Genomic DNA, 43,344 nt, shown 5'->3' with positions numbered 1-43,344 from the left:
CCCAACACCTTGACGGTGCGGACATGGGACTTGATGCTTCCTCGGCCTAGCCGGGTACTCCGTAACCAATCCTGACAGGCAGTTGCCGTGTCATTTTTCGAAAACTGTTTTACGGATACCCAGCAGTCGGGAACGCTCTGTTTTTCTTTACTAGTGGCGTGATGAGCCTGTTCCGCCTGCCATGTAGCAAACTCCCGCTGGCCTTCCTCGCTGTTCCAGCAGGCAAGGATGGCTGGGTAGAATGCCCGTGCCAGACGGTCAATGACTTCATCGGGATAAGGGGAAGTGTTTGTGGACTTTTTCTTTTTGTTCAAACGCACGCTCCTTTGACGATCCGTAGACAGCTTAATGTGATTGTACCTGATGCATTATTCCTTTACGAATCTCGTAAGTTCTATCTGCTACGGCATCATAGTAGGCATTGTGACTGATAACGAGAATTAACTTTTTTTCCTTGAGCTTTAACAAGTGATTGATCAGGCTATGTTCAGTTTTTTCGTCAAGGTTGCTTCCGGGTTCATCCAGCAAGATGCAAGAAGAGTTACCCAAAAGGGTACGTGCTAGATAAATCTTTTGCTTTTCGCCCAAAGAAAGATTCTCAGGCTTGATAGTCACCTGCTTGTCAGCGGGAGGCAGCTGAAGAACAGTTTCAAGTTCTTGATACTGTGTATTGGAAATCTTTCGTCCACAAACAATGTTTTCTCGGACTGTACCTGGAAAAATGAAGTTAGGATAGAAAAGATAACTTGGTTTTGATTGGTCGCAGTTAAATCTTCCGTTTTCGTTGAAACGGAGATGCTTTGCGTCCGGGGCAAACACACCAGAAATTATATTGAACAGAGATGACTTGCCGCAGCCATTCTCTCCATGGATTAGCACCAAACCTTTCCCGTGGACAGTAAAGTCGTTCACATGGAAAAGCGCCTCACTCTCCGATCGCATCAGGTCGATATTATGAACCTCGATTTTTGGAGGGGCTACAGTTTCTGTATTCTTTTGCTGATCTGGCATGGCAAGAAAGTCTGCCACACGATCAAAGGATGGCTTCTGGCTGATAATCTGGGCATGAAGTTGAGAAATTTCTGACAGAGGATTGAACAGGTAGGCAATTATCTGAATAGAGAATAACAACTGACCGATGGTCATGTTTTGCAACACCACTTGGTTTCCTCCAATGATTAAAATAAGCAGAGGTGCCAATGTGGTGACAAAAAGAGGGAATTCTTGCACGATCAGCAGAAGAAAGTGTTGACGATTGCGAGCATCAAGATATGACTTCAGCGCCTCATTATAGCGGTTCTGCATATAATTTTCGACCTTGTTTAGAGTAATGCTAACCTTGCCGTTGAGAATTACATCAAATTCCTGAAACCATAAATCTCCAGCTTCCCTCTCCTTGGCTACCAGTCTTTCCAGTTCGCTTTTGTTAAGAAAACTGGGAACCATGTAGAGCGGAATCAAAATGATTGCCGTCAGTGCAACAGATGGGCTGGCATAGAAAAGCAGAAGTCCAATGATGATCATTACTTTAACTAAGTTTGCAGGTACTGTGACCAAATAGCTACTTACAGTATATATCGCACTGACATCGTTAGCCATATTTTGAATACGGGCTTTGTTCTGGCTTTCATAGGCAGGGATATTGCTACTCAAAATCTTTTGCGCCAGATGTTGGCGGTAATTACCCGCCATGCGATCTGCATTCATCTGAGAATTATAGTTGACGAAATAAAACTGGTAAAAATGAATTAAAAAAACACAAACAATGATTCCCAAAATCCACGAGGTTGGCATATGAGTGCCTGAGGTAATCCAGACATCTGTAAGATACAGAGTTAGGCCAGCAGGCAACAAGGCAAGCAAAAAGCCCACCAAGTCAAAAATGATTCGCATAACCAGCTGAGACCAAGTAATGTAGATTCCACGTTTTTCAAGATATTGTTTCATTTGAAGTCTCCTCTCCCTGACTTTGTAGTTGCTTCCATGTAGAGCTTCTTGATATATTTGTCAAGAAAGTATTTCTCAGGGATGCAAAACTTCTTCTGGTTCAGACGACAATAGGTGTTCGGCTCTACTCAACGGTTTGCTTCTTTTATGTTAAGCCGTGAGTTTTGCGGTGTCTACATCTTATCACAGTAAAAACCGGTTGACCATATCGTCTGGTGTAATAAATAATTTCATAAGACGACAAGTCAACGAGAGAAGTGCTTGCGTGATGACATAAGGCATACTATAATAATATATAATATTGATTCTTTGAGGTACTGAAGAATGCAGAACTATAGGCTTGGTGATTATATCCGCCAGCGACGGCAGGAGTTGAATTTGACGCAGGAGCAAGTCTGTGCAGGCATTTGCGAGCCTGTTACTCTCTCCAGATTTGAAAATGGAAGGCAGACCCCCAGTCGTACAAGAATCAATGCTATTCTACAACGCCTTGGCTTGCCAGATGATCGGTATTATGCACTTGTAACACCAGAGGAGCTGGAAATTGAGGCATTGAAAAAGGAAATCGTGGCATGCAATGCGCTGAAACACGTTAATGAAGGCTTTGATAAAATCAGTCAGCTTGAAAAAATTGTAAAGCCAGATGATCAAATTACACAGCAATTTATTCTCCGATCAAAGGTTCTTCTTGGTGGGCTGGATAAAAGGTATTCAAGTGACGAGCGAATCCAAATGCTTATGCAAGCTATTCAAATGACTATACCAAATTTTCGACTGAGTAAAATTGAAGACTATCTTTACACGTTGGACGAAATGAAGCTAGTCAATCAAATTGGAAATGCTTATTCCTTGGCTGGTGATAATGAAAAAGCAGCCGATATTTTTTATCGGTTGCTTCAGTATATGAGACGCCATCTCCAAGAAATGGTCACATCAAACAGGATGCTTCCTTTGGTTCTCTACAATTTTGCCAGATCTCTGGACTTGTTGGAAAGATATGAAGAAAGCGCAAGAGTTGCAAGAAATGGAAAAGAAGCTTGCATTAAATATGGACATTATCAAGTACTTCACTCTTGCCTGGAAATCGAAGCTGAGTGTGATTTCTTCCTTGGCAAAAAAGAAGAGAGTGCAGAGCGATATCGTGAGGCCTTTTACATTTGCAAAGTTATGAGATACGAGGATGACTTGCAGATTATTCGTAATGAGGCCCAAAAATATCTGGACATTATTTTCTAAATGTTAAGTAATATCGTCCTGTGGTGTAGCGGCATCTGCTGGTGTAGTGGGGTGTTCTGGTTCACTACTAGAACTGCTTTCAGATGAATCGGCCAAATCAGATGAGGAAGGTTCGAGTTCAGTCGGTGAATGAATAGCAATGGGTGTCCCTAGTAAAACTGCTGTACAGAAAACAATGGAGGCCAAAAGCGAGAAGAATTTTTTCATAGTGAAAGACGTCCTTTCTTCTATCATACGACGTGTGATATAAAAAGACCATATCGTCTTGTGCAAGAAAAAATTACATGAAATGACAGGTTCGTCCTTTACCTATAAACGTCTCCAGGGGCAGCACTCCAACGTTGGAACGGTGTTTTTTGCGGTGGGCTTCAGCGTGATGATGGTGCTGGATGTGGCACTGGGGTGACGGTTGGGGGTTCCCGAAAGCGAAATCTCTTTCGGAATCTCCGAAAATGACTAAACTCCTTGACAGAGGAGACGGCAGGGCGTATTATTTTGGCAGAAGGACCGCTGAGAAGCGGCTTTTTATAAGACTGAAAGTTAGCTTTACCTAACTCAAAACTCTGCCCTATACGAAGAAATATATCTCTTCTATTTACAGGTGGACAATAAATAGAGAAGGAACGTATCACGATGAAAATCTACACATTTGGTGCAGAGGATGCCCCGGTGCTGTTGCTGCTGCCGGGCACCTGTTGCCATTGGAAAAGCAATTTCGGTGCGGTGATCCCGCTTCTGGCTGACAGCTTCCGGGTGCTGTGCGTCAGCTACGATGGTTTTGATGAGACTGAACAGACTGAATTTCCCACCATGCTGGAGGAGACCGAAAAAATCGAGGCCTACCTCAAGACCCACTGCGGCGGTCACATCCGGGCGGCCTACGGCTGCTCTCTGGGCGGTTCCTTCGTGGGGCTGCTGGCGGCGCGGCAGAACATCCACATGGACTACGGCATTCTGGGCAGCTCCGATCTGGATCAGGCATCGCCGCTGACGGCAAGCTTGCAGACGGATTTTCTGCTGCCATTGATCTACCCTGTGGTGCGGGACGGAAAGTTTAAGGCAAAATTTCTCCAAAAGCGTCTGGATAAGCGTGCCAGAGAGTCGAGGGATTATGTCAGAGCCTTTCTGAAAATGTTCGGTGAGGCCCGCCCTTATGTGACCATGCAGAGCTGTAAAAATCAGTTCTATTCCGATCTTATCACTCCGCTGCCGGATAAGATCCATGTACCCGGTACCGAGATCCATATTTTTTACGCCCTGAAAATGGGCGCAAAATATCGTGCCCGGTATCAGCAGCATTTTGCACATCCTGTTCTCCATGAGCAGAACTTGCAGCACGAGGAACTGCTGGCCTGTCACCCGGAGCAGTGGGCGCATCTGGTAAAAAGCATTGCATTGTGAACGGTAAAACGTATCTGGAGCAAGCAGGATTTTGTAAGATCCAGAACCACAAAAATAAAAAGGGCTGGCTGTGCGTCACAGCACAGAAATGAGGTGTGATCATGTCGAAAAAAGCAACGGAATTTCAGAGAAAAGCAATGAGCCGGATGTACCGGGGCAAGGAAATCTTCAAGCCTTTGAACACCGGCTGGATCGATGAAAATGTCGCCTGTGTGCGGGAGTGGGTGGCAAATATCTTCTTCTACCGCAAGGGCGATACCACCATTATGATCGATGCCGGATACAACTATGACCGGCTGGCAGAGAAGATGAACTGGCTGGGAATCGACCCGCATTCCATCCGGCACATCCTCATCACCCATCAGGACACCGACCATGTAGGTGCGGTGGAAGCAGACAGTCCGGGGCTGTTCCAGAATGCGAAGCTGTACATTGGCGAGATCGAGAACCGATATTTGACCGGAGAAGCACGCCGCAAGGTCATTTATCATCTCTATAAGCTGCCGCAGGTGACGATCAACAATGAAAAAGTGCTGCTGCACGATGGTGAGGTCTTTGATATTGACGGCATCAGGATCGAGTGTTTTCTCGTTCCCGGTCATACATGGGGGCACATGGTATACCTTGTGGACGGGAAATATCTCTTTACCGGCGATACCCTCTGGTTCGGTGCGGACGGCGGATACAGTTTTATTTCTTCGCTGGCAGAGGATAACAAGCTGGCGGTGAAGTCTTTGACTTTGCTGGAGAAAAAGCTGAGAAAACGTGGGCTGCATCCGCTGTTCATTACCGGTCACACAGGTTGGACGGACAACATGGAGTTTGCCTTTGCGCACAAAAATGAGCTGTGCTCGCCTTTCAAGAAAAGAGCCCACGACCCCAATGCGCTTTACGATGCCTATGATGAATCCGATGATACTGAGGAAAACTCAAAAAGCGGGTACTTGAAGGGCGTGGGAAGATAAGGAAGTGCAGGCGGCGCACCGGCATTCTTTGGCGCGATGACGGAGCGTAATCCGAAAAAATAATGCTGCAAAAACCAAGGGGCGGATGGTATGAGAACTTTGGAATATGGAAAAGAACATGAAAAGACGCTGCTGTTTCTGCCGTGCACGGCGGAGCCGGAGTGGGCGTTCGCCGACTCGGTTGGCCTGCTTTCGCAGGATTACCATGTGATTCAGATCGTCTATGACGGTCACGGCGAAACGGGAGAAGACTTTATCTCTGTGGAGACGACAGTAGACGAGGTAACAGATTGGCTGCAAGCGCGCGGCATTACCCACTTGAACGCGGCATATGGCTGTTCTCTGGGCGGTGCGTGTCTGACACGCTTTCTCGCCTTGGGAAAAATCCCGGTCGAGCGCGCCGTTATTGATGCAGGCATTACGCCGTATCGGATGCCGCTGATTTTGCGCCGTCTCGCCTGCCTGCGTGACAATCTTGGTTTCAGGCTCATAGCGAAGAGCCGCAAGGTCCTTGAGACGGTCTATCCGCCAGAGCGCTGGACGATGCCGGGGCGCGATCCAGTGAAGGAGTATGATGCGCTGGCGGCGTATCTGAAAACCTATTCAAACCGCACCGTCCGCAACATTTTCTGGTCGGCGAACAATTATACTCTGCCGACGAAGCCGGCTGAAATGGGCTGCCAAATCACATATTGGTACGGCGAAGAGGAAAAGCAGGCGCGACACAGCAATATCTGCTTTATAAAGCAATATTTTCCACGGGCGCAACTGCATGAAATTCCGAAGATGGATCACGCGGAGCTTGTGATGATGTATCCGCAGGATTTTTATCGGAGAATCATGGAGTTCCTGACACACACATCGGCAGCTCAAAACAAAAGAAGCTGAAAGAAAGGAAAAATCAGAATGCTCTATCCGCAGCTTTTTGGATTCAACGGAGATATAGGCTGATGAAAATCATCGTTGCAATTGCTTTTTATTTTCTGTATTGGGGCGTATGTTTTCTTGGAACAGGCACGGACAAGAAAAATCTCATGGGGCTGCGTTCTTATCCCGAAGAAGTTCAAAACCGTGTGCGAAGCGACCATCAGCTTGGAAAGGCTGTTCCGAAGAGGAAATCCACCGCTGCCGTTTGGCTCAGCAATCTTTTGCTTTTCACAGTCGTGTTTTCCGCTTTAGGACTTGCGCTGAGAGGCGTGCTGAACTTGGACGGTTATCTGTCGGCATTTTGGTACTTTCTTGCGTTCAGCGAGGGGCTTGGGTTGTTCGATCTTTTGGTGATCGATCTTCTCTGGTGGCGCAACACAAAACGTACCCGCTTTTCTTTCCTGCCGGAGAAGAAATACTATCAAAATCCGAAAAAGCATATCGAATCGTTTTGGCGCGGTATCCCGTTGTTTGCCGCAGTCGCTGCACTGTCAGCCTTGATCGTCACGGCGTTTTGAACCATACATCGTAGAGGGATGGCTGTAAGTGTGATTACACCATCTGCGGCGATCAGGATCTATACTTAAAGGAACATCCCGAATACCGGGACGAAAACGGATACAGGAGGAACAAGTAATGCTTTTACAGGTGATTTTGGAAGGTCTTGGGTTGGGGGCTTTGCTATTTCTTGTCTGTGCCGTGGGCATCCGCAAAGGGGCTGTTGGGATGGTGCATCTTTACAGCCCGGCGGTGCAGCGGCGGTGCGTGAAGCTGGGACTTACAACACGCGAAAAAATAAAGCAAAATGCTTTGATTTTCAAAGCGGTATGCGTTCCCGGCTACATCGCCTATGTGCTGGTCTGTGTCTATGGGATAAACGGTGCACGCAGCTTTGCGGCGGGCTTCTGGCAGCTGCTGGTCATCTTGTCCGTTATGAATCTTATGGACCGCTTTTTGATCGATGGCTACTGGGTGGGGCACACGAACGCATGGACGATTCCCGGAACAGAGGACTTAAAGCCTTATATTACCGCCAAGGATAAGGCGAAAAAGTGGCTGTTCGGCACGGTGGGCATGGCAGTCATAGCGATGGTGCTGGCGGCAATGATGACAGTACAGTGATCGGAAAGACCCTTCTGTCAGCAGCTTTTTCCGCTTCTTCGCAAGGGTCGGGGACAACGGGATGAAAATGCAGATCGTGAAAATCGAATTCGGAGGCAAGCAATGAAAATGAGCAAAGAAAAACGAGCACTCATCGCAGGTATGATTGGGTGCCTTTTATATGTGATCGGTGACTTTTTGTTTGCGGCGACCGGGAAAAGCCAAAGCACAGAATCCATTGGGCTGATGGTCAAGGTCGCCTATCTTGATATGGCAACATGGCGCATGGTGGTCAGCATCATTTGCGGTGTTCTCGGAACGGCACTCTATTACATCGGTTTTCACCAGATGTGGAAGCTTTTGAAGCAACGCCTCACCCAACCGAAGCAGCAGAAATGGGTCAAGCTGTTTCAAATCGCCTATCTCACCGGCACGGTCTGCTGGGGCTATGTTCATGCTATGTTCATGAATGTGGCGCTGATCTTCAAGTTTACCTTTGAGAAATACGGCGATATGCAGGCGGCAGCTGAAATTGCCAACAAGGTGTTTTACTGCAACGCCGCGCCGCTGCTGGCAGCATATATCCTGTGTGATGTACTTCTTTCCGTCGTGATGCTCGTTATGATCTGGAAAAGGATGCTCCCGCTGAAAAACACAGCACAGCGGATATTGGCATCCTTCTGCAACCCCATCGTTTTTACGGGGATTGTGGGAAATCTCTTCACGCTTCTGCCGTGGCCGCTGGATCAGATCGATCACGGCACGGAATCCGCCGGACACCTGCTGGTTTTGGTATTGGGGCTGGTTTTGCTTCGGGAGAAGACAAAATGCGGAGAATGTAAGGAGACTGTGCAATGAAATACATGGGTATGCCCTTTGGGATGTGGATGCTGTTTGCCGGTTCCTTTCAAAAGCAGCTGACTTCTGTGCTGGGCTATGATGCAGCCACCGCAAGAGCCATCACGAAAAAGGCAAAGCCGCAATACCGGCAGATCGTTCGCGGGCTGCCGGAGTTTGAAAAAGCGGACCGCTTCAAGATGAACATCGTCAACTGCGCAATGCTCGGCGCGTTCATCCTCTCCATGCCGCAACGTCCGGAGGTGGACAGGATGACGGATTACTATGCAAGATCCATGATGACAAAGCCCATGCAGTGGTTCTGCCGCAAAAGCGGAAAAAGCAAGTTCACCGCAAAGGATATTGCCGCTATGAAAGCCACTGCCGCCCTGAAAGCCGCCGACCGCAACCCCTATTCGTGGAACATGGAGTTTTACGAATACCCTGACGGCAGCGGCTACGAGGGACGCTTCACCAAATGCGGCATCTGTGTGCTGATGAAAAAGCTGGGGCTATATGACCTCACTCCCGCGCTGTGCCGTCTGGACTACACCATGAGCGAGTCGGGCGGCGCGACTGATTTTGTGCGGCAGTACACTCTCGCCTCCGGCGGCCCATACTGCGACTGCGGGTATAAAAAGAAGGGCTTCGTGAAAGCTGGAACGGAGGCAGGACGATGAAGGAAACCTATCTTTCCCGTGATTTCCGGGAGACTGTGGCACTGCGCTTTCCCGCGCAGGCAAAGGAACTGAACACCGCTTTCGATATGCGCCTGAGTGCGCTGCTGGCTGAAAATGCAGATGCAAGCAAGGAAAAGCAATACCACCTCAAGCGGCAGATCTTGCCGGGCATTTCGGCCTACGAGACCTTGCAGCGGGTCATGCCGAAAGGAGAAGCACTGCAAACCGTTCACGGCTATGTGGAGCGCTTGGCGAGAACGAGCCACAAACAGCTTGCCACCCTGCTACACATACCGGGGCTTTACCGCCTTGTTACCGGCATTTTTGTCAAATCCACCCGGAGCATTTTCGGCCCGGCGGCGGGCTTTGCCCCAAAAGAACTGCAGACCGGTAACGGCGTCTGGCGTGTGGATATGATGAAGTGTCCCTATCACGACACCTGCACAGAATACGGCTGCCCGGAGCTGTGCCGCTGCTTTTGCGACAGTGATGACATCAGCTATACCGGGCTGCATCCGAAGCTGATCTGGGAGAGAAGCATGACGCTTGGACGCGGCAATGACCGCTGCGATTTTTGCATGAAGGTCAGATAATAGCGGGGAGGCAGATTGGTATGGAAATCAAACGATTCGGCAATATAGAGGGAAAGACCATGATGCTGCTGCACGGAAATCTTATGTGCTGGCAGCAGTTTGAGGATTTGATCCCGCTGCTGGAAAGGAAATTCTGCGTGTATGCCGTCAGCTTCGATGGCTTTGACGGAACAGGCAAAACAACCTACACGACCGCCCAGAATCAGGCGGACAAGTTGGCCGGTTATATTGAGAAAGAGCTTGACGGACGGCTGGATCTGCTTTTTGCAGAGTCGCTGGGCTGCGGACCGGCTGTTTTTCTGAAGGCTTCCCCAACCGTTCAGATCGATCGGATGATCCTCAGCGGGCCGGAGTATCTGGATTTCGGAGTGCTGAATCGACTGATTTTGAAGGTCATGCCGCAAAAGCAATATCGAACGGCACACGAAAAGTATATGCCTGCATGGGCACTGCGCTTTATGGGGCAGACGGAGCAGGGAATGCAGACTATGCTCCGCCGTATCCCGGATCATATCAGTTTGGAATCCGTCCGGGCCACTTGGGAGGCAGGACTTTATCTCTATCGAACGGACTTTTTGGTACAGCCCGATGCAAAGGTCGCCTGTTGGTATGGAGAAAAAGAAGGGCACATGAAAAAGGCCATCCAGCGGCTGCGGACAGCATATCCGAGCCTGATCGTCCGCTGCTTCCCCGGTTTCGGCCATGGCGAGATCATCAATCATCCGGCACTGCTTGTGTCGGAGATGGAACGCTTTTGGCTATTATGATTACGAACAGGAAGCGAAGAAAATGAAGAAAGAAGAATCAAAGCAGTTCATCCGCTGGTGCATCGCGGCTGCGGTGTATGAGAAAAAGCACTCTGCGTACCTCGCAGGCTGACAGCGATTGAAGATCAGAAACGGTTCGCAGATCTGTTCCGGAAACTGGATGCGGAGATCCGCACGGTTCCGGGCGGTCATGTGGGCTTCATCGTTCAGGCGGAACGGTATCTTGATTTGATGGAAACATTTTTGCAGAGAAATGGAATTTGACAGTTCACGTCTGCGAATCAGTAAGAAAAAGCGAATCTTCAGGAAAAGAGAATGGCTATGCATAAATCACTTTTTGATCTTTCCCCGGAGCAATCTGCTTCCACGGCGATGCCCCGCACCGTCGTGTTCTCCAACGGAACGGGGAGCGGGAGTATGACCATCTGTCCACTGTTTTTGGGTGCAGAGCTGTATTATAACGATATGCACCTTGCATTCTTTGAGGAAGCCACGGCACCAATGCGGAATGTCATTGAGATCAACCACTGCCGCGTGGGGCGTTACGAGTGCAGTTTTGGGGCAAATAGCTGCTGCTATCTGGCAGCAGGGGATTTTGCGGTGTGTGCAGCAGCGCGCAAGAAATCCTCCTCCTGCTTCCCATTGCGGCACTATCACGGCATTACCATTCTGCTGGATCTGGATGCGATCTCGCCGGAAATGCGGAAACAAATGGAATGGTACGGCGTAGACCTTGATGTCATACGGCGGTACATCTGCACGGAAAACCGCTGCTGTATCCTGCGGTCAGAACCGACCATTGCCCATATTTTTTCAGAGCTTTACACAGCGCATTCTGTGCCGGACACCGGCTATCTTCGGCTGAAAGTGCTGGAGTTGCTGCATATTCTGACCCGGCTGAAAAACAGGGAAGATGTGCAGCAGACAGAGTATTTCAATCAGCATCAGGTGGAGTGTGTGAAGCAGGCTGCGGCTCTTCTCACGCAGGAGCTGACAGTTCGCCGTACAATCGAACAGCTTGCACAGGAGGTCGGCCTTTCGCCTACGGCATTAAAAAGCTGTTTCAAAGGCATTTACGGAAGCTCGGTCTATGCGTATCAGAAAGAGTACCGGCTGCAGCTGGCACAGAAGCTACTACTCGAAACCGATTGCACGGTTGCTGAAATCGCCCATCGGGTCGGGTACGAAAATCCGAATAAGTTTTCTTCTGCATTTCGGGAAGCAGCCGGCATGACGCCTACGGAGTATCGGAAGATGCGTCCGATTGGATAGATTCTGTCGATTTGGTTCTTGCGCAGAAAGTCCGGTTCCAGTAAAATCAGTATCGCGATTAGTTGAAACTAACGCCGATATTCTGATTTTGTGGAGGAAATTGATAATGCGTTTGATGAAAAGAATTCTGAGTGCAGCTGCTGTGCTAGCTCTGTCTGCTTCTCTTCTGGTTGGCTGCAGCAGCGGCACGGCGAGCTCTGTTCCCGTTTCTGCAAGTTCTGCCGCAGAAAGCACTGTTTCTTCCGTAGAAGAGACCGCCTCTTCTGCTGTGGATGAAAACGAAGCTGCCGCTGCACAGTTGCTGAACGACCTAACGGGCAGCTATCAGGAACTGTGGCCGGTGATTCTGGCGGACGAATATAAGCAGACATGGCTGGATGATTGTACCGCCCTTGTGGGAGAGGAAAATGCGGAAGCTGCCTTTGAAAAGCTCTCTTCAATGGTTACGAGCGATGTCTACGGCGAGGATGCCGTCGAGGCCTATGCCAACGGTGGCGGAGCCTATTTCTGCGGCTTTACCAATAGCCTTGCGACCTTGAACTTCGATGGTGAAACTTCTACCATTTCCGGCACAGATAAGGACGGCAATGTGCTGTTCTCCCATACCTATCACTACATTGGCATGGAGCCTGTGCATGGACTGTATGAGTTTGAAAGTGATGATGCCGATTCCGGCGAGTTCACCTACTTTTTCCTCGCGCCAGACACCAGTGCGGAAACCTACCACATTGAGTTTCGCTATGGTTCGGATGCAGAAGCTCTGAGCCAGTACGATGCAGGCGAATATGCTTACTGGGTGGCATCTGGCATTTCTACGGATTGCGACCAGACTATAATCGACAACTGCATTGAGCTGTTCTGTACTGAAAATCTAGCAGGTTAATACGCAGAATGTGCTGTGGAGCAAAAACGCCACGGCACATTTTTGCATAAAAATTATTTGAAGGAGGTCTTTCCGTGAAAAAACAGTCCGATCTTTCCCGGCTGATGGGCTACGCCGGGAACTACCGATATTTCACCTACGCTTCGTGGGTGCTGTCTGCGGTCAGTGCGCTGGTGGCGCTGGTGCCTTTTGTGTACATCTGGAAAATCCTGCGGGATGTGCTGAACGCCGCGCCAAACTATGCGCAGGCGGTGAACATCCCCCATTACGGCTGGATGGCAGTGTTGTTTGCGGTGCTGTCCTACCTCATTTACATTGCAGCGCTGATGTGCTCCCACCTGTCGGCGTTTCGGGTGGCGACCAATCTGCGGCTGGCGGTGTCGGAGCATCTGGCGGTGCTGCCGCTGGGCTTTGCCGAGACTTTCGGCAGCGGCAAGCTGCGCAAGATCATCCACGAGAGCACCGGAGCCGCCGAGACCTATCTGGCCCACCAGTTGCCAGACCAGTACAACGCCATCGCCACCCCGGTGGGGCTGCTGGTTTTGCTGCTGGCGTTCGACTGGCGGCTGGGGCTGCTGAGCCTTGCGCCGGTGGTGCTGGCTTTCCTCATCATGGCGACCATGACCGGCAAGCGGATGGCTGAAAAAATGCGGCAGTACGGCAACGCCTTGGAGGCGATGTCCAATGAGGCCGTGGAGTATGTCCGGGGTATCCCGGTGGTCAAGACCTTCGGGCGGTCGGTGTTTTCCTTCAAAAAGTTCAAGGCCACCATTGATGAGTACGAAAAGTGGGTCGTTTCCTACACCAAGGACCTGCGCCTGCCCATGATGTTCTACACCGCCGCCGTCAACGGGGTGTTCGCCTTTTTGATCGCGGGCGGGCTGCTGTTCACGACCCACGGCGTCACCCCGGAGTTTCTGCTGAACCTGCTGTTCTATATCATCATCACGCCGGTGATCTCCCTGACCCTGACCCGTATAATGTACATGAGTGAGAACAAGATGGTGGTGGCGGATGCGCTGGCACGCATCGACTCGGTGCTGGAGACGGAGCCCATGCAGGTGCAGGCTGTTCCGCAGTACCCGAAGGATTCCTCTGTCACGTTGCGGGATGTGCATTTCAGCTACGACGGAAAAACGGATGTTATCAAGGGCGTTTCGCTGAAAATTCAGCCGGGTCAGACGGTGGCTTTCGTTGGCCCCTCCGGCGGCGGCAAATCCACACTGGCAAACCTGATTTGCCGGTTCTTTGATGTGCAAAGTGGCAGCGTCCGGGTGGGCAGAGCGGATGTGCGAGACATCCCCAAGGAAGAGTTGATGGACACCATTTCCTTTGTGTTCCAGAACAGCCGTCTGCTCAAGGGCAGCATTCTGGATAACGTCCGTCTGGGCAGACCGCAGGCCACCGAGGCTGAGGTACTGGCAGCGTTGAAGGCGGCGCAGTGCATGGATATTGTGGAGAAATTTCCGGCGGGCATCCATACGGTCATCGGCACCAAGGGCGTGTATCTTTCCGGCGGCGAGCAGCAGCGCGTTGCCATTGCCCGTGCCATGCTGAAAAATGCGCCCATCCTGATCCTGGACGAGGCCACCGCCTTTGCCGACCCGGACAATGAAGCAAAAGTACAGGCGGCTTTTGCCCAGCTTGCCAAGGGCAAAACGGTGCTGATGATCGCACACCGCCTGTCCACCGTCGCCAACGCCGACTGCATCTATGTGGTGCAGGATGGGCAGATTGTGGAATCCGGCACAAAGGACGAACTGTGTGCGCAGAACGGCCTGTTTGCCCGGATGTGGCAGGAGTATCAGGCGTCGGTGCAGTGGAAGGTCGCAAAGGAGGGGTAAGGAATGATCGAAAAAATTCAACACGCCACAGCCAGCTCCCCGGAGGGCGCAAAGGGGCTTGTAAAGGGCGTTCTGGCCTGTGCGTTCCAGAACATGGCGTTCATGCTGCCCACCGGGCTGTTGTATCTTTTGGTAAAAGACCTGCTGGCAGGCTCCAAGAGCGGGAGAAGCACCTTTTATCTGCTGGGATGCGTTGCCTGCTTTGTGCTGATTTTGCTGACCACATGGTTCCAGTACAACGGCACCTATTTTACCACTTATAAAGAGAGCGGCACCCGCCGCCTGACCCTTGCGGAGCGGCTGCGGAAGCTGCCTCTGTCCTTTTTCGGCAAGCGAGACCTTGCCGACCTGACCAGCACCATCATGGCAGACTGCGAGGTACTGGAAAAGGACTGCTCCCACTTCATCCCAGGTCTGTTCGGCTCCCTCATCTCCACGGTACTCATTGCCCTGAGCCTATTTGCCTTTGAGTGGCGGATGGCACTGGCGGCTCTGTGGGTCATTCCAGTATCGGTTGCCATCGTGGTGGGCAGCTACCGGGTGCAGGACAAGGTGCAGGCCAGGACCATGGCTGCGAAAATGGCCTGTGCGGACGGCATTCAGGAGTACATCGAGACCCTCCGGGACCTGAAAGCCAGCAATGCGGAGCAGCGGTATCTGTCCGGCCTTTCCGACAAAATTCGGGCAGTGGAAAAGCAGTCTATTGTGGCAGAGCTGGAAACAGCGCTGTTTGTGTCCTCCGCCGGCATGGTGCTCAAGCTGGGCATTGCGTCGGTGGCGCTCACCGGTTCGGTGCTGCTGGTGCAGGGCAGCATCAATGTACTGACCCTGTTTCTTTTCCTGATGGCAGCTTCCCGGATGTACGATCCTATGCAGGGCGCTTTGCAGAATCTGGCAGCCGTCATTGCCATGCGCACCAACGTGGGCCGGATGAATGAGATTCTGGACGCTCCCCTGCAGACCGGCAGCGAGCAGCTGACCAATCAGGGCTGCGATATCGTGTTCGACCATGTGGGCTTTGCCTATAACTCTGGCGAGACGGTTCTGCGGGATGTTTCCTTTACCGCAAAGCAGGGCGAGGTCACGGCACTGGTGGGCCCCTCCGGCGGCGGCAAGACCACTGTTTCCCGGCTGGCGGCACGGTTCTGGGATTACCAGAAGGGCAGCATCACCGTGGGCGGCATGGAGGTTTCCCAAATCGACCCGGAAAAGCTCATGAGCCTTTATTCCATCGTCTTTCAGGATGTGACCCTGTTTGACAACACGATCCTGGAAAACATTCGTCTGGGGCGCAAAGGTGCCACCGACGAGGAAGTCCTTGCGGCGGCAAAGCTGGCAAACTGTGAGGAATTTGCCGAGAAGCTGCCGGATAAGTGGAACACCAACATCGGCGAGAATGGCTGCGCTCTTTCCGGCGGTGAGCGTCAGCGCATTTCCATCGCCCGCGCCTTCCTGAAGGATGCGCCCATCATCCTGCTGGACGAGGCCACCGCCAGTCTGGATGTGGAAAACGAAACTGCCATTCAGGAGGCTCTATCCCGGCTTATTAAAAACAAAACCGTCCTCATCATCGCCCACCGGATGCGTACCGTGGCAGGTGCAGACAAGGTTGTTGTGCTGAAGGATGGCATCGTGGCCGAGCAGGGCAGCCCGGCAGAGCTGTACGCCCGGAAGGGACTGTACACCCACATGGTGGATCTGCAGTCGGCAAGCCAGAACTGGACGATCTGAGAATGATGGCGGCTTTTATTTGGGAAAAAGTCTTGCATTCAGTTAAAAACTGTGGTATATACATTATACGAAACACTGCTTTGAAAGAACGCTCCACCGTTCAATGATGTATAAATGGGAGGTGCCTGCCATGACCGCCGTGATCTACGCCCGTTATTCCACTGACAGCCAGCGAGAAGAATCCATTGAAGGCCAGATTCGTGAATGCACGGCCTATGCGGAAAAGACTGGCATCACCATCGTCAAGCACTACATTGACCGTGCCATCTCTGCTAAGACAGACAACCGCCCGGAGTTTCAGCAGATGATAAAAGACAGCGACAAGAAGCTGTTTGACATTGTGCTGGTCTGGAAGCTGGACCGCTTTGCCCGAAACCGCTACGACAGTGCCCGGTACAAGACCCAGTTGAAGAAGAACGGTGTCAAGCTCATGTCGGCTACCGAGGTCATCTCGGATGGCCCGGAAGGCATCATTCTGGAATCGGTGCTTGAAGGCTATGCGGAATATTATTCCGCTGACCTGTCCGAAAAGGTCATTCGCGGCATGACGGAAAACGCTCTCAAGGGTATTTATAATGGCGGCACGATTCTGTTCGGATACATGATCGATGAGACCCGGCATTACCAGCCAGACCCGCTGCTGGCTCCGTATGTGGAGCAGACGTTCCAGAAGTATGTGGACGGTGCGACCATGACTGACCTGCGGGATTGGTTGAAGGCGCACAACATCAAAAATTCGATGGGCGGGGAGATGTCCTATAACACCATTCAGCGGATGCTGAGTAATCGACGGTACATCGACGAATTGCGTTTGCGGGATGTGGTACAGCCCAATGCGATTCCGGCATTGGTATCAGGTGAACTTGTCGGGGCAAGGCCCCTCCATCTTGCTACGCAAGACCGTTCTGTCGCTTAAAAGCCCCACTGGGGCTTTCATTGCTCCGCTTCGCTGCGCAAACGCGAACCTGTTCAACAAGGTGCAGGAAAAGCTGGTGAAAAATAAAAAGGCCCCTGCCCGTCATAAGGCAGAAGATACCTATCTGCTGACCACCAAGCTGTACTGCGGCAAGTGCGGAGCGCTGATGTTCGGGGAAAGCGGTGTCAGCCACACCGGGAAAATGTATACCTATTACAAGTGTGCCGCCGCCAAGAAGAAAAAGACCTGCGATAAAAAGGCCGTGCGGAAACAGTGGCTGGAAGATCTGGTGGTCAACGAGACCATGAAGCTGGTGGAAGATGACGCTTCCATGAATGCCATCATTGCCAAAGTCATGGAATTGCAAAATCAGGAAAGCACAGACCTGCCCATCTACGAAAAGCAGTTGAAGGAAACGGAAGTCGGCATCACCAATATGCTGAACGCTATCCAGATGGGCATTCTGACTAGCTCAACCAAGGAGCGGCTGGAAGCTCTGGAAGAGCAGAGGAAGGAACTGCAAGCCCGCATTGCAGAGGAACGGCTGGCCAAGCCGAAGATGAAAGAAGAGTTCGTCCGGTTTTGGCTGCTTCGCTTCCGCAAGCTGGATATGACCCAGCCGGAGCAGCGGCAGGCACTGGTGGATACCTTCATCAATGCCATCTATCTCTACGATGATAAGGTTCTCATTACCTTTAATTATAAGGAAGGTACGGAAACGATCACTTTCGGGGAAGCCGTGAAAGCGGAGAAAAGTTCGGATATGAGTGCGCGAGGTGCACCTAATTTTAAACGTCAAATCGTAAGATTTGGCGTTCTTTCTTTATGTAGGAAAGCGGCTGCACACTTTCTGCACACCGTTTGCACATTTGCCCGAATCAGGGGCTTTTCTGCGCATGGTTTGCACAGCCTGCTTTCCTTTGCATAAAAATGGAACTTGTCGGGGCGAGGCCCCTCCATCTTGCTGCGCAAGACCGTTCTGTCGCTTAAAAGCCCCACTGGGGCTTTCATTGCTGCGCTACGCTTCGCAAACGCGAACTTTTGAGAACACGCTACTTTCGGCAGTGTGCAAGAAAAAACAATGAAAACTTTGGCAAAAAGAGAGAGGGCCGGACGGTGCCAGCTCTCTTGACAAGGAAAAACACAAGGCTCTTTATTATAATAAAGCTATAAGAACATAATAAAGGCAATTATTTGAAATTTTTGAAAAAACAGAAATCATTTTGATGATATGGGACGTTTTAATAGACAGGAAGGGGGGTGAACCGTATCCAGACAGAATTATTGCTGCGGAAAGTGCAGAGCGGAGATACGGGTGCGCTGGACACTCTGATTACAGCGTACTATCCACAAATTCTGAACTATTGCCGTTGGCATACAGCGGACGAGCAGCAGGCGCAGGATGCAGCACAGGAAACCTTTTTGAAAGCGGTGCGCTGGCTGGATTCCTGTGGTGGATTTCAGGGGGCTTTCCGTCCCTTTCTGTACAAAATCGCAAAAAACATTTGCATCGATCTGAACCGTACGATGGAGCGGTCGGAGATATCGCTGGAAAGCTTGCCGGGCGAACCCGCCTATCAGGAAAGCGGCTTTGCTGCGGCAGAGGAGAAAGCAAACCTGCGAGCGCTGACGGTCCAGCTGGAACCGGAACAGCGGGAACTGGTATTGCTGCGGTTCGCACAACAGCTTAAATTGCGGGAGATCGCGCAGATCACAGGTCTGCCCCTGCGCACAGTGCAGTCCCGCCTGCGTGCTGCATTGAAAACCTTGAAAATGCAATTGGAAAAGGAGGACTGGAGATGAATCGAGCCTTTGAAAAAGAACTGTCCAGAGCACTGGCGACAGAGCTTGACACAGCCGCACCGAAAACGCTACTGCGCCGCTGCCGGGCGGAACATGTCGTAAAACAACGGAGTGATTGGCGTGATTTGCTGCACTGCCAGTTCAAATTGCTGGGCTGGAAGGTCTGGGCGCTGGAAGTAATGGCGGCACTGGCGTTGTACAGTGTGGGGCGGGAACTTGCCCTGTGGGAGAAGGCATGGACATTACGCAATGCACTGTTTGGTCTGAGCACACTTGCCATGCTGACAGCCCTGCTCGGTCTGCCGTTTTTATACCGGGCAAGTCAATATAAGATGCTTGAACTGGAACATGCCACATATGCAGGAGTCGGTCGTCCGCTGGTGATGCGGTTTTTGCTGCTGCTGGCGGGGGAAACAATCCTGCTGGGAGTGCTGGTATTCAATGTGCGGGCAGCCGTGCCATGGAGCATCGGGCAACTGCTGGCGGTGTTGACCGTGCCATTCCTGACCGCAAACAATGAGCTGCTTCTGCTGCTGCGCTGGGTGCGCCCGGAATGGATGATGACCGGGGCTGTACCGCTGTTTGCAGGGCAGCTGTGTTTGCTGCGGTTCGTGCAATTATCGGAACTGCCGAAAGGTCTGCCACTGGCGGCGGGCGTGCTGGTGCTCTGTATGGTGTTGCAGTGCATCCGGCTTGCCGCCCGGTCAGAATATATTGCAGAAGGCTGAAAGGAGCAAGTCATGGAACTGAAAATTCAGAATATTACAAAGCGATACCGGGATAAAACGGCGGTGGATGATGTGTCCATCACTCTCACGCCGGGTGTGTGGGGACTGCTGGGGGCGAATGGCGCAGGCAAAACAACCTTAATGCGGATGCTGGCGGGCATTCTGCGGCCTAGCAGTGGCCGGATTTTGTGCGATGGGGTGGAGATTGGGACGCTTGGTGCGGCCTACCGGGAAAAGCTGGGATATCTGCCGCAGGAATTCGGGTTTTACCCGGAATTCACGGTGCAGGACTATCTGGAATATATGGCGGCACTCAAGGGTCTGCCGCGCACAGAGGCTGCCCGGCAGATCGACGCACTGCTGGAGCGGGTAAGCCTCACTGAGGTGCGCCGCAAAAAGATCATAAAGCTTTCCGGCGGTATGAAGCGCCGGGTTGGTATCGCACAGGCACTGCTCAACGACCCGGAAATTTTAATTCTAGATGAGCCCACGGCAGGGCTGGACCCCGGAGAACGGGTGCGCTTCCGCAATCTGCTGTCGGAGTTTGCGCAGGAACGGATCGTTCTTATTTCAACGCATATCGTTTCGGATGTGGAATACATTGCAGCTGAAAATGCCGTGATGAAAGCTGGCAAAATCATTGCACAGGACACCACCGAAGGGCTGGTAAAGAAGATCGAAGCCAAAGTCTGGCAGGGAAATATCCCGATGGAACAGCTTGCCCGGTGGGAACACCGGCTGCGGGTGGTGAACCTGCGCAACGAGCCGGACGGAACGGTAACATTGCGGTATCTGGCGGATGCACCGCAGCTGCTGGACAGCGTCCCGGCACAGCCCCGGCTGGAAGATCTGTATCTGTGGCTGTTCCCGGAGGAAATGGAGGAAGCAAAATGAACCTGTATCGTTTGGAATTGAAACGTGTGTGCAAAACTCGTATGACAGCTATTCTGCTGGCCATTGCACTGGTGCTGGCCGTGGTCATGGCATATCTGCCGGTGACCTTTATCGGCTGGACGGAACTGGATGCCAGCGGAAACGAAGTGCGTTACACGGGTCTGAAAGCAATCCGGAAACGGCAGGAGCAGCAGGTATCCGGTACCATCACGCCGGATGTCATGCAGGAAGCACTGGAAGCCTATCAGCGGGTGTACCGGCAGTATGATGCAAGCTCCATCAACGATATCCCGGTCGAGGTATTTTATAAAGAACTTGCCCGGTATCAGCCTCTTGTGAACAACGCAAAGGAAGCCTTTGCCGACCCGAAAACCGGCATGGCACCGGGCGTGATGGGGCTGACCGCAGAGGATATGCAGAACTTTTACAGCCAGCTCCCCAAACGGCTGGAATCAGTGATCTGGCTGGAACAAAGCGGAAAGCCCGGCTATGAGCAGGCGCAGGCCATTGCACAGAAAAAGTTCGATGCTGTACAAAAAACGTTCACCTATTCATTTGGGGTCAGTTCAGACGCAATGGATTACCAGACCCTGTTGAGTTTGCTGCTCACCCTGCTGTGCGCGGTGATTGCGGCCCCGGTGTTTGCATCGGATGCACAGACCGGGGCGCAGGACATCCAACTGTGCACAAAAAACGGCGGTCTGCGGCTAGCAGCGGCAAAGCTAGCGGCGGCGTTTAGTATCACAGGGGCGGCGTATCTGCTCTGCGGCGTGGTGTGGATCCTGGTCACGAATGCTCTATTTGGCTGGGAAAGTACCCAAACTTCCGTGCAATGGCTGTTTTCTGTGACCAGCCTGCTGCCGTATACCGTTGGCCAGATGGAGTGGGTCATGCTGGTGGCAAACTTCCTGATCTTCTTTGCGGAGGTGGCCTTTGTGCTGATGGCATCCGTATGGGCCAAGAACAACCTGACCGCTTTGTCTGTGGCGCTGATCAGTGTGGTGGCACCGCTGATTGTTTATATGGTCGTGCCGGGCTCCTTTGGAGAATGGCTGTCCACCCTGATTCCGGCAGGGGGCATTGGGCTTTCCAATGCATTGCTGTATAAAATGATCGGCTTTGATTTTCTCTATGCAGGCGGGCATGCTTTCTTTCAGGCAGATGTACTGCTGGCATCGGCACCGATCAAGATCGTTCTGCTCGTTGGATTGGCAGCATGGGGGTATCTGCGAAAGACCAAGGTGGCTTAAAATGAATGCTGGACATTACCGCTTTTTTGAGCTGGTGATGTCCAGCATTTGTTATTTGGTGTTGATCGATCAATTTTAATGGAATCTTTATACTTCTACAATTTTCTTTACGGCTCCTTTATCTGTTCCATGCTAATCTTTATGCACACGGACAGGTAAAGGAGCTTTTATGATTCAATATCCTCGTTACAGGCAGCACCGTTTTTCTTCTTTTCAGGTCATTATTGCAGGTTTTGCGGCAGTTGATCTGGTGGGCGCGTTGCTTCTGATGCTTCCGATTGCTGCACAGCAACGGTGCGTCACACCGTTCCATGAGGCGCTGTTTACTTCCACCTCCGCCCTTTGTGTGACCGGGCTTGTGGTTCAGGATACCGGCAGCTACTGGTCGACATTCGGGCAGAGTGTGATCCTTCTTCTGATCCAGATCGGAGGATTGGGTGTCATTACAGTGGGTGCTGCCTTTGCGCTGCTTTCCGGGCGAAAGATCTCCCTCAAGCAGCGCAGCACGATGCAGGAAGCCACGGCTGCCCCGCAGATGGGCGGCATCGTGCGGCTGACAGGCTTTATTCTGCGGATCACCGCCCTGTTTGAATTGGGCGGTGCTGCACTGCTGCTGCCGACGTTCTGCGCCGATTATGGTTTGCGCGGGATCTGGTACGCGCTGTTTCATTCCATTTCGGCATTCTGTAATGCCGGCTTTGACCTGCTGGGAACAGAGGAAGCAAAATTTGTTTCGCTGACACAGTATGCAGGAAACCCATTGCTTACCACAGTGATCGCTGCACTGATCGTCTTTGGCGGCCTTGGTTTTCTGACATGGGAGGACATTTGTACATACCGCCTTGATCTTCACCGTTACCGGATGCAGAGCAAGGTGATCCTTGTCACAACGGCATTTCTTCTGGTACTGCCGACGCTGTACTTTTATTGCTTCGAGTTCACGGCAGGCTCTGCCCGGCAGCGTATTTTATTGTCGATGTTCCAATCCGTCACACCCCGTACTGCTGGTTTTAACACCGCTGATCTTGCTGCGATGGGCAGCACTTCACAGGCATTGATGGTGGTTCTGATGCTGTTGGGCGGTTCGCCCGGCTCTACGGCAGGCGGCATGAAAACCACAACATTTGCTGTTCTGCTGGCCAATATGTGGGCGACCTTCCGCCGCAGAGAAGATGCCGAATTTTTCGGTCGGCGCATAGATGGTTCCGCGGTCAAGAATGCTGCCACGATCGCAGGGATGTATTTGACGCTGTTCTTTCTCGGAGCCTTTGTCATTGCTGCGGCAGAGCAGCTGCCGATGTCGGTCTGTCTGTATGAGACCGCATCGGCTGTGGCAACGGTGGGTCTGACATTGGGCATCACGCCGCAGTTGGGCATCCTTTCGCAGGGGGTGCTGATCGCACTGATGTTTTTGGGACGTGTTGGCGGATTGACGTTGATCTATGCGGCATTTGGCAGCAGCCCTGCCCACTCTCGTCTGCCACAGGAGAAGATTGCAATCGGATAAAGGAGACAGGTATGAAATCGATTCTTTTGATTGGGCTTGGCCGTTTTGGCCGCCATATTGCGCAGGAACTGAATGAGCTGGGTCATCAGGTCATGGCAATCGACAGCAATGAAGACCGTGTGAATGCCGTGCTTTCCTATGTGACGAATGCACAGATCGGTGACAGCACCAGCGAATACTTTCTGCGCTCCCTTGGTGTCGGCAATTTTGATGTGTGTATCGTAACCATCGGCGGCAATTTTCAAAGCTCACTGGAAACAACATCGCTGCTCAAGGAGTTGGGCGCAAAGCTAGTAGTCTCGCGTGCAGAGCGGGATGTACAAGCCAAGTTCCTGCTGCGCAACGGTGCGGATGAAGTGGTCTATCCGGAAAAGCAGCTGGCAAAGTGGGCAGCGATCCGATACAGCTCCGAACACATTCTCGATTATATCGAACTGCAGGACGACCACGCCATCATGGAAGTGACCATTCCGCCGGAATGGATGGATCGTACAATCGGTGAAATCAATATCCGAAAAAAGTATAACATCAATATTCTTGCGCTGAAAAAAGACGGAAAGCTCGATATGAACATCACGCCGGATACGCAGCTGTGTCGGGATGAAAGTATGCTGGTTTTGGGAAAATACGCATCGATCCAGAAGTGTTTCCGGCTCTAAAAAGATAGGACGGATCGTATGGATGTCGCTTTGTTATTGATGGTTCTTGGAGTCATGTTGAGTGGTTTTTGGGCAGCAGATGCGCTGGATCACATGCGGAAGGAGATCATTCGACAAGAAGGAAAAAGACGTGGCTGGTGGTCGTGACCATCAAATTGTGCTATACTGTGGGCAAGGCAGGTGATCTTTATGAATCAGAACGACCCACCCACTGAACATATTCTGGCGTGTCTGTCGTCCTCTCCCTCCAATGCAAAGATCGTGCGGACGGCAGCAACGATGGCAAAGGCGTTCGGCGGGACCTTTACAGCTCTGTATGTCCGGACTCCGGATTCGGATCAGATGGGAAAAGAAGATCGTCGGCGCTTGCAGCAGCATATTCGTATGGCAGAGCAGGCAGGTGCCGACATTTCTACGATCTACGGGGATGACATTCCGCAGCAGATCGCAGAGTTTGCCCGCATCTCCGGCATTACAAAAATCGTGCTGGGGCGCTCCAGCGTACATCGCCGCCATTTCTGGAGTGGACCGTCACTGACTGAAAAATTGACGATGACTGCGCCTAATCTGGATATTTACATCATCCCGGATGCTTCTGCAGAGAACGGCTACGGCTCAGGACGGAAGCTGTTCATCCGTCCGTTTCTGCCTTCTGTCCGTGATCTGCTGATCACCGCAGGCATTTTGAGCTGCATCACGCTCATCGGCTTTCTTTTTTTACAATTGGACTTTGCGCGCTATAACATTATTACGTTCTATATGCTGGGGGTGCTATTCACCGCATTGTCTACCAGCGGTTACACCTGCGGTGTGCTGGGCTCCATTGCCAGTGTTGCGCTATACAATTTTTTCTTGACGGAACCGCGCCTGACATTCCATGCGTATGATCCCGGTTATCAGGTTACATTTGTCCTGATGCTGACCTCTGCAATCATTACCTGCACCCTGACAACGCGGTTGAAAGACCATGCAAAAATGTCTGCGCAGGCAGCGTTCCGTACAAAAATACTGTTTGATACAAATCAGCTTTTACAGAGAGCAAAAAGCGAGGAAGAAATCCTCTCTCAGACAGCGTCCCAGTTGATGAAGCTGCTGAACCGGAGCCTGATCGTCTACCCGGAACAAAACGGAGATCTTGGGTCAGAACAGGTTTTTGAGATTGATGGGAAAGTGCCGTGTAACATCTTTTCTGTACCGGAAGAACGTGATGCAGCAAACTGGACATTTGCCAACAAAAAGCGTTCCGGTGCAGGCACGGATAGCTACCCGGACGCAAAGGGGCTTTATCTTGCACTTCGGACCGGGGGCGGCGTGTTTGGAGTGATCGGGATCGATCTGTCCGAAAAACCGCTGGATGCCTTTGAAAACAGTGTGCTGCTTTCCATTCTGGGCGAAGGTGCGCTGGCCATCGAAAACCGCAGAAATGCGCTGGAAAAAGAGCAAGCTGCATTGCAGGCAAGGAATGAAGAGCTGCGGGCAAACCTGCTGCGCACGATCTCCCATGACCTGCGCACTCCGCTGACCTCCATTTCCGGCAATGCCAGCAATCTGCTTTCCAACGGAGAAACGCTGGATACAGAGACCCGGAACAAGATCTGCACCGATATTTTTGACGATGCACAATGGCTGATCGGTCTGGTGGAAAATCTGCTTTCCATCACCCGCATTGAGGATGGTCGGATGAATCTGCAGATCTCACCGCAGCTGATGGATGAGATGATCGAAGAAGCACTGCATCATGTCAACCGGAAAAGCTGTGAACACACCATCACAACACAGTATGGGGACGAGATCCTCCTGGTCAATGTGGATGCACGGCTGATCATGCAGGTCGTTGTCAATCTGGTGGATAACGCCATCAAATACACCCCCGTGGGCTCGGTCATTCAGATTTCGGCTTATCGGAAAGACCATCAGGTCGTAGTGGACGTTGCAGATAACGGTCCCGGCATTCCGGATCGCGCAAAAGCACAGGTGTTCGAGATGTTTTATACCGGGCAGAGCCGCATCGCAGACAGCCACCGCAGCCTTGGACTGGGCTTGCCCCTCTGCCGTGCAATCCTGACGGCTCACGGCGGAACATTGACCCTGCGTGACAACATTCCCAATGGCAGTGTCTTTTCCTTTGCATTGCCGCAAAGCGAGGTGAATATCCATGAATAAGCCGACCATTCTGGTCGTAGAGGATGATGTTCCTGTACGGTGTCTGATCACAACAACCCTGAAGACCCACGGCTATAAATATCTTACTGCTTCCAATGGGGAAACGGCGATCATGATGACTACCAGCCACAACCCGGACATCATGCTGCTGGATCTTGGGCTGCCCGATATAGACGGCATCGAGGTCATCCGCAGCGTCCGCACATGGTCGAACCTGCCCATCATCGTCCTGAGTGCCCGGAGCGAGGATTCTGATAAGATTGAGGCACTGGACAACGGCGCAGACGATTATCTGACAAAGCCGTTTTCCGTGGATGAGCTGCTGGCAAGACTGCGTGTAACGCAGCGCCGATTGAATCTGCTGGCTTCTGACGGCATCAATAGTCCGGTTTTTGTCAATGGCCCTTTGAAGATCGATTTCTCGGCCGGCTGCGTCTGGTTGAGCGAGAATGAATTGCATTTGACCCCCATCGAGTACAAACTGCTGTGTGTGCTGGCGCATAATGTGGGCAAAGTGCTGACGCATACCTCCCTCACGCAAAAAGTATGGGGCAGTACGCAGGAAAACGACATTGCATCCTTGCGAGTTTACATGGCATCCCTGCGCAAAAAATTGGAACGATGCCCGGATGCGCCGCATCTGATCCAGACCCATGTTGGTGTCGGATACCGGATGCTTCGCGTGGAAAATGATGAATCATAGTAAAAAAACAGGGTGCGCCCCTGAATGAACAACACCCCATTTGTCCGACAGTATTCGGTCTGACAAATGGGGCGTTATTATATGTCGGAAAAACGAAAGATGTACAGCGGAGAAGGAGACCAATTTTTATAGTGCAAGATGCTTTGCACGATAGTCCCGTGGGCTGATGCCATATACATTTTTGAACGCACGGGAAAAGTGAAGCTGATTGGGATAGCTGACCATGGCGCTGATGGTGCTGATGGGAAGGCGGCTTTCGGTCAGCAGCTGTGCCGCCCGTGCCATGCGGTAGTGCAGCAGGAACCCCTGCGGGCTTTCGCCCATGGTATCCCGGAACACCTTGCTGAAATAGCTGCGGTTCAGTCCGCAGAAGGAGGAGATATCCTCGATGGAAATATCTTCGCTGTAATGCTGCTCGATGAAAGACAGATTGAGATATAACAAGTCGCATTTTTGCATTTACGAAACTGCTGGCAGATGGTATAATAATGACACAACAAGAGAAAAGAAACTGTGCAATGTGATGATGCACAAAATTTTCTCGCTGCTTTTGTAAGAGCTGACAAAAGTAAGAAAAATCGACCCGGCCGGTGCGACAGAGAACAAAAATGAAGATCTCTCGCAGACAATTCGTAAAGGCAATGGCAGCAATGAGCGCCGCCGACAGGCGGGTAGCCGTTCCGACACGACCGCCTGTCTGTCGGCATTTTTATTAAAAATAATCTCGTTGAGGTATAGGATCCATGAGTATTCGATTTGATTCCGAGGCCCGCATTTTTGTATTGGAGACTGCCCATACCAGCTACCACATGAAGGTGGATGCGCTGGGGCACCTGCTGCATCTGTACTACGGCAAAACCATCGGCACCGGGGACCTGATGCAGCTGTATCCCCGCACAGACCGGGGATTTTCGCCGGATTACTACGCTTACCGCACCCACCGGGGCATTTCCCCGGATCTACTCCCGCAGGAGTATACCGGCTGCAACGTGGGCGATTTCCGTCTCTCCTGCCTGACGGTGGCAGACAGCCGTGGTGCCTTTGGCGCAGACTTTACCTATGTGAGCCACACGGTGGAGGCGGGCAAATATCAGCTGACCGGTCTGCCCTGTGCCCACGCAGAGGAAAACGATGCCGAGACCCTGATCGTCCGAATGCAGGACGAGGCCACCGGTCTGACGCTGGAGCTGCTGTACGGCGTGTTTGCACAGCAGGATGTCATCACCCGTGCGGCGCGGCTGACAAACCACGGGGATACCCCGCTGCGGCTGGATAAGGCGGCATCTGCCTGTCTGGATCTGCCCTTTGGCAGATGGGATCTGCTGCATTTCCACGGCAGACACGCTATGGAACGGCAGCTGGAGCGGGAAGTTGTGGGCACCAATATCCAGACCATTTCTTCGGTGCGGGGCAGCTCCAGCCACCACAATAATCCCTTCCTGATCCTCTGCCAGCAGGATGCAACGGAGACCAGCGGTGCCTGCTACGGGGTGATGATGGTCTATTCCGGCAGCTATCAGATGGACGTGGAGCGCTCTCAGACCGGGCTTGTCCGGGTAGTGAGCGGCATTCAGGAGGAGCGCTTTGCATGGAACCTGAAGCCGGGCGAGACCTTTGACACCCCGGAGGTGATCCTCTCCTTTGCGGCAGAGGGTCTGACCCCGCTTTCCCAGCAGTACCACCGCTTTTTGCGGCGCAACATCTGCCGCGGCCCGTGGAAGGACAAACGCCGCCCGGTGCTGATCAACAACTGGGAGGCCACCTATTTTGATTTCAACACCGAAAAGATCGTAAAGATCGCTGAAAAAGCGGCCTCTCTCGGCGTGGAGATGATGGTGCTGGACGATGGCTGGTTCGGCACCCGGAATGACGACAATCAGGGTCTGGGCGACTGGATCGTGAACTGCGAAAAGCTGCCCGGCGGACTGGACCCGCTGATCCAGCAGATCAATGCGCTGGGCATGAAATTCGGCCTGTGGATCGAACCGGAAATGGTCAACGAGAACTCCCAGCTGTACCGCACCCATCCGGACTGGGCGCTGACCCTGCCCGGACGCAAGCCCGCCATGGGGCGCAACCAGCTGGTGCTGGATCTTTCCCGCCCGGAGGTGGTGGACTATCTGGCAGGGGTTATCAGCAAGCTGCTGCGGGAGCATCACATTGAGTATATCAAGTGGGATATGAACCGCAGCATGAGCGATGTGTACAGCCGCGCTTTCCCTGCCGAGCAGCAGGGCGAGATCATGCACCGCTATATGCTGGGCGTTTATGCGCTGGCAGAGCGGCTGACGCAGGGCTTCCCGGAGGTGCTGTTCGAGGGCTGTGCAGGCGGTGGCGGACGCTTTGATGCCGGAATGCTGTGCTACTATCCCCAGATCTGGTGCAGTGATGATACCGATGCCATTGAACGGTTGACGATTCAGCACGGCACCTCCTTTGGCTATCCGGTCTGCACCATGGGTGCCCATGTTTCTGCCTGCCCCAACCACCAGACCGGCCGAACTACGCCCATCGACACCCGTGCTGTGGTGGCGATGAGCGGTACCTTTGGCTACGAGCTGGATCTGGGCAAATTAAAGCGCACCGAGTGCACCGCAGTGAAAAACCAGATCAAGCGGTTCAAGCGGCTGAACGACCTGATCCGTACCGGCGATTATTACCGGCTGACCGACCCGGCAGAAAACGCATATTTCACGGCATGGCAGTTTGCTGCAGAGGACGGCAGCGAGGCACTGCTGAATCTGGTGGTGACCCACCCGCAGGCAAATCCCTTGCCCATCCACCTGTGCTTCCGTGGGCTGGAAGAAGATGCTGTGTATGAGCTGGACGGCATCGACTATTTCGGCTCTCAGTATGCCCACGACGTAGAGGACGGCATTCACAAGGGGATGCGGTTCAGCGGCAGCACCCTGCTGTATGCGGGGATTGTCCTGCCGCAGCTGTTTGGCGATTACCCCAGCGTGCAGCTTCATCTTACACGAAAAGGATAAAGAAAGATGACAAGTCAAGATAATTTCGCATCTCGGTTTGCCAAGCACAAGGACGAGCTGGAATGGCTGTTCATGGAACTGTACCACAACCGGGAAGGGCTGGAGGTTCTGGAGCGGGAGATGTCAGAAGCCTACAACGCCCGCAGCGCCGAGCTGAAAGCGCTGGATAAGGCGCGTTCTGCTGATCTCTGCAGGTGAGCATGACGAAAATGGTCCTCCGTATCAAGCTTCTGCTAACAATGTTAACACGTCCTAACATCGTCAAAAACCATTGAAAAAGTCCGAAAGAGTGCTACAATACAAAGATAAAGAGCCTGCCCCCGCTCAAGGGTGTGGGCGCTCAGATAGGAAACACAGAAATGAGGGATAAATATGTTTGATACAAAAAAGCTTGCACTGTTTTTGGGCGGTGTGGTGTTCGGCTCTGCCGGCTTCAAGGTGCTGTCCAGCAAGGATGCCAAAAAGGTCTACACCCAGACCACCGCTGCGGTGCTGCGGATGAAGGACTGCACCATGCAGACTGTGAACAAGGTGCAGGAAGAGGCCGGTGACATCCTTGCCGATGCAAAGGCCATCAACGAGAGCCGCGCCGCCGAGGCTGCACAGGAGGTTATCGAGGATACGGCTGAACAGCCCGCAGAGCAGACTGCACAGTGATACAACGCAGCGGAGCCGCCCTTGGGCGGCTCTTTTTTACGCAGAGGGGTAAGAAAAGCAATGAAATGTACGATCTTACATGAAGGTAAGGGACGGATGCGGGTGCACGTCTGCGCCGTGCAGATGACCCTGCACCGGGCAGATGTGCTGGAAGCCTACCTGAACGGGCAGGACATTATCCAGAAAGCCACCGTCTACGAGCGCACCGGAGATGTGGTGCTGACCTACCGGGGCAGCCGGAAGGATGCCGTCGCCCTGCTGGCGGCCTACCGCTTTGACAACGAAGAGTTAGAGGTGCTGGTCACTTCCCACGACAGCCGGAAAATCAATCAGGAATATCAGGAAAAGATGGTCAACCTTGTGGCGGGCCGGGTGTTCCGCAAGGTGTTCCTGCCCGCGCCCATCGCGGCGGCATATACGGTGTGGCGCTCCATTGCCTTTGTCTGGAAGGGCATCCGCTGCCTACTGCACCGCAAGCTGGAAGTAGAGGTGCTGGATGCGCTCAGCATCACCGCCTCCCTCCTGCGGGGGGATTACAGCACCGCAGGGTCGGTGATGTTCCTGCTGACGGTGGGCAGTCTGCTGGAGGAGTGGACGCGGAAAAAGAGCTTGGACGACCTGGCCCGCAGCATGGCGCTGAACGTGGATAAGGTCTGGGTGCGCACCCCGCAGGGCGAGGTGTTGGTACCGCTGACCCGTGTCCACGCCGGGGACGAAGTGGTGGTGCGCTCCGGCAACATGATCCCGCTGGACGGCATGGTGCTGGAAGGCGAAGCCATGGTGAACGAAGCTGCCCTGACCGGCGAGTCCATGCCGGTGCGCAAGACCACCGGTGCTACCGTTTACGCCGGAACAGTGGTGGAAGAGGGCGAATGCGTCCTTGTGGCTAAAGCTGAGGGCGGTGCCAACCGCTACGATAAGATCGTGGCGATGATCGAGGAATCGGAAAAGCTCAAGTCCGGCACCGAAAACCGGGCTTTGCAGCTGGCCGACCGTCTGGTGCCGTGGTGCCTTGCCGGTACGGTGGCTACCTATGCCTTTACCCGCAACGTCACCCGGGCCATCTCCATCTTGATGGTGGACTTCTCCTGTGCGCTGAAGCTTTCCATGCCGCTGGCGGTGCTCTCTGCCATGCGGGAGTGCGGGGAATATCACATCACCGTAAAGGGCGGCAAGTATCTGGAAGCGTTGGCAAAGGCGGACACCATCGTGTTCGATAAGACCGGCACCCTCACCCGTGCCACCCCACAGGTGGTGCAGGTAGTGCCTTTCTCCGGCTGCGGGGAGCAGGAGGTATTGCAGCTTGCCGCCTGTCTGGAAGAGCATTTCCCCCATTCCATGGCAAACGCCGTCGTCCGTGCTGCCAAGGAGCGGGGAATTTCTCACGAAGAGATGCACTCCGAGGTGGAGTACATCGTGGCCCATGGCATTGCCAGCCGGGTAGGGGGCAAGCGGGTGGTCATCGGCAGCGCCCACTTTATTTTCGAGGACGAGGGCTGCACCATCCCGGCAGGGGAACAGGCAAAGTTTGATGGGCTGGATCCGCAGTATTCCCACCTGTATCTGGCAGCATCCGGGGTGCTGGTGGGGGTCATCTGTATTGCAGACCCTCTGCGCCCGGAGGCGGCACAGGTGTTGCGCCAGCTCCAAAAGCTGGGCATCACTCAGACCGTCATGATGACCGGCGACAGTGACCGCACTGCCCGCGCCATTGCGGCGCAGGTGGGGGTAGACCGCTGCTTTGCGGAGGTGCTGCCGGAGGATAAGGCCGCCTTTGTCCGCGATGCAAAAGCCGAGGGACATACAGTTGTGATGATCGGCGACGGAATCAACGATTCGCCCGCTTTGTCGGCGGCAGATATCGGCATCGCCATCCATTCCGGTGCCGCCATCGCCCGGGAGATTGCCGATGTGACCATCCGCGCCGACAGTCTGGAAGAGCTGGTGACCTTAAAAGCCATTGCCAACGCCCTGCAAAAGCGGGTGGGCAGCAATTACCGCTTTGTGCTCAGCTTCAACTCGGCCCTCATCCTTCTGGGGGCTCTGGGCATCCTGCCCCCTGCCACCAGCGCCATGCTGCATAACCTTTCCACCCTTGGCATCAGCCTGCGCAGCATGACAGACCTGTTGGAGCAGAAGCCTTCCCTGTAAAAATGGTACGCCGGAGCGTCCGCAGATGCTCCGGCGTACCGAAATGATAGCTCTTCCCATAAAAAGGAAGCTGTTGCACAAATGTTGTGTGATATGTACCCCCAATACTGGACATCCAGTATTGGGGGTATATATTTAGGTGCCCACCCTCTTAGTCCGTGTGCTGTAAACAACAATGCAAAAAATCCGACCCGATTCTACGATGCCATAGCATTGTATGAATCAGATCGGAGTATGAAAAGTGTTTGCAGAAGGATGCGAGGGTGAGTGTGGAGTCAAAAATATGGAATGTTTTGCGGCGGGGAGAAACGAAGGTCACACAACCAGAAAGCAGTGCATCTTCTACAAGAAACTGCTGGATGCTGGGATGACGCAAAGTAAAAACGATTACTTCCCCAGATGCCAGATGTCGCGGTCATACTCGGCAATGGTGCGGTCGGAGGAGAACATCCCGGCTTTGGCAATGTTCACCAGACACTTGCGCCGCCAGCCCATGGGGTCGCAGGCGTAATCGCTGAGGGCCTGCCCTTTGCGGACGATATAGGCATTGAAATCCGGCAGGGTCTGGAACCAGTCCTTGTGGATCAGCTCATTGTGCAGGCGGGTCAGGTTTTCGGCATGGCCGGCAGCCAGCATCTCCGGGCCGGTGAGGAAGTTGATGGCTCGGCGGATGTTGGCATCGCCCTCCACCCACTGGGCCGGGTCGTAATCGCCCACGGCGTAGCGGTGGATGACCTGATCGGAGGTCTGGCCGAAGATATAAATGTTCTCTTCGCCCACCTGCTGGCTGATCTCCACATTGGCACCGTCCATGGTGCCCAGCGTCAGCGCACCGTTCAGCATGAACTTCATGTTGCCGGTGCCGGAGGCCTCTTTGGAGGCAAGGCTGATCTGCTCAGACAGGTCACAGGCAGGGATGAGCTTTTCGGCAGCGGTGACGTTGTAATTTTCCACAAATACCACCTGCAGCCACTTGGACACCTCCGGGTCTGCAGCGATGACCTTGGAGAGGGTCAGCAGGGCATGGATGATGTCCTTGGCAATGGTGTAGGCAGGAGCAGCCTTGGCACCAAAGATGCTCACCAGCGGCATGGCAGGCAGGTGCCCTGCCTTGATCTCGTAATACTGATGGATGAGGTACAGCAGGTTCAGCTGCTGACGCTTATACTCGTGCAGCCGCTTGGACTGGATATCGAACATGGCATCGGGGTTCACGCTCACCTTCTGGGTGCGCAGCAGCCAGTCTGCCAGCGCTGCCTTGTTGGTCTTTTTCACGGCGGTCAGCTCGCCCAGCACGGCTTCGTCGTCGGCGAAGGCCAGCAGCTTCTCCAACTCGGCAGCGTCCTTGCGGAAGCCGGAACCGATGTGCTTTTCCAGCGTGGCGGTCAGGCGCGGGTCACATTCCAGCAGCCAGCGGCGGAAGGTGATGCCGTTGGTCTTGTTGTTGAACTTTTCCGGGTACAGCTCATAGAAGCCGTGCAGCTCGGAATTTTTCAGGATCTCGGTGTGCAGCGCTGCCACGCCGTTGGTGGAATGGGTGAAGTGGATGTCCATGTGGGCCATGTGCACCCGGTCGTCCTTGTCGATGATGGCAAGGCTCTCGTCCTCGGTGCGGGTGCGGGCCAGTGCGTCCAGCTTTTCAATGATGGGCATCAGCTGGGGTACCACTGCATCCAGATAGGCGCGGGGCCACTTTTCCAGTGCCTCAGCCAGAATGGTGTGGTTGGTGTAGGCGCAGGTCTTGGTAACGATCTCCACAGCTTCCTCAAACTCAATGCCCCGCTGCCCCAGCAGCCGGATCAGCTCCGGGATGACCATGCTGGGGTGGGTGTCGTTGATCTGGATGGCGGCGTAGTCGGCCAGATCGTGGTAATTGCAGCCCCGGGCGGCGCACTCTGCCAGAATGAGCTGGGCACCGGCAGAAACCATGAGGTACTGCTGATACACCCGCAGACGGCGGCCTGCCTCATCGGAGTCGTCCGGGTAGAGGAACAGGGTCAGGTTCTTGTCGATGGCGGTCTTGTCAAAGGCAATGCCGTCATGGACGATGCTCTCGTCGATGGTATCCAGATCGAACAGATTCAGGGTGTTGGTGCGCCCCTCGTAACCGGTGACAGCCAGCTTGTACAGCCGGGCAGTGTATTCCTTGCCCGCCAGCTCCACCGGGTAGGTCACATCGGTCTTTTCGGCCCAGCTGTGGGCGGTGAGCCACGGGTCGGGATTTTCGTTCTGCACACCATCCTCAAAAGACTGGTGGAACAGGCCAAAGTGATACCGCAGGCCCACGCCGTCGCCGGGCAGGTTCAGCGTTGCCAGCGAATCCAGGAAGCAGGCTGCCAGACGGCCCAGACCACCGTTGCCGAGAGAGGGCTCCGGTTCCACTTCCTCAATGTCCGAAAGGCGCTTTCCGGCAGCGGCCAGTGCATCCCGGGCTTCTTCGTACAGTCCCAGATTGATGAGGTTGTTGGACAGCAGCTTGCCGATGAGAAATTCGGCGCTGATATAGTACAGCTTGCGGCCGGTAACGGGCTGCACGCGGTCGGCACTCTTCTGCCGCACCAGCTCCAGCAGTGCCAGATACAGCTCCTGATCGGTGCAGTCCGCCAGCAGCTTTCCGGTGAGGCTCTGTAATGTTTCGGTAAAGCTCATAATGGATCCTCCTGTGTTTTCAGATACACACCTTACGGAAAACAGGTTTGACATTTATAATGCAAGATATACCAGATAAAACAATCGAAATCTTGCCTTAAAGGAGCAAATTATGGTACAATCCTATCATCTGGAGGTGAGATGATGCATAATCAGGCTTCTTTGCAGGAAACCAAGCAGCACGGGGCCGTGCGATTCCCCTTCAATCTGTATCCCTGCACCATTCCGGGAGATTTCCCGCAGGTGGCACTGCACTGGCAGGAGAGCATGGAGCTGGTCTTTGTCAAGCGGGGCGCGGGGCTGGTGCAGGTGGGCACTGCGTCCTGCCCGGCCTACCAGGGGGATATCTTTATTTTTACGCCCGGCACCCTTCACGCCCTGCGGCAGGCAGAGGGGCAGCGCATGGAATACGAGAACATCATCTTTGAGCTGGAGCTTCTGGGAGGTGCGGAGGACCTTTGCGCCGAAAAATACCTGCTTCCGCTCCAGAGCGGGCGGCTGCGGCTGCCTGCGCGGCTGACTCCCAACGACCTGTGTTATCTCCAGGCCGCCGCCTGCCTGCGGGAGGTGGAGGAAGCCAACCGTGCCAAGCTTCCCGGCTATGAGCTGCTGGTCAAAGGAGCACTGCTGCGCTTCCTCTCCCTGCTCATTGCGCAGGGAAAACAGCAGCTCCCCGCGGAAACTGCCGATACCCGGCGGCTGAAAGCCGTTCTGCAATGGATCTCTGTCCATTATGCCGAGGGGCTTCGGGTCGCCGATGCCGCCGGGGTCTGCTCCTTCAGTTCCAGCCACTTCATGCGCTGGTTCCGGCAGATGACAGGGCAGAGCTTTGTTGCCTTTCTGAACGAATACCGGCTGAATGCCGCCGCCGAAGCGCTGCATGCTACGGACGAGACGGTGCTGACGATCGCTTCCCGGTGCGGGTTTGAAAACCTCTCCTATTTTAACCGGGCATTCAAGGCGCATTTTGGCATGACTCCGCGGGAGTACCGGAAAAAATAAACAAAATGAGGCCGTTCCGCTTCTCTGAGAAAGAGAGGGAACGGCCTCATTGTTTTGATCAGACTTCCGGCGGGCAGCAGCTCTCCCGGGGAGTGATGCCATGCTTCAGCAGGGACATCTGGTAGCCGCGCCTGCGCTCTGCCGAAAACAGCATGGCGTTGCTGACACCCAAATAGGCAATGCGGCGGTGGCCCATTTCATAGAGGTAATCGGTGGCTTCCTCACCGGCAAGGGCGTTGTCGTAGGAACCCAGATAACTGGCGTTTGCAATAAAGATCTGGTCCACGATGTTGTACAGGTTTGTGTTATAATAGAAAAGAACGAAAACGCGCTGGAAAGTCTGTTTTGCACAGTCTGTTCCACTTGGATGAAAGAGGAGCAATATGGTAAAGTATCAAGCAGGAACGCTCATGTTGTGATTTTTGACAATGACACGCCATGCTTTTTTTGTGAAGAACAGCCTTTGCGTTTGGCAGATCTACCACCGGTTAAAATGCACCCGGTCATCCTCATAGCGGCTCTTACGCGGGGCAGTAAGGTCTGCTTCCGGGTAGCCAAGGGCGATGATGGAGTGGGGCACAATGGTCTCCGGCAGAGCGAACAGCTTTTGCTGGGCCTCTACCCGGTCCATCTGGGGCCAAGTGCCCAGCCAGACTGCGCCAAGCCCCAGCTCCTGTGCAGCAAGGCAGATGTTCTGGGCGGCAATGGCTCCGTCAATGACCCAGTAGTCCTTTGCAAAGCGGAACGCACGGTCAAGGTCGCCGCAGACGAGGATACCGGCGGCAGCTTTCCGCAGCGGCTCGGCAGGGCGGCCGTTGGCATCGGCCATCTGTGCCAGCTTTTCCGGGTCGGTCACCACCACGAAGGACCAATCCTGTGCATTGACGCAGCTGGGGCCGCTCATGGCCGCTTCCAGCAGCTGGTGCAGTGTTTCGCTTTTGATGGGTTTGTCGGTGAATTCCCGGCAGCTGTGCCGGGTGAGAATGGCATCCAGAGTGTTCATAAATCAGTGCCTCCTGTTTTGATTTGCCCCAGTATGGCACAGTGATCATTCCTCGGCTTCTGCCTTTGCAGTTTCAAGGAAGGCCCGGATCTTATCCACCTGGATCTGTGCCACGGCCCGGCCGGTCTCGTAGACGCGGCGCAGCTGGTCGGGGTCACGCTCCATGGCACCGATCTCCAGCGGGATGGGCGGGCGGATAACGTAATCCTTGCCGGACTGCTCCAGCATGGAGATGTAGCTCAGGGTTTCGTTGTAGCGCTCGTGGCGGTCAGCCACAGCCTCCACAAAGGCAGGATAGCGCAGATACCGTGCCCGGATGGCGGGCAGCATGGGGTTCTTCTTTTTCACAAACCCCTTGGGCTGGGTCAGGATGATGAGGTTCCGCTTGTAGCCGATGGACTCAAAGAAGCGGATGGGGATGGAATCGGCAACGCCGCCGTCCAGCAGGCCGTAATGGCCGATCTTGACGATCTTTGCGGCCAGTGGCATGGATGCCGAGGCTTCCATCCAGCGCACATCCTCCGCATCACCGGTGCGGCACTTATAATAGATGGGGTCGCCGGTGCGGACATCGGTGCAGACCACAAAGTAATCCATGGGGGATTCCCGGAAAGCCTTGTCGTCGAACGGGTCGAGCTTTTCGGGCACCTCGTGGTAGCAGAAATCCTCGCTGTACAGGTTGCCGGTGCGCAGCAGATTGCGGAAGCTGGCATAGCGTTTGTCGTTGCAGTAGGTGGTGTTGTAGCGGATGGTCCGCCCGATCTGGTGGGATTTGTAGTTGCAGCCGAACACTGCTCCCGCCGAAACACCTACCATGCCGTCTACCGTGATGCCCTGCTCCATCAGAACATCCAGAACACCGGCAGTGAACATGCCCCGCATGGCACCGCCTTCCAGGATCAATCCGGTCTTCATACGCGTGATACTCCTTCTCCTCACAATGCATCCCGCCCGAACAGGCGGCAGGATGCAGAAAACGGGCACCTTTCCCTGTGCCCGGAGCGCCCCGGAAATCCACCCGGAGCCGTTGCTTCCAGTATACTCAAATTTTGCTGAAAAACAAGAGAGAAAATGCCAAAAGACCTTGAAAACAGGGGGGCAAATCCGGTATACTAGGTAAAATCAAAATGCAGTACCAAAGCTTGGAGGAAGAGACGGATATGAAACTGCTGGAAGAACGCATTCAGAGAGACGGGATCGTGCGCGAGGGCAATGTGCTGAAGGTGGACAGCTTCATCAACCACCAGATGGACATCCCCCTGTTCCGCGAGATGGCAAAGGAGTGGAAGCGCCTGTTTGCGGGCAAGCCCGTCAACAAGGTGCTGACCATTGAGGCCAGCGGCATCGGCATTGCCGCTGTGGTTGCCAGCGAGTTCAATGTTCCTGTGGTGTTTGCCAAAAAGTCCATGAGCATCAACCTGGATTACGACAACTATGAGACCAAGATCCAGTCCTTTACCCACAAGAAGATCTACAACGTCATCGTCTCCAAAAAGTTCCTCACCGCAGAGGACCATGTCCTGATCATCGATGACTTCCTGGCAAACGGCTGTGCCCTGATGGGCCTGCTGGATCTGGCCAAGGAGGCCGGAGCCACGGTTGAGGGCATTGGCATTGCCGTGGAAAAGGGCTTCCAGCAGGGCGGCGAGCTCATCCGCAGCAAGGGCATCCAGCTGGAGAGCCTTGCCATTGTGGAATCCATGAACAGCGAGACCGGCGAGATCAAGTTCCGCGAGCAGCCGCACCAGAACTGAAAACAAGCACTTCAAGACCGCTTCGGCGGTCTTTTTTGCTGCCCGTTTTCAGGCCCCGTCAAAACTGTCGCCGTCAGCGGGGAGGTCGGCGGCGGTCTCTGCTGTGGAGGCAGCCGGGGCTTCCGTGGCGCGGGGCACGCCCCTGTACACCAGCGTCTGCTCCAGCACTTCGGCACAGACCGGGGCCGACAGGCTGCCGCCTGCGGTCGTCCAGCTGTGGGGTTCGTCCAGGCAGACCAGGCAGAGAAACTGCGGATCGTCGATGGGAGCCACCGCCACAAAGCTGGCAATGCGGGCTTTTTCGTCGGCGCTGTCCAGCTTCTGGCTGGTGCCGCTTTTTCCGCCTACCCGGTAGCCCGGGATCTGGGCGTTCCGCCCGCCGCCGTAGAGCACCACGGCCTCCATCATCTCCCGCATGGTCTGGCTGGTCTCTGCCTTGAGCACCTGCCGTTTGCAGACAGGGGCGAGCTGCTCAATGGTACTGCCGTCCGGGGCCAGGATCTCCGAGACGACGTAGGGCTGCATCAGCTTTCCCCCGTTGACCACGGTGCAGACTGCCGCCGCCATTTCCAGATACGAGATCTTGCTGCTTTGCCCAAAGGCACAGGAGGCCAGCTCCACCGGGCCCATCCGGTCGGCGGTATAGTACAGGCTCTGTTTCGGCTCGGCGGGCAGGTCGATGCCGGTGGGCTCCCGCAGGCCGAAGGCGGCAAAATAATCGCAGAAGGCCTCCCTGCCCAGCCGGGCTCCGATCTGGATGAAGCTCTGGTTGCAGGAATTTTCCAGCGCCTGGGTCACGCTCTGGGCTCCGTGGCGCTTGTGGTTGGCACAGTGGAAGCGGGTGCCTGCCACCGAGATGGATTCCCCGCAGTAGAAGCTGGAATGCTTTGTGATGGCTCCGGCATCCAGCGCCGCCGCGCAGGTGATGAGCTTGAACACGCTGCCCGGCTCGTACAGGTCGCTGACAGCCTTGTTCCGCCACTGGGTCTGCTGGGCCAGCTGCAAAGCGGCCTTGCGCGCATCACCGGTCAGGGCTTCCACGGTGTTCCGGGCGGCGGTGTCGGCAATGACGCGGGGCTCGTTGGGGTCATAGGAGGGCGTGGTGGACATGGCCAGCACGGCTCCGGTGTTCACATCCATGACGATCCCCACGGCCCGCGCCGCCACATGGTGCTCCTGCACAGCGTAGGACAGCGCGTTTTCAAGGTAGTGCTGGATACAGCTGTCGATGGTGAGCCGCAGGCCGTCCCCCTCGGTGGGAAAACGCTCGGTCTCGTAGCTCTGCTCCAGTGTGTAGCCCCAGGCGTTGACAGCCGTGAGCACCACGCCGTTTTCCCCGGTGAGCAGATCATCATATTTCAGTTCCAGCCCAGCCACCCCTGCGTTGTCCACATTGGTGAACCCCAGCACCGAAGCCAGAAACGCGCCCTGCGGATACCAGCGCTTGCTGTCCTGATTGATGCGGATGCCGGTGATGCTGTTTTCTTCGCAGAAGTCCCGCACAGCATCGGCTGCGGCACGGTCCACCCGGTAGCGGAGCAGGCAGTCGTTGGAGCGGCGGTCGCTGAACTTTTCCAGCAGGGCCGCTTCGTCCAGCGCTAAGATCTCCGCAAGGCCGTGGGCGGCAAGGTTGATTTTCTCTTCCGGCATCTCCCGGGGCGAGGCCCGCAGGGTCCAGCAGCTGCTGTTGGCGGCCAGCAAAAGGCCGTCGGCACTGTAAATGCGCCCCCGGTCTGCGGGGACCACGGTGTCCCGCAGCTGCTGGCCCTGTGCGCGGTCGGCATAAAAGCCGTCGGTGCGCACCTGCAGGAAAAAGAGCCGCACGGCCAGCCCCAGGCAGACAGCACAGAACAGCACCGCCACGGCCCGTGCCCGGCGGCGGAATCCCCGCTCAGGCAGGGTGCGGAGAAATCTGGGCATGATGTCACCCCCTTTAACGGGCTCACCCTCTCCGTCATCGCTGACGCGATGCCACCTCTCCCGAAGGGAGAGGCCTTGGCATTCGATACAAAGTTTATGATTTTGTCAAAAGCTCCCCCTTTGGGGGAGCTGGCGCAAAGCGCCTGAGAGGGTGAGCTAGTGTACAAGATATGCACAACGTCACGATAATATCCGTATAGCCAACAGCAGCATGGCGTACAATAGTAAAACTGGGGGTGACGAGATGAAAGAAGCTGCGGCACTGCCGCGGGGCGGGCGGCACAAGGCACCGCTGCGGCCGCTGCCGGCCATGGACCTGCCGTTTCTGGTGCTGGTACTCACGCTGGTGGGATTCGGGCTGGTGATGCTGGGCAGTGCATCGGGGGCGGTGGCCCTTTACCGGCGGGGCGATGCCTTTGCCTACCTGCGCCCCCAGCTGCTCTACGCTGCCATGGGCATTGCGGGGCTGTGGCTGGCCAGCCGGGTGGACTATCACATCTTCCACAAATTGGCCTGGCCGCTGCTGGGGGTCTCGCTGGTGCTGCTTGTGGTGGTGCTTTTTATGCCGGAATACAACGGCTGCAAACGGTGGCTGGTGCTGCCGGGGGTGGGTACCCTGCAGCCAAGCGAGATCGCAAAATTTGCCGTGGTGCTGGTGTTTTCGCACATCATCTCGCTGAACCATGACAGGATGCGCAGCTTTGCGGTGGGGGTGCTGCCCTTTGTGCTGGTGTTGGGGGTGGTGGCGGCGCTGATGCTGCTGGAACCCCATCTTTCGGGCACTTTGCTGATCCTGGGCATCGGGGCAGTGCTGATGTTCGTGGGCGGCACAGGTCTGCGGTGGTTCGTGCTGGCGGGCGTGGGCGGGGCGGCCGCCATCGGGGTGGCGGTGGTCGTTATGCCGGACCTTGTGCCCTACGCTGCCGACCGCCTGCGCTCCTGGCAGGACCCTTTTGCCGACCCGCTGGGGGACGGCCACCAGACCATCCAGAGCCTGTACGCCATCGGCTCCGGCGGGGCCACCGGGCTGGGGCTGGGGAACAGCCGCCAGAAGCATCTGTTTGTGCCCGAACCCCAGAACGACTTCATCTTCTCCATCGTCTGCGAGGAACTGGGCTTTGTGGGGGCCTGCGCCGTGGTGCTGCTGTTCGTGCTGCTGCTCTGGCGGGGCATTACCATTGCCGCCCATGCTCCTGACCGTTTTGGGGCGCTGCTGGTGGTGGGCTTTACCGTGCAGGTGGCCCTGCAGGCTGTCCTCAATGTGGCCGTGGTCACCAATACCATCCCAAACACCGGCATCAGCCTGCCCTTTTTCTCCTCCGGAGGAACGAGCCTGATGATGTTGTTGGGAGAGATGGGTATTGTCCTATCCGTATCAAGAGGTGAGACCTGACGGAATAGAAAACATAAAGTTGAATTGCCAAAGGCTCTCCCTTTGGGAGCAACGACGACGACCACCGCCTGCGGCGGAATGAGGGAGGAGTTGTTGGGGCCGCGGCCAGCAGGACGCAAGCGCAAGGGTTTGCGCGAAGCGGATGCTGGGAGCCGCAACCCGGTGCTGGCGCGAAGCGCCTGAGAGGGCGAGGATGCTATAAATTGCCAAACAAACTTGTCCGCCTCACACTCCGGCCCTGTTTTGCATACGGTGGGGTATCTTTTGCGGAATGGGGGCACGGACATGGAGGAACGGATCGTGGTGACAGGGGGCCGCCCGCTGAACGGAAGCGTAAAAATTCCGACTGCAAAAAACAGCGTTCTGCCGCTTTTTGCAGCATCGCTGCTCTGCACGGGAGAGGTGCGGCTCCAGGCTGTGCCCCGCCTTGCGGACGTGGAACATTGCATGGCGCTTTTGCGGGGCGTGGGCTGTGCCGCCCGGTGGGAGGGCAGTGATGCGGTACTCTCCGGTCCGCCTGCCAACAGCACCCTGCCGGGGCAAACAGCGGGACAAATGCGGGCCTCCATTCTGTTCTGCGCACCCCTGCTGGCAAGGCTGGGCCGCGCTGAGACCAGCCTGCCCGGCGGGTGCCGCATCGGGGCCCGGCCCATCGACCTGCATCTGGCGGGGCTGGCAAAAATGGGGGCGGTGGAGCTGGAAGCGGGGGAAGGGCGGCTGGTGCTGACGGCTCCCTCCGGCCTGCACGGGGCCGAGATCACCCTGCGTTTCCCCAGCGTAGGGGCCACCGAGACGCTTCTGCTGGCCGCTGCCTGTGCCAGAGGCAGGACCATCCTGCGGGGAGCAGCCCGGGAACCGGAGATCGCCGACCTTGCCGCTTTTCTGAACCGGTGCGGCGGCTGCATCGAGGGGGCAGGCAGCTCCACGATCCGCATCGAAGGGCGGCGGGGGCTTTCCGGGTGCTGTTTTTCGCCCCTGCCCGACCGTATTTTTGCTTCCACGCTGGCCTGCGGCTGTG

39 protein-coding genes and 3 pseudogenes (1 of these 42 only partly in view) are annotated in these 43,344 nt (G+C 54.6%); 33 read left to right on the top strand and 9 right to left on the bottom strand.

Going from position 1 to position 43,344, the window contains the following annotated elements:
• Together P0G09_RS10220 and P0G09_RS10215 are read right to left on the bottom strand one after the other, a co-directional pair.
• Window positions 1-320 (bottom strand): annotated as a pseudogene (locus P0G09_RS10220) (hypothetical protein); the annotation flags it as partial.
• Between the two features lie 25 nt (window positions 321-345).
• Window positions 346-1,947 (bottom strand): ATP-binding cassette domain-containing protein, encoded by a 1,602-nt coding sequence (locus tag P0G09_RS10215; RefSeq protein ID WP_275252599.1) that lies wholly within the window; start codon window positions 1,945-1,947, stop codon window positions 346-348.
• 324 nt (window positions 1,948-2,271) lie between these two features.
• Here P0G09_RS10215 and P0G09_RS10210 point away from each other — a divergent pair, with 324 nt between their 5' ends.
• Window positions 2,272-3,183 (top strand): helix-turn-helix transcriptional regulator, encoded by a 912-nt coding sequence (locus tag P0G09_RS10210; RefSeq protein ID WP_156069652.1) that lies wholly within the window; start codon window positions 2,272-2,274, stop codon window positions 3,181-3,183.
• Between the two features lie 3 nt (window positions 3,184-3,186).
• Here P0G09_RS10210 and P0G09_RS10205 read toward each other — a convergent pair whose 3' ends face one another.
• Window positions 3,187-3,390: a hypothetical protein gene (locus tag P0G09_RS10205; RefSeq protein ID WP_275252598.1), complete on the bottom strand. Its 204-nt coding sequence runs from the start codon at window positions 3,388-3,390 to the stop codon at window positions 3,187-3,189.
• 426 nt (window positions 3,391-3,816) lie between these two features.
• On the opposite strand from P0G09_RS10205, the gene P0G09_RS10200 reads away from it, so the two are divergent.
• The 24 genes and pseudogenes from P0G09_RS10200 (at window position 3,817) to P0G09_RS10085 (ending at window position 26,807) form a co-directional block, all read left to right on the top strand.
• Complete coding sequence (locus P0G09_RS10200; RefSeq protein ID WP_275252597.1) at window positions 3,817-4,584, top strand: alpha/beta hydrolase; 768 nt, start codon at window positions 3,817-3,819, stop codon at window positions 4,582-4,584.
• A gap of 101 nt (window positions 4,585-4,685) precedes the next feature.
• Complete coding sequence (locus P0G09_RS10195) at window positions 4,686-5,549, top strand: MBL fold metallo-hydrolase (protein WP_275252596.1); 864 nt, start codon at window positions 4,686-4,688, stop codon at window positions 5,547-5,549.
• Window positions 5,550-5,639: 90 nt separating this feature from the next.
• Window positions 5,640-6,437, top strand: coding sequence for an alpha/beta hydrolase (locus P0G09_RS10190; RefSeq protein WP_275252595.1), 798 nt, complete (start codon window positions 5,640-5,642; stop codon window positions 6,435-6,437).
• 62 nt (window positions 6,438-6,499) lie between these two features.
• Window positions 6,500-6,994 carry a hypothetical protein gene (locus P0G09_RS10185; RefSeq protein WP_055186922.1) on the top strand — a complete coding sequence of 165 codons (495 nt, stop codon included), beginning with the start codon at window positions 6,500-6,502 and terminating at the stop codon, window positions 6,992-6,994.
• A 118-nt stretch (window positions 6,995-7,112) separates the two neighbouring features.
• Complete coding sequence (locus P0G09_RS10180; protein WP_212791843.1) at window positions 7,113-7,598, top strand: hypothetical protein; 486 nt, start codon at window positions 7,113-7,115, stop codon at window positions 7,596-7,598.
• Between the two features lie 102 nt (window positions 7,599-7,700).
• Entirely contained in the window at window positions 7,701-8,435 is a 735-nt protein-coding gene (locus P0G09_RS10175; RefSeq protein ID WP_275252594.1) for a DUF6796 family protein, read from the top strand.
• Window positions 8,432-9,094 (top strand): L-2-amino-thiazoline-4-carboxylic acid hydrolase, encoded by a 663-nt coding sequence (locus P0G09_RS10170; RefSeq protein ID WP_275252593.1) that lies wholly within the window; start codon window positions 8,432-8,434, stop codon window positions 9,092-9,094. Before P0G09_RS10175 ends, P0G09_RS10170 begins: the two co-directional genes overlap by 4 nt.
• On the top strand, window positions 9,091-9,687 hold the full coding sequence (locus P0G09_RS10165) for an L-2-amino-thiazoline-4-carboxylic acid hydrolase (protein ID WP_275252592.1): 597 nt from the start codon (window positions 9,091-9,093) through the stop codon (window positions 9,685-9,687). Before P0G09_RS10170 ends, P0G09_RS10165 begins: the two co-directional genes overlap by 4 nt.
• Window positions 9,688-9,707: 20 nt before the next feature.
• Complete coding sequence (locus P0G09_RS10160; RefSeq protein ID WP_275252591.1) at window positions 9,708-10,454, top strand: alpha/beta hydrolase; 747 nt, start codon at window positions 9,708-9,710, stop codon at window positions 10,452-10,454.
• A gap of 321 nt (window positions 10,455-10,775) precedes the next feature.
• On the top strand, window positions 10,776-11,726 hold the full coding sequence (locus P0G09_RS10155; RefSeq protein WP_275252590.1) for an AraC family transcriptional regulator: 951 nt from the start codon (window positions 10,776-10,778) through the stop codon (window positions 11,724-11,726).
• 106 nt (window positions 11,727-11,832) lie between these two features.
• Window positions 11,833-12,609, top strand: a complete 777-nt coding sequence (locus P0G09_RS10150; RefSeq protein WP_275252589.1) for a hypothetical protein — start codon at window positions 11,833-11,835, stop codon at window positions 12,607-12,609.
• A gap of 74 nt (window positions 12,610-12,683) precedes the next feature.
• Entirely contained in the window at window positions 12,684-14,453 is a 1,770-nt protein-coding gene (locus P0G09_RS10145) for an ABC transporter ATP-binding protein (protein ID WP_275252588.1), read from the top strand.
• A gap of 3 nt (window positions 14,454-14,456) precedes the next feature.
• Window positions 14,457-16,184 (top strand): ABC transporter ATP-binding protein, encoded by a 1,728-nt coding sequence (locus P0G09_RS10140; RefSeq protein ID WP_275252587.1) that lies wholly within the window; start codon window positions 14,457-14,459, stop codon window positions 16,182-16,184.
• Between the two features lie 130 nt (window positions 16,185-16,314).
• Window positions 16,315-17,049, top strand: a pseudogene (locus tag P0G09_RS10135) (recombinase family protein); the annotation flags it as partial.
• A 100-nt stretch (window positions 17,050-17,149) separates the two neighbouring features.
• Window positions 17,150-18,028 (top strand): annotated as a pseudogene (locus tag P0G09_RS10130) (recombinase zinc beta ribbon domain-containing protein); the annotation flags it as partial.
• Window positions 18,029-18,360: 332 nt separating this feature from the next.
• Entirely contained in the window at window positions 18,361-18,903 is a 543-nt protein-coding gene (locus P0G09_RS10125; RefSeq protein WP_275252586.1) for an RNA polymerase sigma factor, read from the top strand.
• Window positions 18,900-19,631 carry a hypothetical protein gene (locus tag P0G09_RS10120; RefSeq protein ID WP_275252585.1) on the top strand — a complete coding sequence of 244 codons (732 nt, stop codon included), beginning with the start codon at window positions 18,900-18,902 and terminating at the stop codon, window positions 19,629-19,631. Before P0G09_RS10125 ends, P0G09_RS10120 begins: the two co-directional genes overlap by 4 nt.
• A 12-nt stretch (window positions 19,632-19,643) precedes the next feature.
• A complete protein-coding gene (locus P0G09_RS10115) occupies window positions 19,644-20,525 on the top strand; it encodes an ABC transporter ATP-binding protein (protein ID WP_275252584.1) in 882 nt (293 codons plus the stop codon).
• Complete coding sequence (locus P0G09_RS10110; RefSeq protein WP_275252583.1) at window positions 20,522-21,775, top strand: ABC transporter permease subunit; 1,254 nt, start codon at window positions 20,522-20,524, stop codon at window positions 21,773-21,775. The genes P0G09_RS10115 and P0G09_RS10110 overlap by 4 nt, the downstream gene beginning before the upstream one ends.
• 169 nt (window positions 21,776-21,944) lie before the next feature.
• Window positions 21,945-23,282, top strand: coding sequence for a potassium transporter TrkG (locus P0G09_RS10105; RefSeq protein WP_275252582.1), 1,338 nt, complete (start codon window positions 21,945-21,947; stop codon window positions 23,280-23,282).
• Window positions 23,283-23,293: 11 nt separating this feature from the next.
• A complete protein-coding gene (locus tag P0G09_RS10100; protein WP_015565003.1) occupies window positions 23,294-23,941 on the top strand; it encodes a TrkA family potassium uptake protein in 648 nt (215 codons plus the stop codon).
• Between the two features lie 18 nt (window positions 23,942-23,959).
• Entirely contained in the window at window positions 23,960-24,088 is a 129-nt protein-coding gene (locus P0G09_RS10095; protein WP_265104283.1) for a hypothetical protein, read from the top strand.
• 42 nt (window positions 24,089-24,130) lie between these two features.
• Window positions 24,131-26,104, top strand: coding sequence for a DUF4118 domain-containing protein (locus tag P0G09_RS10090; protein WP_275252581.1), 1,974 nt, complete (start codon window positions 24,131-24,133; stop codon window positions 26,102-26,104).
• The gene (locus P0G09_RS10085) at window positions 26,097-26,807 is read left to right on the top strand and encodes a response regulator transcription factor (protein WP_098923094.1); all 711 of its coding nucleotides are present in this window, start codon (window positions 26,097-26,099) and stop codon (window positions 26,805-26,807) included. The genes P0G09_RS10090 and P0G09_RS10085 overlap by 8 nt, the downstream gene beginning before the upstream one ends.
• A gap of 126 nt (window positions 26,808-26,933) precedes the next feature.
• On the opposite strand, the gene P0G09_RS10080 is transcribed toward P0G09_RS10085, so the two are convergent.
• Window positions 26,934-27,266, bottom strand: coding sequence for an AraC family transcriptional regulator (locus P0G09_RS10080; protein ID WP_275252580.1), 333 nt, complete (start codon window positions 27,264-27,266; stop codon window positions 26,934-26,936).
• Window positions 27,267-27,550: 284 nt separating this feature from the next.
• Between P0G09_RS10080 and P0G09_RS10075 the strand changes: the two genes are divergently transcribed.
• The 4 genes from P0G09_RS10075 to P0G09_RS10060 all read left to right on the top strand — a co-directional run bounded on the left by P0G09_RS10075 (window position 27,551) and on the right by P0G09_RS10060 (window position 32,605).
• Window positions 27,551-29,797, top strand: coding sequence for an alpha-galactosidase (locus P0G09_RS10075; RefSeq protein WP_275252579.1), 2,247 nt, complete (start codon window positions 27,551-27,553; stop codon window positions 29,795-29,797).
• 6 nt (window positions 29,798-29,803) lie between these two features.
• A complete protein-coding gene (locus tag P0G09_RS10070; protein WP_275252578.1) occupies window positions 29,804-29,995 on the top strand; it encodes a hypothetical protein in 192 nt (63 codons plus the stop codon).
• 174 nt (window positions 29,996-30,169) lie between these two features.
• Window positions 30,170-30,454 (top strand): DUF6110 family protein, encoded by a 285-nt coding sequence (locus P0G09_RS10065; RefSeq protein ID WP_005935684.1) that lies wholly within the window; start codon window positions 30,170-30,172, stop codon window positions 30,452-30,454.
• Between the two features lie 60 nt (window positions 30,455-30,514).
• Window positions 30,515-32,605 carry a heavy metal translocating P-type ATPase gene (locus tag P0G09_RS10060; RefSeq protein WP_275252577.1) on the top strand — a complete coding sequence of 697 codons (2,091 nt, stop codon included), beginning with the start codon at window positions 30,515-30,517 and terminating at the stop codon, window positions 32,603-32,605.
• 387 nt (window positions 32,606-32,992) lie between these two features.
• On the opposite strand, the gene P0G09_RS10055 is transcribed toward P0G09_RS10060, so the two are convergent.
• Window positions 32,993-35,254 (bottom strand): glycogen/starch/alpha-glucan phosphorylase, encoded by a 2,262-nt coding sequence (locus tag P0G09_RS10055; protein ID WP_275252576.1) that lies wholly within the window; start codon window positions 35,252-35,254, stop codon window positions 32,993-32,995.
• Window positions 35,255-35,395: 141 nt separating this feature from the next.
• On the opposite strand from P0G09_RS10055, the gene P0G09_RS10050 reads away from it, so the two are divergent.
• A complete protein-coding gene (locus P0G09_RS10050; protein ID WP_275252575.1) occupies window positions 35,396-36,256 on the top strand; it encodes an AraC family transcriptional regulator in 861 nt (286 codons plus the stop codon).
• 58 nt (window positions 36,257-36,314) lie between these two features.
• Here P0G09_RS10050 and P0G09_RS10045 read toward each other — a convergent pair whose 3' ends face one another.
• The 3 genes from P0G09_RS10045 to P0G09_RS10035 all read right to left on the bottom strand — a co-directional run bounded on the left by P0G09_RS10045 (window position 36,315) and on the right by P0G09_RS10035 (window position 38,174).
• Window positions 36,315-36,542, bottom strand: a complete 228-nt coding sequence (locus P0G09_RS10045; protein WP_275252574.1) for a hypothetical protein — start codon at window positions 36,540-36,542, stop codon at window positions 36,315-36,317.
• A 192-nt stretch (window positions 36,543-36,734) separates the two neighbouring features.
• Window positions 36,735-37,259, bottom strand: a complete 525-nt coding sequence (locus P0G09_RS10040) for a nitroreductase family protein (RefSeq protein WP_275252573.1) — start codon at window positions 37,257-37,259, stop codon at window positions 36,735-36,737.
• Between the two features lie 45 nt (window positions 37,260-37,304).
• Window positions 37,305-38,174, bottom strand: a complete 870-nt coding sequence (locus P0G09_RS10035; RefSeq protein WP_098923035.1) for a patatin family protein — start codon at window positions 38,172-38,174, stop codon at window positions 37,305-37,307.
• Between the two features lie 245 nt (window positions 38,175-38,419).
• Here P0G09_RS10035 and P0G09_RS10030 point away from each other — a divergent pair, with 245 nt between their 5' ends.
• Entirely contained in the window at window positions 38,420-39,013 is a 594-nt protein-coding gene (locus tag P0G09_RS10030) for a xanthine phosphoribosyltransferase (protein WP_035394911.1), read from the top strand.
• Between the two features lie 48 nt (window positions 39,014-39,061).
• On the opposite strand, the gene P0G09_RS10025 is transcribed toward P0G09_RS10030, so the two are convergent.
• A complete protein-coding gene (locus tag P0G09_RS10025; RefSeq protein WP_275252572.1) occupies window positions 39,062-40,933 on the bottom strand; it encodes a penicillin-binding transpeptidase domain-containing protein in 1,872 nt (623 codons plus the stop codon).
• Window positions 40,934-41,177: 244 nt separating this feature from the next.
• Between P0G09_RS10025 and P0G09_RS10020 the strand changes: the two genes are divergently transcribed.
• A complete protein-coding gene (locus P0G09_RS10020; protein WP_275252571.1) occupies window positions 41,178-42,326 on the top strand; it encodes a putative peptidoglycan glycosyltransferase FtsW in 1,149 nt (382 codons plus the stop codon).
• 285 nt (window positions 42,327-42,611) lie between these two features.
• Window positions 42,612-43,344 carry the 5' portion of a UDP-N-acetylglucosamine 1-carboxyvinyltransferase gene (locus tag P0G09_RS10015; RefSeq protein WP_275252570.1) on the top strand. Its footprint extends 599 nt past the window's final position, so the window shows 733 of its 1,332 coding nt (coding positions 1-733); it begins with the start codon at window positions 42,612-42,614; its stop codon lies off the right edge, out of view.

This window comes from Faecalibacterium sp. DFI.5.82, assembly GCF_029076575.1.
Taxonomy (GTDB): domain Bacteria; phylum Bacillota; class Clostridia; order Oscillospirales; family Ruminococcaceae; genus Faecalibacterium; species Faecalibacterium duncaniae.
This window is presented reverse-complemented; position numbering and strand designations above follow the sequence as displayed.

Coding starts and splice junctions, on each gene's coding strand:
- P0G09_RS10095 (WP_265104283.1), top strand. CDS start 23,960: ATGGATGTCGCTTTGTTATTGATGGTTCTTGGAGTCATGTTGAGTGGT.
- P0G09_RS10055 (WP_275252576.1), bottom strand. CDS start 35,254: ATGAGCTTTACCGAAACATTACAGAGCCTCACCGGAAAGCTGCTGGCG.
- P0G09_RS10035 (WP_098923035.1), bottom strand. CDS start 38,174: ATGAAGACCGGATTGATCCTGGAAGGCGGTGCCATGCGGGGCATGTTC.
- P0G09_RS10020 (WP_275252571.1), top strand. CDS start 41,178: ATGAAAGAAGCTGCGGCACTGCCGCGGGGCGGGCGGCACAAGGCACCG.
- P0G09_RS10210 (WP_156069652.1), top strand. CDS start 2,272: ATGCAGAACTATAGGCTTGGTGATTATATCCGCCAGCGACGGCAGGAG.
- P0G09_RS10030 (WP_035394911.1), top strand. CDS start 38,420: ATGAAACTGCTGGAAGAACGCATTCAGAGAGACGGGATCGTGCGCGAG.
- P0G09_RS10200 (WP_275252597.1), top strand. CDS start 3,817: ATGAAAATCTACACATTTGGTGCAGAGGATGCCCCGGTGCTGTTGCTG.
- P0G09_RS10170 (WP_275252593.1), top strand. CDS start 8,432: ATGAAATACATGGGTATGCCCTTTGGGATGTGGATGCTGTTTGCCGGT.
- P0G09_RS10190 (WP_275252595.1), top strand. CDS start 5,640: ATGAGAACTTTGGAATATGGAAAAGAACATGAAAAGACGCTGCTGTTT.
- P0G09_RS10110 (WP_275252583.1), top strand. CDS start 20,522: ATGAACCTGTATCGTTTGGAATTGAAACGTGTGTGCAAAACTCGTATG.
- P0G09_RS10100 (WP_015565003.1), top strand. CDS start 23,294: ATGAAATCGATTCTTTTGATTGGGCTTGGCCGTTTTGGCCGCCATATT.
- P0G09_RS10215 (WP_275252599.1), bottom strand. CDS start 1,947: ATGAAACAATATCTTGAAAAACGTGGAATCTACATTACTTGGTCTCAG.
- P0G09_RS10080 (WP_275252580.1), bottom strand. CDS start 27,266: ATGCAAAAATGCGACTTGTTATATCTCAATCTGTCTTTCATCGAGCAG.
- P0G09_RS10105 (WP_275252582.1), top strand. CDS start 21,945: ATGATTCAATATCCTCGTTACAGGCAGCACCGTTTTTCTTCTTTTCAG.
- P0G09_RS10090 (WP_275252581.1), top strand. CDS start 24,131: ATGAATCAGAACGACCCACCCACTGAACATATTCTGGCGTGTCTGTCG.
- P0G09_RS10205 (WP_275252598.1), bottom strand. CDS start 3,390: ATGAAAAAATTCTTCTCGCTTTTGGCCTCCATTGTTTTCTGTACAGCA.
- P0G09_RS10075 (WP_275252579.1), top strand. CDS start 27,551: ATGAGTATTCGATTTGATTCCGAGGCCCGCATTTTTGTATTGGAGACT.
- P0G09_RS10160 (WP_275252591.1), top strand. CDS start 9,708: ATGGAAATCAAACGATTCGGCAATATAGAGGGAAAGACCATGATGCTG.
- P0G09_RS10185 (WP_055186922.1), top strand. CDS start 6,500: ATGAAAATCATCGTTGCAATTGCTTTTTATTTTCTGTATTGGGGCGTA.
- P0G09_RS10180 (WP_212791843.1), top strand. CDS start 7,113: ATGCTTTTACAGGTGATTTTGGAAGGTCTTGGGTTGGGGGCTTTGCTA.
- P0G09_RS10155 (WP_275252590.1), top strand. CDS start 10,776: ATGCATAAATCACTTTTTGATCTTTCCCCGGAGCAATCTGCTTCCACG.
- P0G09_RS10115 (WP_275252584.1), top strand. CDS start 19,644: ATGGAACTGAAAATTCAGAATATTACAAAGCGATACCGGGATAAAACG.
- P0G09_RS10060 (WP_275252577.1), top strand. CDS start 30,515: ATGAAATGTACGATCTTACATGAAGGTAAGGGACGGATGCGGGTGCAC.
- P0G09_RS10040 (WP_275252573.1), bottom strand. CDS start 37,259: ATGAACACTCTGGATGCCATTCTCACCCGGCACAGCTGCCGGGAATTC.
- P0G09_RS10085 (WP_098923094.1), top strand. CDS start 26,097: ATGAATAAGCCGACCATTCTGGTCGTAGAGGATGATGTTCCTGTACGG.
- P0G09_RS10065 (WP_005935684.1), top strand. CDS start 30,170: ATGTTTGATACAAAAAAGCTTGCACTGTTTTTGGGCGGTGTGGTGTTC.
- P0G09_RS10070 (WP_275252578.1), top strand. CDS start 29,804: ATGACAAGTCAAGATAATTTCGCATCTCGGTTTGCCAAGCACAAGGAC.
- P0G09_RS10150 (WP_275252589.1), top strand. CDS start 11,833: ATGCGTTTGATGAAAAGAATTCTGAGTGCAGCTGCTGTGCTAGCTCTG.
- P0G09_RS10175 (WP_275252594.1), top strand. CDS start 7,701: ATGAAAATGAGCAAAGAAAAACGAGCACTCATCGCAGGTATGATTGGG.
- P0G09_RS10140 (WP_275252587.1), top strand. CDS start 14,457: ATGATCGAAAAAATTCAACACGCCACAGCCAGCTCCCCGGAGGGCGCA.
- P0G09_RS10050 (WP_275252575.1), top strand. CDS start 35,396: ATGATGCATAATCAGGCTTCTTTGCAGGAAACCAAGCAGCACGGGGCC.
- P0G09_RS10165 (WP_275252592.1), top strand. CDS start 9,091: ATGAAGGAAACCTATCTTTCCCGTGATTTCCGGGAGACTGTGGCACTG.
- P0G09_RS10120 (WP_275252585.1), top strand. CDS start 18,900: ATGAATCGAGCCTTTGAAAAAGAACTGTCCAGAGCACTGGCGACAGAG.
- P0G09_RS10025 (WP_275252572.1), bottom strand. CDS start 40,933: ATGCCCAGATTTCTCCGCACCCTGCCTGAGCGGGGATTCCGCCGCCGG.
- P0G09_RS10195 (WP_275252596.1), top strand. CDS start 4,686: ATGTCGAAAAAAGCAACGGAATTTCAGAGAAAAGCAATGAGCCGGATG.